Origin of the sequence: Rhizobacter sp., assembly GCF_032229685.1 — a bacterium.
Taxonomy (GTDB): Bacteria; Pseudomonadota; Gammaproteobacteria; order Burkholderiales; family Burkholderiaceae_C; genus LMDS01.
Window position 1 is genome coordinate 1 of record NZ_JAVTWP010000021.1, and the last position, 55,067, is coordinate 55,067.

At 68.7% G+C, this 55,067-nt stretch carries 53 protein-coding genes (1 of these 53 running past the window's edge); 17 read left to right on the top strand and 36 right to left on the bottom strand.

Features of this window, described 5'->3' with window-relative positions:
* The first annotated feature begins 47 nt into the window (after positions 1–47).
* The gene (locus tag AC30PD_RS09625) at positions 48–725 is read left to right on the top strand and encodes an alpha/beta hydrolase (protein ID WP_489535439.1); all 678 of its coding nucleotides are present in this window, start codon (positions 48–50) and stop codon (positions 723–725) included.
* Between the two features lie 32 nt (positions 726–757).
* Here AC30PD_RS09625 and AC30PD_RS09630 read toward each other — a convergent pair whose 3' ends face one another.
* The gene (locus AC30PD_RS09630; protein WP_489535440.1) at positions 758–955 is read right to left on the bottom strand and encodes a hypothetical protein; all 198 of its coding nucleotides are present in this window, start codon (positions 953–955) and stop codon (positions 758–760) included.
* A 158-nt stretch (positions 956–1,113) separates the two neighbouring features.
* On the opposite strand from AC30PD_RS09630, the gene AC30PD_RS09635 reads away from it, so the two are divergent.
* Genes AC30PD_RS09635 through AC30PD_RS09645 form a run of 3 tightly spaced genes read left to right on the top strand, consistent with a single transcriptional unit; the run spans position 1,114 to position 9,678 of the window.
* Complete coding sequence (locus tag AC30PD_RS09635; RefSeq protein ID WP_489535441.1) at positions 1,114–2,967, top strand: patatin-like phospholipase family protein; 1,854 nt, start codon at positions 1,114–1,116, stop codon at positions 2,965–2,967.
* Entirely contained in the window at positions 2,964–6,287 is a 3,324-nt protein-coding gene (locus tag AC30PD_RS09640; RefSeq protein WP_489535442.1) for an ATP-binding protein, read from the top strand. The genes AC30PD_RS09635 and AC30PD_RS09640 overlap by 4 nt, the downstream gene beginning before the upstream one ends.
* Before the next feature lie 58 nt (positions 6,288–6,345).
* Positions 6,346–9,678: an ATP-binding protein gene (locus AC30PD_RS09645; protein ID WP_489535443.1), complete on the top strand. Its 3,333-nt coding sequence runs from the start codon at positions 6,346–6,348 to the stop codon at positions 9,676–9,678.
* Here the strand turns inward: AC30PD_RS09645 and AC30PD_RS09650 are convergent.
* The 7 genes from AC30PD_RS09650 to AC30PD_RS09680 form a co-directional block, all read right to left on the bottom strand.
* Positions 9,657–9,896 carry a hypothetical protein gene (locus tag AC30PD_RS09650; RefSeq protein ID WP_489535444.1) on the bottom strand — a complete coding sequence of 80 codons (240 nt, stop codon included), beginning with the start codon at positions 9,894–9,896 and terminating at the stop codon, positions 9,657–9,659. The two genes, AC30PD_RS09645 and AC30PD_RS09650, sit on opposite strands and share 22 nt — an antisense overlap.
* Before the next feature lie 38 nt (positions 9,897–9,934).
* A complete protein-coding gene (locus tag AC30PD_RS09655) occupies positions 9,935–10,618 on the bottom strand; it encodes a GNAT family N-acetyltransferase (RefSeq protein WP_489535445.1) in 684 nt (227 codons plus the stop codon).
* 138 nt (positions 10,619–10,756) lie between these two features.
* The gene (locus AC30PD_RS09660) at positions 10,757–11,401 is read right to left on the bottom strand and encodes a Crp/Fnr family transcriptional regulator (RefSeq protein WP_489535446.1); all 645 of its coding nucleotides are present in this window, start codon (positions 11,399–11,401) and stop codon (positions 10,757–10,759) included.
* Positions 11,402–11,475: 74 nt separating this feature from the next.
* Complete coding sequence (locus AC30PD_RS09665; RefSeq protein ID WP_489535447.1) at positions 11,476–12,396, bottom strand: M48 family metallopeptidase; 921 nt, start codon at positions 12,394–12,396, stop codon at positions 11,476–11,478.
* A gap of 39 nt (positions 12,397–12,435) precedes the next feature.
* Entirely contained in the window at positions 12,436–13,953 is a 1,518-nt protein-coding gene (locus tag AC30PD_RS09670; RefSeq protein ID WP_489535448.1) for an MFS transporter, read from the bottom strand.
* 49 nt (positions 13,954–14,002) lie between these two features.
* The gene (locus AC30PD_RS09675) at positions 14,003–14,836 is read right to left on the bottom strand and encodes an anti-sigma factor family protein (RefSeq protein WP_489535449.1); all 834 of its coding nucleotides are present in this window, start codon (positions 14,834–14,836) and stop codon (positions 14,003–14,005) included.
* Between the two features lie 6 nt (positions 14,837–14,842).
* On the bottom strand, positions 14,843–15,382 hold the full coding sequence (locus tag AC30PD_RS09680) for a sigma-70 family RNA polymerase sigma factor (RefSeq protein ID WP_489535450.1): 540 nt from the start codon (positions 15,380–15,382) through the stop codon (positions 14,843–14,845).
* Positions 15,383–15,482: 100 nt separating this feature from the next.
* Between AC30PD_RS09680 and AC30PD_RS09685 the strand changes: the two genes are divergently transcribed.
* Both AC30PD_RS09685 and AC30PD_RS09690 read left to right on the top strand, forming a co-directional pair.
* The gene (locus AC30PD_RS09685) at positions 15,483–15,992 is read left to right on the top strand and encodes a flavin reductase family protein (protein ID WP_489535451.1); all 510 of its coding nucleotides are present in this window, start codon (positions 15,483–15,485) and stop codon (positions 15,990–15,992) included.
* Positions 15,993–16,001: 9 nt separating this feature from the next.
* Positions 16,002–16,676, top strand: coding sequence for a trimeric intracellular cation channel family protein (locus AC30PD_RS09690; RefSeq protein WP_489535452.1), 675 nt, complete (start codon positions 16,002–16,004; stop codon positions 16,674–16,676).
* A 10-nt stretch (positions 16,677–16,686) separates the two neighbouring features.
* Here the strand turns inward: AC30PD_RS09690 and AC30PD_RS09695 are convergent, their stop codons facing one another.
* The 4 genes from AC30PD_RS09695 to AC30PD_RS09710 are packed head-to-tail and all read right to left on the bottom strand — an operon-like array spanning position 16,687 to position 24,240.
* Positions 16,687–18,720 (bottom strand): acetoacetate--CoA ligase, encoded by a 2,034-nt coding sequence (locus tag AC30PD_RS09695; protein WP_489535453.1) that lies wholly within the window; start codon positions 18,718–18,720, stop codon positions 16,687–16,689.
* Positions 18,721–18,757: 37 nt separating this feature from the next.
* The gene (locus AC30PD_RS09700) at positions 18,758–20,572 is read right to left on the bottom strand and encodes an ABC transporter substrate-binding protein (RefSeq protein ID WP_489535454.1); all 1,815 of its coding nucleotides are present in this window, start codon (positions 20,570–20,572) and stop codon (positions 18,758–18,760) included.
* Positions 20,569–22,383, bottom strand: coding sequence for an ABC transporter substrate-binding protein (locus AC30PD_RS09705; protein WP_489535455.1), 1,815 nt, complete (start codon positions 22,381–22,383; stop codon positions 20,569–20,571). The genes AC30PD_RS09700 and AC30PD_RS09705 overlap by 4 nt, the downstream gene beginning before the upstream one ends.
* A gap of 6 nt (positions 22,384–22,389) precedes the next feature.
* Positions 22,390–24,240 (bottom strand): ABC transporter substrate-binding protein, encoded by a 1,851-nt coding sequence (locus tag AC30PD_RS09710; protein ID WP_489535456.1) that lies wholly within the window; start codon positions 24,238–24,240, stop codon positions 22,390–22,392.
* Between the two features lie 337 nt (positions 24,241–24,577).
* On the opposite strand from AC30PD_RS09710, the gene AC30PD_RS09715 reads away from it, so the two are divergent.
* The 6 genes from AC30PD_RS09715 (at position 24,578) to AC30PD_RS09740 (ending at position 30,111) form a co-directional block, all read left to right on the top strand.
* Positions 24,578–25,516, top strand: a complete 939-nt coding sequence (locus AC30PD_RS09715; RefSeq protein ID WP_489535457.1) for an ABC transporter permease — start codon at positions 24,578–24,580, stop codon at positions 25,514–25,516.
* On the top strand, positions 25,513–26,565 hold the full coding sequence (locus tag AC30PD_RS09720; protein WP_489535458.1) for an ABC transporter permease: 1,053 nt from the start codon (positions 25,513–25,515) through the stop codon (positions 26,563–26,565). The genes AC30PD_RS09715 and AC30PD_RS09720 overlap by 4 nt, the downstream gene beginning before the upstream one ends.
* Before the next feature lie 4 nt (positions 26,566–26,569).
* Positions 26,570–28,255, top strand: coding sequence for an ABC transporter ATP-binding protein (locus tag AC30PD_RS09725; protein WP_489535459.1), 1,686 nt, complete (start codon positions 26,570–26,572; stop codon positions 28,253–28,255).
* Between the two features lie 221 nt (positions 28,256–28,476).
* Positions 28,477–28,713, top strand: a complete 237-nt coding sequence (locus tag AC30PD_RS09730) for a hypothetical protein (RefSeq protein WP_489535460.1) — start codon at positions 28,477–28,479, stop codon at positions 28,711–28,713.
* Between the two features lie 20 nt (positions 28,714–28,733).
* Positions 28,734–28,895 carry a hypothetical protein gene (locus AC30PD_RS09735; RefSeq protein ID WP_489535461.1) on the top strand — a complete coding sequence of 54 codons (162 nt, stop codon included), beginning with the start codon at positions 28,734–28,736 and terminating at the stop codon, positions 28,893–28,895.
* Between the two features lie 223 nt (positions 28,896–29,118).
* A complete protein-coding gene (locus tag AC30PD_RS09740) occupies positions 29,119–30,111 on the top strand; it encodes a Bug family tripartite tricarboxylate transporter substrate binding protein (protein ID WP_489535462.1) in 993 nt (330 codons plus the stop codon).
* Here AC30PD_RS09740 and AC30PD_RS09745 read toward each other — a convergent pair.
* The 9 genes from AC30PD_RS09745 to AC30PD_RS09785 all read right to left on the bottom strand — a co-directional run bounded on the left by AC30PD_RS09745 (position 30,083) and on the right by AC30PD_RS09785 (position 39,111).
* Positions 30,083–31,234 (bottom strand): acyltransferase family protein, encoded by a 1,152-nt coding sequence (locus AC30PD_RS09745; RefSeq protein WP_489535463.1) that lies wholly within the window; start codon positions 31,232–31,234, stop codon positions 30,083–30,085. The two genes, AC30PD_RS09740 and AC30PD_RS09745, sit on opposite strands and share 29 nt — an antisense overlap.
* A 49-nt stretch (positions 31,235–31,283) precedes the next feature.
* On the bottom strand, positions 31,284–31,976 hold the full coding sequence (locus AC30PD_RS09750; protein WP_489535464.1) for an LON peptidase substrate-binding domain-containing protein: 693 nt from the start codon (positions 31,974–31,976) through the stop codon (positions 31,284–31,286).
* Between the two features lie 50 nt (positions 31,977–32,026).
* Positions 32,027–32,890, bottom strand: coding sequence for a ChbG/HpnK family deacetylase (locus tag AC30PD_RS09755; protein ID WP_489535465.1), 864 nt, complete (start codon positions 32,888–32,890; stop codon positions 32,027–32,029).
* Positions 32,891–33,017: 127 nt separating this feature from the next.
* Entirely contained in the window at positions 33,018–34,715 is a 1,698-nt protein-coding gene (locus tag AC30PD_RS09760) for an AMP-binding protein (RefSeq protein WP_489535466.1), read from the bottom strand.
* 112 nt (positions 34,716–34,827) lie between these two features.
* On the bottom strand, positions 34,828–35,139 hold the full coding sequence (gene soxZ / locus AC30PD_RS09765) for a thiosulfate oxidation carrier complex protein SoxZ (protein ID WP_489535467.1): 312 nt from the start codon (positions 35,137–35,139) through the stop codon (positions 34,828–34,830).
* Positions 35,140–35,154: 15 nt separating this feature from the next.
* A complete protein-coding gene (gene soxY, locus AC30PD_RS09770; RefSeq protein ID WP_489535468.1) occupies positions 35,155–35,613 on the bottom strand; it encodes a thiosulfate oxidation carrier protein SoxY in 459 nt (152 codons plus the stop codon).
* 69 nt (positions 35,614–35,682) lie between these two features.
* A complete protein-coding gene (locus tag AC30PD_RS09775) occupies positions 35,683–36,507 on the bottom strand; it encodes an HDOD domain-containing protein (protein ID WP_489535469.1) in 825 nt (274 codons plus the stop codon).
* 342 nt (positions 36,508–36,849) lie between these two features.
* Positions 36,850–38,367, bottom strand: coding sequence for a sensor histidine kinase (locus AC30PD_RS09780; protein ID WP_489535470.1), 1,518 nt, complete (start codon positions 38,365–38,367; stop codon positions 36,850–36,852).
* 9 nt (positions 38,368–38,376) lie between these two features.
* Positions 38,377–39,111, bottom strand: a complete 735-nt coding sequence (locus tag AC30PD_RS09785; protein ID WP_489535471.1) for a response regulator transcription factor — start codon at positions 39,109–39,111, stop codon at positions 38,377–38,379.
* Positions 39,112–39,235: 124 nt separating this feature from the next.
* Between AC30PD_RS09785 and AC30PD_RS09790 the strand changes: the two genes are divergently transcribed.
* Both AC30PD_RS09790 and AC30PD_RS09795 read left to right on the top strand, forming a co-directional pair.
* On the top strand, positions 39,236–39,772 hold the full coding sequence (locus AC30PD_RS09790; protein ID WP_489535472.1) for an RNA polymerase sigma factor: 537 nt from the start codon (positions 39,236–39,238) through the stop codon (positions 39,770–39,772).
* A gap of 66 nt (positions 39,773–39,838) precedes the next feature.
* Positions 39,839–40,183 (top strand): thioredoxin domain-containing protein, encoded by a 345-nt coding sequence (locus AC30PD_RS09795; protein WP_489535473.1) that lies wholly within the window; start codon positions 39,839–39,841, stop codon positions 40,181–40,183.
* On the opposite strand, the gene AC30PD_RS09800 is transcribed toward AC30PD_RS09795, so the two are convergent.
* A complete protein-coding gene (locus tag AC30PD_RS09800) occupies positions 40,122–41,105 on the bottom strand; it encodes a LysR substrate-binding domain-containing protein (protein ID WP_489535474.1) in 984 nt (327 codons plus the stop codon). The two genes, AC30PD_RS09795 and AC30PD_RS09800, sit on opposite strands and share 62 nt — an antisense overlap.
* Positions 41,106–41,192: 87 nt before the next feature.
* Between AC30PD_RS09800 and AC30PD_RS09805 the strand changes: the two genes are divergently transcribed.
* Positions 41,193–41,489, top strand: a complete 297-nt coding sequence (locus AC30PD_RS09805; RefSeq protein ID WP_489535475.1) for a hypothetical protein — start codon at positions 41,193–41,195, stop codon at positions 41,487–41,489.
* A gap of 5 nt (positions 41,490–41,494) precedes the next feature.
* Here the strand turns inward: AC30PD_RS09805 and AC30PD_RS09810 are convergent, their stop codons facing one another.
* The 8 genes from AC30PD_RS09810 to AC30PD_RS09845 all read right to left on the bottom strand — a co-directional run bounded on the left by AC30PD_RS09810 (position 41,495) and on the right by AC30PD_RS09845 (position 48,186).
* Entirely contained in the window at positions 41,495–41,746 is a 252-nt protein-coding gene (locus AC30PD_RS09810) for a hypothetical protein (protein ID WP_489535476.1), read from the bottom strand.
* A 68-nt stretch (positions 41,747–41,814) separates the two neighbouring features.
* Complete coding sequence (locus AC30PD_RS09815) at positions 41,815–42,513, bottom strand: YebB family permuted papain-like enzyme (protein WP_489535477.1); 699 nt, start codon at positions 42,511–42,513, stop codon at positions 41,815–41,817.
* A gap of 131 nt (positions 42,514–42,644) precedes the next feature.
* Complete coding sequence (locus AC30PD_RS09820; RefSeq protein ID WP_489535478.1) at positions 42,645–43,565, bottom strand: DUF2145 domain-containing protein; 921 nt, start codon at positions 43,563–43,565, stop codon at positions 42,645–42,647.
* A gap of 5 nt (positions 43,566–43,570) precedes the next feature.
* The gene (locus AC30PD_RS09825; RefSeq protein ID WP_489535479.1) at positions 43,571–44,035 is read right to left on the bottom strand and encodes a hypothetical protein; all 465 of its coding nucleotides are present in this window, start codon (positions 44,033–44,035) and stop codon (positions 43,571–43,573) included.
* 114 nt (positions 44,036–44,149) lie between these two features.
* On the bottom strand, positions 44,150–45,007 hold the full coding sequence (locus AC30PD_RS09830) for a TauD/TfdA dioxygenase family protein (protein ID WP_489535480.1): 858 nt from the start codon (positions 45,005–45,007) through the stop codon (positions 44,150–44,152).
* A 1-nt stretch (position 45,008) separates the two neighbouring features.
* A complete protein-coding gene (locus tag AC30PD_RS09835) occupies positions 45,009–46,676 on the bottom strand; it encodes a GMC family oxidoreductase (protein ID WP_489535481.1) in 1,668 nt (555 codons plus the stop codon).
* A 9-nt stretch (positions 46,677–46,685) separates the two neighbouring features.
* The gene (locus AC30PD_RS09840) at positions 46,686–47,324 is read right to left on the bottom strand and encodes a MarC family protein (protein WP_489535482.1); all 639 of its coding nucleotides are present in this window, start codon (positions 47,322–47,324) and stop codon (positions 46,686–46,688) included.
* A 19-nt stretch (positions 47,325–47,343) separates the two neighbouring features.
* Positions 47,344–48,186, bottom strand: a complete 843-nt coding sequence (locus AC30PD_RS09845; RefSeq protein WP_489535483.1) for a helical backbone metal receptor — start codon at positions 48,184–48,186, stop codon at positions 47,344–47,346.
* Positions 48,187–48,296: 110 nt separating this feature from the next.
* Between AC30PD_RS09845 and rbp the strand changes: the two genes are divergently transcribed.
* Positions 48,297–48,767: an RNA-binding regulator gene (gene rbp / locus AC30PD_RS09850; RefSeq protein ID WP_489535484.1), complete on the top strand. Its 471-nt coding sequence runs from the start codon at positions 48,297–48,299 to the stop codon at positions 48,765–48,767.
* 72 nt (positions 48,768–48,839) lie between these two features.
* Here rbp and AC30PD_RS09855 read toward each other — a convergent pair whose 3' ends face one another.
* Genes AC30PD_RS09855 through AC30PD_RS09870 form a run of 4 tightly spaced genes read right to left on the bottom strand, consistent with a single transcriptional unit; the run spans position 48,840 to position 51,901 of the window.
* The gene (locus tag AC30PD_RS09855; RefSeq protein ID WP_489535485.1) at positions 48,840–49,622 is read right to left on the bottom strand and encodes an SDR family oxidoreductase; all 783 of its coding nucleotides are present in this window, start codon (positions 49,620–49,622) and stop codon (positions 48,840–48,842) included.
* Entirely contained in the window at positions 49,619–50,302 is a 684-nt protein-coding gene (gene lptC, locus AC30PD_RS09860) for an LPS export ABC transporter periplasmic protein LptC (protein ID WP_489535486.1), read from the bottom strand. Before lptC ends, AC30PD_RS09855 begins: the two co-directional genes overlap by 4 nt.
* Positions 50,303–50,324: 22 nt before the next feature.
* Entirely contained in the window at positions 50,325–50,903 is a 579-nt protein-coding gene (locus tag AC30PD_RS09865) for a KdsC family phosphatase (RefSeq protein WP_489535487.1), read from the bottom strand.
* Positions 50,903–51,901 (bottom strand): KpsF/GutQ family sugar-phosphate isomerase, encoded by a 999-nt coding sequence (locus tag AC30PD_RS09870; protein ID WP_489535488.1) that lies wholly within the window; start codon positions 51,899–51,901, stop codon positions 50,903–50,905. The genes AC30PD_RS09865 and AC30PD_RS09870 overlap by 1 nt, the downstream gene beginning before the upstream one ends.
* Before the next feature lie 106 nt (positions 51,902–52,007).
* On the opposite strand from AC30PD_RS09870, the gene AC30PD_RS09875 reads away from it, so the two are divergent.
* Positions 52,008–54,008, top strand: a complete 2,001-nt coding sequence (locus AC30PD_RS09875; RefSeq protein WP_489535489.1) for a monovalent cation:proton antiporter family protein — start codon at positions 52,008–52,010, stop codon at positions 54,006–54,008.
* Positions 54,009–54,014: 6 nt separating this feature from the next.
* Here the strand turns inward: AC30PD_RS09875 and AC30PD_RS09880 are convergent, their stop codons facing one another.
* Entirely contained in the window at positions 54,015–54,482 is a 468-nt protein-coding gene (locus AC30PD_RS09880) for a cyclic nucleotide-binding domain-containing protein (protein WP_489535490.1), read from the bottom strand.
* 165 nt (positions 54,483–54,647) lie between these two features.
* Positions 54,648–55,067: the 3' portion of a tRNA uridine-5-carboxymethylaminomethyl(34) synthesis GTPase MnmE gene (mnmE, locus tag AC30PD_RS09885; protein ID WP_489535491.1), read on the bottom strand. 951 nt of this gene lie beyond the right edge of the window; only the last 420 of its 1,371 coding nucleotides appear in the window; its start codon lies off the right edge, out of view; the stop codon is at positions 54,648–54,650.

Sequence of the window (55,067 nt, forward strand, 5' to 3'; positions counted from 1 at the left end):
CCGCTGGTGATCGACTACGACTTCACGCTTTGAACGGACAGCACCCCATGACCCGACTTGAAACCATCGAGATCGAAACCGGCCCGAACCCGACGGCGAGCGTCATCGTCCTGCACGGCCTGGGCGCCGACGGCAACGACTTCGTGCCTGTGGCAGAAGAGTTCGACCTGGGCCCTGTCGGCCCGGTGCGCTTCGTCTTCCCGCACGGCCCGACGCGGCCGGTCACCATCAACGGCGGCTACGTGATGCGCGCCTGGTACGACATTCTGGGCACCGACATCGGCGCCGCCGGTCGTTCGCGCGAAGACGAAGCCGGGCTGCGCGAGTCGCAGGCGCTGGTCGAAGAACTGATCGCGAATGAAACAGCGCGCGGGGTCAAGTCGTCGCGCATCGTGCTCGCGGGCTTTTCGCAAGGCTGCGCGATGACCTTCATGACCGGCCTGCGCCACAAGGAACGGCTGGCCGGCCTGCTCGGCATGTCGGGCTACCTGCCGCTGGCCGACAAGACCGCGGCCGAACGCAGCGAAGCCAATGCGGGCGTGCCGATCTTCCAGGCCCACGGCAGCGGCGACCCGATGATCGCGATCGCGCGTGCGGTGGCGTCGCGTGACGCGCTGCGAGCGCTGGGCTACACGGTCGACTGGCACGAGTACCCGATGCAGCATTCGGTGTGCGCGGCCGAGATCGCCGACATGAACCGTTGGCTGCTGCGCGTGCTCGGCTGATCGCGGCCGGCGCGCAGCGCGCGTCGGCAGGTTCAGCGAGCGGCGGCCAGCAGCGTCGTCGAGACCGCCGGCGCGGTGGGCTTGGCTTGCGCCAGCTTCTGGCTGTCGGCGCCGCGGCCCAGCGTGGCACCGGCGAACACGTCGATGTTCAGGCCCACGACGAGGGCAATGGCGGCGGCGATCACGAGGCTGTTGAAGCGGTCGTCGAGGCGTTGGCTGTTCATGTTCATGGCGGGCTCCGTTGCAGTGGGTTGGCGGGCTGTCGATGCCTCGCATCAACGTGAATCCAATGTAGGTTTCGGAGCCCCGCGCGTCGCCGTCACTTCGCACGGCGGCGCTGTGACGTATTCACATCGACCCGCCCGGCGGGCTGCGGTTAGCATGGTTCATGGATCACAGCAGTAGTCGCCAGAGCCACCAGGATCAGCTTCTCCAACGGCACCTCGTGGCCTTGCTCGGCGACATCGATCCGGGCGTGCTCCAGCTCTTGCGCGGCCACCTCGAATGGATCGAGATCGCCGGCGGCGACACGCTGATGCGCCAGGGCGACGCAGGCGATTCGATGTACATCGCAATCAGCGGCCGGCTGCGCGCCTACGTGGCCGACGAAGACGGCTCGCAGCGCATGGTGCGCGAGATCTCGCGCGGCCAGATCGTCGGCGAGATGAGCCTGTACACCGACGAGCCGCGTTCGGCCACGGTGCTCGCGATTCGCGACTCGGTGCTGGTGAAGTTGCCCAAGGCCGAGTTCGCCGGCCTGCTGGCGAGCAGTGCGCAGATTTCGATCGCGCTCACGCGGCAGATCATCAAGCGGCTGCAAGGCGACCAGGACCGCCCCGCGCTCGAAAAGCCCGTCACGATCGCGCTGCTTCCGATCACCGGCGGCGTCGACGTGCCCGATTTCGCCGCGCGGCTGGAGGCGCAGCTCTCGAAGATCGCGCGCGTGCGCGTGGTCGACGCCGCCGTGATCGACCACGAACTGCAGCAGGCCGGCATCGCCGAGAGCGACGGCGCCAACGCCGACAACAACCGCCGCATCGCGCTGCTGCTCGACGCCATCGAGGCCGACACCGACTACGTGTTGCTGCTCGCCGACGCCACGCCCACCGCGTGGACGCAGCGCTGCTGCCGCCACTGCGACGAGCTGCTGCTGCTCGCCGACGCGACCCGCCCTCCCGCCTTGCACCCGATCGAAGAGCAGGTGCTGATGCGGCGCCCGCCACGCACCGGCGCGGCCGAGATCCTGGTGCTGCTACACCCCGAAACGCTGCAATCCCCGCGTGGCACGGCGGCGTGGCTGGCCCGGCGGCCGCTGGCCGGGCACATCCACCTGCGGCCCACGCTCGAGCGCGACATGGCACGCCTGGCGCGGCTGCAGAGCCGCACCGCCGTCGGGCTGGTGCTGGCCGGTGGCGGGGCGCGCGGTTTCGCGCACCTGGGCATCCTGCGCGCACTGCAGGAACGCGGCATCGAGATCGACTGCGTCGGCGGCACCAGCATCGGCGCGGTGATGGCGGCCTACGCGGCCTCTGACCGGCCGCTCGACGCGGTGATGGCCAACGCGCGCCAGTCGTTCGGCGTCAACCCGACCGGCGACTTCAACCTGCTGCCGCTGCTGTCGCTGATCAAGGGCACCCGGCTGCGGGGCATCCTGACCCGCTCGGCGGCGGACCTGCTCGGCTTCGATGCCGACATCGAAGACCTGTGGAAGAACTGCTTCTGCATCGCGACCAACTACTCGAAGGCGGCCGAGCAGTCGTTGACCCACGGCAACCTCGTCAAGGGCCTGCTGGCGAGCATCTCGATCCCGGGCGCGTTGCCCCCGGTGATCCACGACGGCGACCTGCTCTGCGACGGCGGCACCTTCAACAACTTCCCGGTCGACGTGATGCGCAACGTGCGTGGCATCGGCCGCGTGATCGGGGTCGACCTGAGCTACCGCAAGCCGCGCCGCATCGAGCACGACGACGTGCCGGGCAGCTGGGCGCTGCTGCGCGACCGTTTCCGCGCCAAGGCCCGGCGACTCTACCGCCTGCCCACGCTGGCCTCGTACCTGATGAACGTGACCGTGCTCTACAGCACCTCGCGCCAGCGCAGTGCGCAGAAGCTCACCGACCTGTACTTCAACCCGCCGCTCGAACGCGTCGGCATGCTCGAGTGGAACAAGTTCGACCAGATCGTGCAGCAAGGGCATGCGCACGGTGCCGAGGTGCTCGACAAGCTCGGCCCGCCGGCAGCATGAGCGAGCGCGAGCAACTCGAGGCCGGCATCGCCGCGCTGCAGGCGCAACGCGCGGTGCTGGGCGACGCGGTGATCGAGATGGCGCTGGCACCGCTGCGAGCCCAGCTGAGCCGGCTCGACGTGGCGCGCCGCGCCGAGACCCAGCAGCAGTTGCGTCTGGTCAGTGTGCTGTTCGCGGACGTCGTGGGGTCGACCGCGATGGGCCAGCAGCTCGACCCGGAAGACACGCACACGATCATGGACGGCGCGCTGCAGAAGTTCGGTGCCGTGATCGAGGCGCACCAGGGCCGCGTGCTGCGCTTCATGGGCGACGGCCTGATGGCCGCTTTCGGGGCCGACGGCGCGCGCGAAGACGACCCCGAGCGCGCCGTGCGTGCCGGGCTGGCCCTGCTCGAAGAAGGCAGGCGCCACGCCGACGAAGTGGTGCTCCGGCACGGTGTGGCCGGCTTCGACGTGCGCGTGGGCATCAACACCGGCAGCGCACTCGTCGGCGGTGGCGTGGAGGCCGAGAACACCGCCATGGGCATGACCGTCAACATCGCCTCGCGCATGGAACAGACCGCGCCTGCGGGCCGGCTGCGCATCAGCCACGACACCTACCGCCACGTCCGCGGTGTGTTCGATGTGGAGGAACAGGAACCGATGTCGGTCAAGGGCCGCGACGAGTTGCTCGTGAGCTACCTCGTTCAACGCGTCAAGCCACGCGCCTTCCGCGTGCCCACACGGGGCATCGATGGCGTGGAGACGCCGATGGTCGGGCGCTACGGCGAACTGAGCGCGCTGAGCCAGGGCTTCGAGGCTGTGCTGGCACAGCGTTCGCTGCAGGCCTTCACCGTGGTCGGCGATGCCGGCTTGGGCAAGAGCCGGCTGCTGGCCGAGTTTCAGAACACGCTGGAGACGCATCCGCAGTCGTTCTGGCTGCTTCTGGGCCGGGCCCAGCCCAACGGCATGCTGCGGCCCTACGGGCTGCTGCGCGACGTGATCGCGTGGCGCTTTCAGATCGCCGACAGCGACAGCGCCGAGCTCGCCCGGCGCAAGCTGGTCGACGGCATGGCGCCGCTCTTCGCCGCTGAAGGCGAACTGCCGGCGCACCTGCTGGGCCAGCTGATCGGGCTGGACTTCTCGGCCAGCCCGCTGCTGGGCAGCGCCCTCGGCGATGGCCGCCAGATCCGCGACCGGGCGTTCCAGGTCGCCACGCAGTTGCTGCACCGGCTCGCTGCCAGCGACGCGTCGCCGCTGGTGATGCTGCTCGACGACCTGCACTGGGCCGACGACGGCTCACTCGACTTCATCAGCCAGCTGATGCAGCAGCAGCGTGACCTGCCACTGCTGCTCGTGATGCTGGCGCGCCCGCCGCTGTTCGAGCGGCGCGCGAACTGGGTGCTGGCCGACACGTCGCACCGGCGCGTCGACATCGCGCCGCTGGGCAGCGACGACAGCCACGCCCTCACCGACGTGCTGCTGCAGCGCATGACCGAGGTGCCCGCGGTGCTGCGCGCGCTGCTGACTTCACGGGCCGAGGGCAACCCGTTCTACATGGAAGAGCTGGTGAAGATGCTGATCGACGACGACGTGATCAGCGTCGACGCCGACGGCTGGCAGGTGCGCGCAGACCGGCTGCTCGGCGTGCGGGTGCCGCCCACGCTGACAGGCGTGCTGCAGGCGCGCCTCGACGCGCTGTCGGCCCACGAGCGCAGCGCCTTGCAGCACGCGGCGGTCGTCGGCCATGTGTTCTGGGACACGGCGCTCCAGGCCCTGCAGCCAGGGGCCGAAACGGCACTGGCCATGCTCTTGCGCAAGCAACTGATCGTGCAGCGTGATGTCTCTGCCTTCGACGGCACGGTGGAGTACAGCTTCGGCCACCACTTGTTGCACCAGGTCTGCTACGGCACGGTGCTCAAGGCAGCGCGCCGCGCCGGCCACGCCGCCGCTGCCGCGTGGCTTTCGCAAAGGCTCGGCGAGCGCACCAACGAGTTCCTCGCCGTCGCAGCCGAACACTACGACCGCGCGGGCGATGAGCTGCAGGCGCTTGTTTTCTTCGAGAAGGCCGCCAACGACGCTTCGGGCCGTTTCGCCAACGCCGCCGCGCTGGCCCATGCCGAGCGCGCCCTGGCGAGCCCACGGCTCGACGACTTGCGCCGGCGTTGGGCCCTGCTCTTGCTGAAGGTCACGCAGCTCGACCGCATGGGTGAGCGGGCCGCGCAGCAAGCCGCGCTGGCCGAGTACGAAACCCTGGCCGATGCGATCGGCGACGACGGGCTGCGCGCCCGTGCCCGTGGCGCCCGCGCGCTGCTGGCCGACCGGCTCGGCGACCGCGCCACGGCGTTGGCGCTCGCCCATGAAGCCTGGGCGCTTGCCGAACGGGCCGACAGCCCGAGCCCGGCCGCCATGGCCCTCGGCCAGATCGCCTGGGTGCACCGCGTGCGCGGCGAGCTCGACAGCGCGCGCCGTTTTGCCGAGCAAGGCTTGGCCTGGGCGCGACGCGTTCCGACCGAGGCCTACACGGCCCAGTTGTTGCTGGTGCTGATCGACATCGCCAAGGCGTCGAACGACCACGCCGAAGTCGGCCGCCTGCTCGACCAGGCCCGCGAGGCCGTACGTGCCACGCCGTCGAGCCGCCGCTCGCTGGGCAACGTGCTGCTCGCCAGCAGCCAGCATGCCAGCGCGCTCGGCGACTGGCCGCAGGCGCAGCTTCACGCCGAGGCGGCTCGGCAAGCGGACCGCGACATCGGCATTCCGTACAGCGAAGCCGCCGACCTGTGCATGCAGTCCGAATGTGCACGCGAGCTGGGCGACGCGGCGGCGTCGCTCGCCCATGCCGAAGCGGCGCTGGCGATCTACACGCGGCTCTCCGACAAGTACGGTCGGGCCGCGGCGTGGGACCACCTCGGTCACGCGCATCGCGCCGCCGGCGCCTGGGCACAGGCGCTGGCGGCCTTCGAGAATGCGTTCGCGCTGTACGAGGTGGTGGAAGACCTGACAGGCCGGCGCTCATCGCTCGCCCTGATGGCCGAGGCTCACCTCGAGTGCGGGAACGTTTCGCTCGCATTGCCGCTCGTGGAGCGGGTGTTGGGCGAGGTGGGCCAGGGCGATCAGCGGGAAGGCAGCATCCTGCTCGCGCTGATCTGCCACCGCGTGTTGCAGGCCGTGCACGACCCTCGCGCCGACCGGTGGCTGGTCGAGGCCCACAGCGCACTGCAGGCGCGGCTGGCGCGCATCGAAGACGCCACGGTCCGGGCCCGGGTGCTGGACAGAATTTCAGCGCACCGGGCGGTGGCCGATGCGTGGGCGCGGCGCACGTCGGCGGCGCCTGCACCATGAGCCCGCACGGCAGCCAGAAGGGCTCACGTACCGCAGCGCAAAACAAGCAGGTTGCCAGATGAGCGAGCGCGAGCAACTTGAAGCCGGCATCGCGGCGCTGCACGCTCAGCGCGCGCTGCTGGGCGATGCAGTGGTCGAGATGGCGCTGGCGCCGCTGCGGGCCCAGCTGAGCCGGCTCGACGTGGCGCGCCGCACCGAAACCCAGCAGCTGCGTCTGGTCAGCCTGCTGTTCGCCGACATCGTGGGCTCCACCGCGATGGGGCAGCAGCTCGACCCGGAAGACACGCACGCGATCATGGACAGGGCATTGCACAAGTTCGGCGCCGTGATCGAGGCGCATGAAGGCCGCGTGCTTCGTTTCATGGGCGATGGCTTGCTGGCCGCCTTCGGCGCGGACGGCGCCCGTGAAGACGACCCCGAACGCGCCGTGCGCGCGGGCCTGGCTTTGCTCCGGGAAGGCAAGCTGCATGCGGCGCAGGTCGAGCAGCGGCACGGCATCGCGGGGTTCGAGGTGCGGGTCGGCATCAACACCGGCAGCGCACTCGTCGGCGGCGGCGTCGAAGCCGAGAACACCGCCATGGGCATGACGGTCAACATCGCCGCGCGCATGGAGCAGACCGCACCTCCGGGTGGGCTGCGGATCAGCCACGACACCTACCGCCACATCCGCGGTGTGTTCGATGTGGAGGAGCAGGAGCCGCTTGCGGTCAAGGGCCGCGACGAACCGCTCGTCACCTACCTTGTTCAACGCGTGAAGCCACGCGCGTTCCGCGTGCCCTCCCGCGGCATCGACGGTGTCGAGACGCCGATGGTCGGGCGTTATGGCGAGTTGACGGCGCTGAGCCAAGGCTTTGAAGCGGTGCTCGCGCAAAAGTCGCTGCAGGCCTTCACGGTTGTCGGCGACGCCGGGCTCGGCAAGAGCCGCCTGCTGGCGGAGTTCCAGAACGCGCTGGAGACTCACCCGCAGTCGTTCTGGTTGCTTCTGGGTCGGGCCCAGCCCAACGGCATGCTGCGGCCTTACGGGCTGCTGCGCGACGTGATCGCCTGGCGCTTCCAGATCGCCGACAGTGACCCCGCCGAGACGGCGAGGCGCAAGCTGGTCGAAGGCATGGCGCCGCTCTTCGCGGAAGAGGGCGAACTGCCAGCCCAGTTGGTGGGCCAGCTGATCGGCCTCGACTTCTCGGCCAGCCCGCTCCTGGGCCCCATGCTGAACGACGGCCGGCAGATTCGCGACCGGGCGTTCCAGGCTGCCAGCGACCTGCTGCGCCGGCTGGCCGCGAGCGATGACTCGCCGCTGGTGATGCTGCTCGACGACCTGCACTGGGCCGACGACGGCTCTCTGGACTTCGTGGCCCATCTGCTGCAGCGGCAGCGCGATCTGCCGCTGTTGATGGTGATGTTGGCGCGCCCGGCGCTGTTCGAGCGGCGCGCGAACTGGGTGCTGGCCGACACGTCGCACCGGCGCGTCGACATCGCGCCGCTGGGCAGCGACGACAGCCACGCCCTCACCGACGTGCTGCTGCAGCGCATGACCGAGGTGCCCGCGGTGCTGCGCGCGCTGCTGACTTCACGGGCCGAGGGCAACCCGTTCTACATGGAAGAACTGGTGAAGATGCTGATCGACGACGGGGTGATCCGCGCCGACGCCGATGGCTGGCAGGTTCGGGCCGACCGCCTGCTCACCGCAAGGGTGCCGGCCACGCTGACCGGCGTGCTGCAGGCGCGCCTCGACGTGCTGTCGCCGGCCGAGCGCAGCGCCCTGCAACACGCTGCCGTGATCGGGCACGTGTTCTGGGACGCCGCGCTCGATGCGCTTGAACCTGGGGCGGCTGCGGCATTGGCCAACCTGCTGCGCAAGGATCTGATCGTGCGCCGCGATGGCTCGGCTTTCGACGCGGCGGTCGAGTACAGCTTCGGCCACCACCTGCTGCACCAGGTCTGCTACGACACGGTGCTGAAGGCCCCGCGCCGCGCCGGCCACGCCGCCGCTGCCGCGTGGCTTTCGCAAAGGCTCGGCGAGCGCACCAACGAGTACCTGGCCGTGGCCGCCGAACACTACGACCGAGCAGGCGACGAACTCCAGGCGCTCGCCTTCTTCGAGAAAGCCGCTCAGGACGCCGCTGACCGCTACGCCACCCGCGCGGCCGTGGCCCACCTGGAGCGCGCGCTCTCCAACCCGCGTTTGACCGACCTGCACCGGCGCGTGACGCTCTATCGCCTCCAGCACGTGCTGTTCGACCGGCTCGGAGACCGGCAGGCGCAGGAGAAGTCGCTCGCTGAATGCGCGGCGCTGGCCGAGGCCCTCGACGACGACGAGATGCGCGCGCGGACCCTCAATTCACGCGCGCTGCTGGCCGACCGGCGCGGCGATCACACGACCGCGCTGGCACTGGCCCACGAGGCCCTGGCGCTGGCCGAACGCGGCGACTTCCCGAGCACGGCCACGCTGGCACTGGGCGAGATCGCCTGGGTGTACTGCGTCCGTGGTGAGCTGGACATGGCGCGCGGTTTTGCCGAGCGAGGCCTCGAATGGGCTCGGCGCGTTCCGGGGGAGCCCCACACGGCGCAGTTGTTGCTGGTGATGGTCGAGATTGCCAAAGGGTCGAACGATCACGCCGCCGTGGGCCTGCTGCTCGGCCGGGCCCGCGAAGCCGTTCATGCCACCCCGTTGGGCCGTCGGTCGCATGGCCCCGTGATGCTCGCCAGCAGCCGGCACGCCGGTCTGCTGGGCGACTGGCCGCAGGCGCAGCGACATGCCGAGGCGGCCCTGCAAGCGGACCGCGACATCGGCGTTCCGTACAACGAGGCCGCCGACATCTGCATGCTGTCGCAGTGCGCGCGCGAGCAAGGTGACGCCGCTGCCGCGCTGGCCCATGCCGAAGCCACACTGGCGATCTACACCCGACTCTCCGACAGGTTCGGGCAGGCGATGGCCTGGGGGCATGTCGGCGAAGCGCGCGGCGAGGCAGGTGACTGGGCCGGCGCGCTCGCGGCCTTCGAAGCGGCGCTCGCCTTGTTTGAAACGGGCGACTACGCGGAACACACACGCGCCACGCTCGCGCACTTGGCACAAGCCCACCTCGAGTGCGGCAACAGTCGGCTGGCTCTTCCCCTCGCGGAGCGTTTGCTGAGCGACGTGGAACAGGCCGATCAACAGGAGAACGGGATCTTCGTCGCATTCACCTGCCATCGGGTGCTCGCGGCCCTGCGCGACCCGCGCGCCGCCGGCCTGCTGACGGACGCCCACAACGCCCTGCAGAAGCGGGCAGCGCACATCGAAGACACCACGGTACGGGCCCGGATGCTGGACGGGATTTCAACGCACCGCGCGATTGTCGAAGCCTGGTCGCGCCGCGCCGCCGCCGGGATTCAGAGAACCGGCGGCAGCTGACGCTGGCGCCGCTCGTGCTGTTCCCAGGCACGAGCACGTTGTTCGCAGTCTTCGTGATCAGCGGCCTGCGACAGATACAGCTCGCGCGGATCGATCGGGCCTTGTCCGATCCGCCGGGCCAGTGCCGACACGGCGCCGACGACTTTGTCGAGGGCCGAACCGGTGCTGGCGGTGGCGGGGGTGGTTGCTGTGTACAGGGTCGACGTGGTGGTGGTCATGGCAATCTCCAGGCAAGAAAAGGGTGGGTCGTGAAGGTTCAGCGTGCACTGAGGTCTTTGAGCTGCGTGCGGGCCGGCGCGGGTCGCATCCACGCGGTCACGTTGCGGCCGATGGCGCCGAAGAGGGAAGCGCCGCGCCGCGGGGCAGCGCCGGCCGGCTCGGCCACGCTGCGCTCGACCTTCACGAGCGCCTCATCGGCCGGGTGCGGCGCGGCGCTGAAGCCGCAGCGCTGCATCAGCACCAGCATGTCGCGGTTGCCGGCCAGCACCTCGCCGCACAACCAGCGCGCGCCGGCGCGGTGCGCGCATTTGCACAGCGCGCTGATCAGCCGCCGGCCGAGGCCCAGGCCGTGCCAGGCATCGGCCACGACCACCGCGAACTCGGCGCTGGCGCCATCGTCGTTCATCACGTAGCGGGCGTCGGCGATGACACGCTCGGTCTCGCCTTCCATCACCGTGACCACGAAGCCCATGTGGCTCTGGTAGTCGATGTTCGTCATCGCTTCGGCACGCGCGCTGCTGAGGCCGTTCACGGCGCCGTGGAAACGGTTGCGACGCGAAGCGGGTGAGAGCGCGGCGACGAAGGCCTGCTCGGACACGTCGTCCTGCGGCAGCACCGGGCGCAGCGTGGCGCGCTGGCCGTTGCGCAGGGTCCAGCTTTCGATCAGCTGGGTCGGGTAGCGGTGGATCCGGTACGGGGCGGTGGCGATCTGGGTCTGCATGCTCGGCTCCTGGGTTCTGACCCCGCTCCGTGCTGCGGATCGGGTGAACCCAATGTAGGAATCGAGCGCCTTTCGGTCGCTGCACAAGTCGGCATCGGCGGTGTGCGAAATTCACACGCGCCCGACGCCCGCCCGCTGCTACCAGGCGGCTGGTGGCCTTTTGAGGATCGTGATGCGCCCCGCTTCGTTGCGCAGGTAGCCGCCGGTCACCAGGTCCTTGAAGATGCGGCTGACCATCTCGCGCGACGAACCCACGCGCTCGGCGATGTCTTGCTGCGTCAGCCGCTCGGCCACGACCCGCGGCGCGTTGTCGTCACCCGGCGCGAGCTGCTGCAGCAAGCCGATCACGCGGCCGTAGACGTCTTGCAGCGCGAGGCTCTTCACGCTGTCGGTCGCCTGGCGCACGCGCTTGATCAGCTTGTGGATCAGGTGCTGCGCGAAATCGGGGTGGTCGGTGATGAAGGCGCGCAGGTTGGCCGCGGTGACGAGCGAGCAGGTGGTCGGCTCCATCGTCATCACCGAAGCGCTGCGCATGCCGCCGTCGAGCGCGAGCTCGCCCACGTATTCGCCGGCACCGTGGGTCGTGATGATCACTTCCTTGCCGGCTTCGTTGGCGGCGTAGACCTTGACGCGCCCGCTCAGCACGATGAACAGCGTGTCGGCGCTGTCGCCCTCGTTGATGATCACCGCGTGCGCCGGGTACCGTTTCACGCCGCCCTGTGCGGCAATGCGCTGGAGCAAGGGCTGGTCGAGGGCGTCGGAAGCTACGGCTGGCGTGGGCATGCGGCGATTGTGGCGCGAGCGCGGCGACTACCGCTTGACCGACTGTCCGCAGCCCTGGGTGCCGCCGCCCGACTTCAACCCGACGCCGCCTTCGCCTTCGGCGGCCCGAACCGCTGCCCCGGCTTCTCGGCCCGCGCATACAGCCCCGCCACCTTCGGCAGGTTCTTCTCGATGTCTGAAATGCGCGTCGGCCCCGAGGGGTGGGTGCTCATGAACTGCGGCGGCGCGTTCTTGTTGGCGGCGGCCATCTTCTGCCACAGGGTCACGCCCGAGCGCGGGTCGTAGCCGGCGCGGGCTGCGAGCTCGATGCCCACCAGGTCGGCCTCGGACTCGTCTTCGCGGCCGAACTTGAGCGTGAGCAGCTGGCCGCCCATGTCGGCCGCTGCGCGCCCCAGGCCGCCCAGGCCGAAGATCGCGGCGCCCACCTCGATGGCGCCGCGCGTGGCCATGGTCTTGCCCATGCGTTCGCGGGCGTGCTCGCGCAGCGCGTGAGTCATCTCGTGGCCCATGATCATGGCCACCTCGTCGTCATTGAGCTGCAGCTTGTCGAGAATGCCGTAGTAGTAGGCGATCTTGCCGCCAGGCATGCAGAAGGCGTTGACCTGGCTGCTGCCGATCAGGTTGACTTCCCACTTCCACTGGCGTGCCCGTTCGTTCCACTCGTAGGTGTGCGGGATGAGCCGCTGCGCGATGGCGCGCAGGCGCACCACCTGCGGGTGGTCGGCCGGCGCGAGCGCACGCTGTTGCGCGGCCTGGCGCTGCATCTGCACGTACTGCTGGCTGGCCGCCTGCTCGATCTGGTCGGCCGACACGGCGCCGGCGAAGATCGACTTCTTGCCCACTTCCACACCTTCGCGCGCCCGCACCGGCAGGGCGGCCGCCGCGCCGGCAACGAGCAGCGCGCCGGTGAAGAGGCGGCGGCCCGGCGCGAAAGCGCAGGCCGCGCAGCGGTGGGTCAGGGCGGCGGTGGCCATGGCGGTGTCACGGTTGTTCATGAGGCTCTCTGATGGCTGGCGTCGCGCAGCGTTCCCGCCCTAACGCGATTCGGCCTGCAACAGCATACGTCGCACCTGCGGCAGCAGCAGGTAGGCCGGGAAGCTGAGCCAGAACGTCAAAAAGAAGTAGGCCGAGTAGCCCATCTCCTGCGCGCCGATGCCGCCGGCCCAGCCGGCCACCGCACGGCTGAAGGCGAAGATGCTGGAAAGGATGGCGTACTCGGTCGTCGCTTTCGCGCGGCTCGTGATCGCCATCAAGAACGCGAGAAAAGCGCCAGTGCCCAGCCCGCCGGTGAAGCTCTCGACGGCGCTGGCGCTGTAGACGATCAGCTGGTGCGCCATCGCGATGTCGGTGCCCTGCGCCGCACGCGGCACGGCGTAGGCCGCGAACGCGTAGACCAGGTTCGACAGCGCCTGCCAGATGCCCAGCACCCACAGGCCCTTGAAGATGCCGCGCGTGTCGACGTACCAGCCGCCGAGCAGGCCACCGGCGATCGACAGCACCAACCCGAGCTGTACGCTCACCAGGCCGATCTGCTGGTTCGTGAAGCCGGCGTCGACCCAGAACGGCTTGACCATGAAGCCCATCGACGCGTCACCGAGCTTGAACAGCAGGATGAAGACGAGGATCGCGATCATGCCCGGCCGCGACAGCAGTTCGACCCACGCGCCGAACACCGGCCCTTCGCGCATCAGCTGCGCACGCGGGTGGTTGGCGGCCGTCACCATCAGCGCCGCGCCGAGGAACATCAAGCCGACCGGGATGGCGCCCTTGAACCACCAGGTCTTGTTCCACTCGGCCACCACGCTCCAGCCCGCCACCTTGCCGATGGGCGCAAGCGCCGGCCAGAGCAGGCCGATCAAGACGAGCGCGAGCGCAGCGATCCAGAGCGGCTGGTCGCGCAGCAGCCCGAACTCGGTGGCCAGGGTGCCGGGTGTCGACAAGCGCGCCCCTTCGGGCGGCGCAAACAAGGCCATCAGCGCATTGCACGCGAACACCGCACCGCCGACCACGTAGGCCACGCTCCAGCCGAGCCAGCCCGACAGGATGAGCACCACGCCCGCGAAGATCATGCCGACGCGGTAGAAGCCGATGCGAAAGCCGTTGGCCATGCCGTATTCGCGCCGGTCGAGCAGCTCGATGGTGTAGCCGTCGGTCGCGATGTCGTTGGTGGCCGAGAACACCGTGAACAGGCCGATCACGACCCACACCCAGGGCCCGAACACGTTGGCCGAGCCGGTCGCGAAGTACCACATCACGCAGGCCATGCCGGCGTTGGCGCCACTCACCCACCAGCGGTGGTGGCGCGCCCAGTCGATGGCCGGCGCCCACAGGAACTTCACGGTCCAGGCCAGGCCGAGCAGGCTCAGCAGGCCGATGTCGGCCAGGTTCACGCCCTGCTGGCGGAAGTAGACCGGGAAGATGTCGAAGAACACCCCGAGCGGCAGGCCTTCGCTGAAGTACAGCAAGGCCACCCAGAAGAGCTTGCGTTTGTAGACGGGGGTGGCCGGGGGCGACGCGCCGGGGGCGGTGGCCCCGGGGGTGGGGGAGGTCATGGGCGCATTCTATGGACGCGGGCGGCGCGCCCCACGCGCCGCAGCCGCGTCACTGCGCCGGCGTTCCCTGTCTGTAGATGGCTTCGGCCAGCGCCAGCAGCTTCTCTTTGGGCAGCACGCCGACCAGTGCATACCCACGCGCTCCGCCTTCGGCACTTTCGCCTTCGACCCAATAGAACATGCCGAGCTCGCCCTCGCGCTCGTAGCGGAAGGCGGCCGGCGTGTTGCTGTCGGGCTTGCGCAGGTAGACCGTCACGCGCAGCGGCTTGCCGTCGGCGCCGGTCGCGCCGGTGTCGGGCATGGCCTGGTACATCAGCTGCGCGCTCGGCGTGCCGGCGGCGTCGGGCAGGAGCCGGCCGCCGACCAGCTCGAAGCCTTGCGCGCGCAGGTCGAAGAGTTTCACCGGCACGGTGAGGCGCCGCGTCAGCCAGCGGCTCAGGTGCTCTTCCTGGGCTTTCACCTCCACCGGGTGGCGCACTTCGGGCACGTAGACGGTGTGCGCCAGCGCTGCGCGGTGAACCCACGCCGGCTCGCCGGAGCGGGCGAGCAGGGGCGATTCAGGCTGCAGCCGCCACACCAGCGCGGCGCCCACGGCGCCCCCGAGCACGAAGACGGCGAGCGCCGCCGCCCAGCGTTGCCAGCGAACGCCCGGCAAGGTGTCGGGCGCCTTGCGCCAGGCCACTTGCGTCAGCGCCTGCGGCACAGGCTCCGACAAGACCGTGTCGAGCCGGACACGCAAGGCTTCGGCGTCGGCCGACCACAAGCGCACGCGCGCCGCGTCTTCGGGGTGCTCGCGCAGCCAGGCTTCGACTTCGGCGCGTTGCTCGGGGGGCAACTCGTCGTCGAGCCAGGCGCTCAGCAGGGTGTCGTCAGGCATGTTCATGGCGGTTCAGCTCACGCGGCGCAGCGTGTGGGCGGCCGCGTTCTGGTTCGGGCGGCGGCCGTCGAGCAGCGCGCGCAAGGCCGCGCGGCCGCGCGAGATGCGCGACATCACGGTGCCGATCGGAATGCGCAGCAGCTCGGCGCACTCGGCGTAAGACAGTTGTTCGAGCGTGACCAGCAGCAGCGGCTCGCGCTGCTCGAGCGGCAGCTGCTTGAGCGCGGCCACCAGGTCGAGCCGCAGCCCGATGTCGGGGTTCGTGGCCGCCGGCAGCTCGTCGATCGCATCGACGCCGTCACGCGGCTCGACCAGCGTCATGCGGGCACTGCGGCGGCGTTCGTCCATGTGGGCGTTGTGCGCGATGCTGATGGCCCACACCAGGATGTCGCGGCGCTGGTCGAACTGGTGCCAGTGCGCCAGCGCACGCTCGAGCGCGGTTTGCACCAGGTCGTCGGCCGCGCCGGGGTCGAACACCAGCGAGCGGGCGTAGCGCCGCAGGCGCGGGATCGCGCCGAGCAGTTGCTGGCGAAAGGCGGTCGGGGCGTCCACAGGGGGTCTACGTCGGGCAGCGGCCGCTTATTCCGCGCTGCGGCCCGCGGCCAGTGTAGGCCCGCAGCACGGCCGCGCGCGATCCCGGACAATGGCCGGCATGACGCCCCCGAAAAGCGCCCTTTCCCCGAGCTTCGCGCTGCCCGAGTTCCGTGCCGCGCTCGGCATGTTCGCCACCGGCGTGACCATCGTCACGGCGCGCGGCCCCGGCGGCGTGCCAGTCGGGCTGACCGCCAATTCTTTCAACTCGGTGTCGATGAACCCGCCGCTGGTGCTGTGGAGCCTGGCGCGCAGCGCCGGCTCGATGCCGGCCTTCGAGCGCGGCTCGCACTACGCGATCAACATCCTCGCCGCCGAGCAGCACGCCCTGGCCGAACGCTTCGCGAGCAAGGACACCGACCGCTTCAAGGGCCTGGCGTTTCGCGAAGGCGCTGGCGGCGCGCCCATCATCGAAGGCGCGGCAGCGGTGTTCGAGTGTTTCAACCGCAGCCGCTACGAAGAAGGCGACCACGTGATCTTCGTCGGCGAAGTCGAACACTGCGAGCGCCGCGAAGGCTCGCAGCCGCTGATCTTCCACGGCGGGCGTTACTTCACCGAACTGCCGCTCTGACGGCGGGCCATGGCGCTGTCGGTTCCGCTGGTCTGGTCGCTCTCGACCGCGCACCTCGCCATCGAGGTCGCGGCCACCGCCGCGTTCGCGCTCTCGGGCGTGATCGTCGCGGCGCGGCGCCGGCTCGACGCGGTGGGCGTGTGCGTGGTCGCCGGCCTGGCCGCCTTCGGTGGCGGCACGGTGCGCGACGTGCTGCTCGACCGTCGCCCGTTCTTCTGGGTCGAACACCACGGCTACGTGTGGGCGGTGTTGCTGCTGTGCATGGCTTCGATGGTGTTCCTGCGCACGCGCCACTTCCAGCCCACCGAACAGGCAATGCAGTGGCCCGACGCGTTAGGCCTCGGCCTGTTCACCGCCAGCGGCGCGCAGATCGCCCTGGCCCTGCAGATGCCGGCGCTCGTGGCGGTGTTGATGGGTGTCGTGACGGCGGTGTTCGGCGGCGTGTTGCGCGACATCGCCTGCAACCAGATCCCGGCCGCGTTCCAGGGCCACCGCCCCTATGCCGTGTGTTCCTTCGCCGGCGGCTGGGTGGTGGTGGGCGGCACCGCGCTGCACTGGCCCGACTGGGCCACGCTCACCGCCGGCGCGGCGTGCGCCACGCTGTTGCGCGTGCTGGCGCTGTGGCGCGACTGGAAGCTGCCGGTCTGGCGCCACGACGACGACGTGGCCGACGACCCGCGCTGAACGAACCGGCTCACCCCTTGTGGCGTGCCGCCGCGAACGCGGTGAACCAGGCCACGCAGTCGGCATTGGCCATTGCGTCGAGCTTGAAGACCTGCTCGGCCGGCGTGCCCATCAGCAGCTTCTTCACCGGCAGCTCCATCTTCTTGCCCGACAGCGTGCGCGGCACGGCGCTGACCTGGAAGATCTCGTTCGGCACATGGCGTGCCGAAAGCGCGGCCTTGATGTTGTGCTTGAGCTGCTTCGTCAACGCGGCGTCGAGCACCAGCCCGTCGCGCAGCACCACGAAGAGCGGCATGTAACTCTCGCGGCCGAGGTATTCGAGGTCGACGACCAGGCTGTCGAGCACTTCGGGCAGGGCCTCGACCGCGCTGTAGAGCTCGGCCGTGCCCATGCGGATGCCGTGGCGGTTGATGGTCGCATCACTGCGCCCATAGATGATGGCGCCACCGCGCGGCGTGATGCGGAGCCAGTCGCCGTGGCGCCAGACGCCGGGGTACATGTCGAAGTAACTGTCGTGATAGCGCTGGTTGTTCTTGTCATGCCAGAAGTACAAGGGCATCGACGGCATCGGCTTGATGCACACCAGCTCACCCACCTCGCCGACCAGCGGCTGACCGGCTTCGTTCCACGCTTCCACGTCAGCGCCGAGGCAGCGCACCTGCATCTCGCCGATCACGACCGGCAGCGTGGGCATGCCGGCGACGAAGGCGCCCGCAAAGTCGGTGCCGCCCGAGATCGCGGTAAGCCAGATGGGCCGGCCATCGCGTTGAGGCATCTGCTCGTAGACCCACCGGTACGACTCGACCGCGAGCGGCGAGCCGGTCGAGCCGATCGCGCGCAGCTTCGACAGGTCGGCCTGCTTCATCGGTTCGACGCTGGCCTTCAGGCAGTTCGCGTAGAAAGCCGCGCCGGCGCCGAAGAACGTGGTGCCGGCCGCGGCCGCAAAGCGCCAAAGCGTCGACATGTCGGTGGCGCCGACGCGCCCGCCGGGGTTGCCGTCGTAGATGCAGATCGTGGTGCCGCCGAGCAGCGCGCCCACCTGTGAGTTCCACATGATCCAGCCGGTGCTGCTGTACCAGTGGTAGCGGTCGCCGGTGTCGATGCTCGCGCCGACGTTGTTGTGCAGCGCGTTGGCTTTCAGCGCCTCGATCATCACGCCGCCGTGGCCGTGCACGATCGGCTTGGGCAGGCCGGTGGTGCCGCTCGAATAGACGACCCACAGCGGGTGGTCGAAGGGCAGCCAGGCCGGCGCGAAGGGCAGGTCGTGCGAGGTGAGCTCGCTGAAGTCGTGCAGCCTGCCGTGCGGCGGCACGAGGCTTGCCGGCGCAACCTGCGCGGTGTCCAGATACCGCAGCAACACCACTTCGCGCGCACTCGGCAACTCGGCCAGCAGACCACGCAGCACCTCGAGGCGGTTGTGCACCACGCCGCCATAGGTGTAGCCGTCACACGCGATCAATACCTTGGGCTCGATCTGACGAAAGCGGTCGAGCACCGCCACCGGCCCCATGTCGGGCGAGCACACCGACCACACCGCGCCGAGGCTGGCGCAGGCCAGAAAGGCGACCACGGTCTGCGGAATGTTCGGCAGGATCGCGCAGACGCGGTCGCCCGGCTGCACGCCCATCGTCTGCAGTGCGGCGGCGAGCGACGCCACCTGCCGGCGCAATTCGGGCCAGCTGATCTCGGTCAATTCACCCCGCTCGAACATCGCCTCGTTGGCGAACACGATGGCCGGGTGGCCCGCCGCGTGGGCGGCGTCGGCATGGCTGAACAGATGCTGCGCGTAGTTCACCTGCGCGCCGGGGAACCAGCGCGCGCCGGGCATCTTCGCGTCGGCCAGCACCGCCTCGAACGGCGTGGGCGACTGCATGCCGAAGTGGTCCCAGATCGTGGCCCAGAACGCGGGCAGGTCGTTGACCGACCAGCGCCACAACTTGTCGTAGTTTCCGGGCGTCGACGCGTCGAAGTGCAGGCCTCGTTCCTGCGCGAGCCAGCGCAGGTAAGGCTCGATGCGGGGCTCGGGCAGGTGGGTGGCGGCCATCGTGCTTCTCTGATGCTTCACTGATGCGGCGGTGGTGTCAGTCGTCGACCCTGGCGGCACGCAGCGCCATGTCCACGTCCATGTACGACCACTGTTCCTGCCAGAACAGCGGCCGCCGGTAGCCGATGAGCCAGGGCTGCGTCAGGTCGACGTAGATGCGGTGCGTGTGGTACTTGTAGGGCGCGTAGGCCACGACGAGCTTGACCACTTCGTTGAACAGCGCGAGGCGCTCCGGCCCGTCGGGCAGCTCGTTCATGCGCTGGTAGATCGCGTCGACCGCCGGCAGCTTGAAGCGTGCGAAGTTCTGGCCGCCCGACTGCGGGCCGTAGACCCGCGCGAGGCCACCGAAGCCGTCGGGCGACGCGGCCGAGCTGGCGAGCGACCACACCATCAGCTTGCCGGCGCGCCCGGCCTTCAGGTTCTCGGCGAACTGCTGGATGCGCATCTTCGAGCGGATGCCGATCAGGCTCAGGCTCTTGCGCTTCTGGTCGTCGAGCTGGCGCTGCAGTTCGTCGGCCTGGGTGGAGATTTCGAGCACCAGCGGCGAACCGTCGGGGGTTTCGCGCCAGCCGTCGCCGTCGCGGTCTTTATAGCCGTAGAGGTCGAGCAGCGCATTTGCACGGGCCGGGTTGAATTCGCTGTTGGCGGTCTTGAGCTTCGGGTCGTAGCCATAGGTGTTCGGCACGACTGGGCCTTGCGCTGGAATCGCCTGGCCGTTGCGCACCAGGCGGATCTCGGCTTCCACGTCGTAGGCCAGGCTGATCGCGCGGCGCAGTGCCACCTTTTCGGGCGTGAGGCCGCCGACCAGCGGGTCGTCCATGTTGAAGTAGGTGAAGCCGACGTCGGAATTGACGATGCTGTGCGCGGCGATGCCTCTTTTCACCAGATTCGGCGCGAGCTTGGCGTTCGGCACCGCGGCCTTGGCGAGATCGGGTGGCACCGGGTCGATCAGGTCGATCTGGCCGTTCAGGAAGGCGAGCCAGCGCGGCTGGCTCTGTTCGATCACGCTGAGCTCGACGCGGTCGACCATCGGGATGCGCCGGCCCTTGAAGCGCGCCAGCAGCGCCTGGCCTTCGGCGTCGTCGGCGTTCGGCTCGGCGTCGAACACGCGTTCGCGGTAGCCGGGGTTGCGCTCGAGCACCATCAGCGAACTGCGCCGCCACTGCTTCAGCACGTAGGGGCCGGTGCCGACCGGGTGCGCCATCAGGTCGTCTTTGTAGCGCTCGATCACCTCGCGCGCCACCGCGCCGAAGATGCTGCTGTCGGTCAGCGTGTTGACGAAGCGCGGCCGCGGGTTGGCGAGCGTGAAGCGCAACGTGTAGCGGTCGAGTGCTTTCACGCCTTCGACCTCGCGGCCGTAGTCGAAAGGTCGCTTGTTCTTCAAAGCTTCGGCACGCAGCGCTTCCAGGCCGACAAATCCGTCTTCGGCCAGGCCGTTGTAGGCCGGGCTCTTGAGCGCCGGGTCGAAGAAGCGCTTGAAGCTGTAGACGTAGTCGGCCGCGACCAGCTCGCGCTTCTTGCCTTCGAAGGCCGGGTCGTCGGCGAAGTGGATGCCCGGCTGGATGCGGATCGTCCAGGTCTTGAAGTCGGCCGACGATTCCGGCATGCCGTCGGCCGTCAGCGGCTTGAGCTTGTAGGGCCGCGCCAGGTGATCGTAGGTGTACAGGCCCTCGAAGATGTGCGCGGTGACCTGGCGCGAATACAGGTCGTTGATCTGCGCCGGGTCGAAGCCCGTCTCGGCGCTGCGCAAGCCCAGGCGCAGCACTTTCTGCGCCGCCTCGGCGGCCTGCGCGCCGGGCAGCGCGAGCGCGCCCAGCAGCGCCGCCAGGCCGATGCGGCAGAGCAGCTTCATCGGGGTGGCCGCAGCGAGTCGTCGATGTCGACGTAGTGCCAGAACTCCTGCCAGAACACCGGGTGGCGGTAGCCCAGAAGCTGCGGGTAGCTCATGTCGGTCGAGATGCGGTTGAGTTTGAACTTGTAGGGCATGTAGGCGAGCGCGATCTTCTGCGCCTGCTCGAACATGGCCGTGCGCTCGGGGCCGTCGGGCACAGCCTGCAGGCGGTCGTAGAGCTTGTCGAACTCGGGCATCTTGAAACGTGCCATGTTCTGGCCACCGAACTCGCGGCTGTCGTAGCGCGCCAGCGCGCCGATGGCGTCGGGTGCGTCGGCCGAAGCGCCCACCGACCACATGGCCAGCTTGCCGGCGCGCGCGGCTTTCAGGTTCTCGGGCCACTGCGCGATCTTCGACTCGGTGCGGATGCCCAGCGCCTTCATGTTCTTGTTCATGATCTCCATGATCTTGCGCCGGCGCTGGTCGGCTTCGCTGGCGATGTTGAGCACCAGCGGCGAGCCGTCGGGCATGTCGCGCCAGCCGTCGCCGTCCTTGTCCTTGTAGCCGTAGAGGTCGAGCAGGGCCTTGGCGCGCGGCGGATCGTAGTCGCCGAACTCGCTCTTGAACTTCGGGTCGAAGGCCGAGGTGAACGGCAGCAAGACCGACTGCGCCACCGCCCCCTGGCCGTTGTAGGCGTAGGCGATCTCGTTGGCAGTGTCCATGCCCAGGCTGACGGCGCGGCGCAACGCGACCTTCTCGGCCGTGTAGCCGCCGACGGTCGGGTCGTCCATGTTGAAGATCAGGTAGTTGCTCGCCGGCTCGACCACCTGGTAGGCGCGCAGGCCGCGCTTGGCCAGGTTCGGCGCGACCTTGCCGCCCGGCACCGCCTGGTTCACGAACTGGTAGCCCACGCGGTAGGCGAGATCGGCCTCGCCGTTGACGAACGACAACCAGCGCGGCTGCTCTTCTTCGACGACCGAGATCTCGACGCGGTCGACCATCGGCAGGCGCCGGCCCTTGAAGCGCGCGAGCAGCGCCTGGCCTTCGGCGTCGTCTGCGGTGGGTTCGGCGTCGTAGAGCATCTCGCGGAAGTCGGGGTTGCGCTCGAACGCGATGAACGAGCTGCGCCGCCACTGCACCAGCTTGAACGGGCCGGTGCCCACCGGGTGCTCTTCGGCCTTGTCGCCATAGAACTCGATCACCTCGCGCGCCACGGCACCCAGGATGTCGCTGTTGGCGAGCGATTCGATGTAGCGCGGGCGCGGGTCTTCGAGCTTGATCTGCAGCGTATAGCGATCGAGCGCTTTCAGCCCGTCGATCTCGCGGCTGTAGTCGAAGGGTTGTTTCTTGTCGAGCCCGGACTGGCGCAGTTCGTTCAGGCCGATCATCTTGTCGGTCTCGATCGCCGACCACACCGGGCTCTTGTTGGCCGGGTCGGCGAGGCGCTTGAAAGAGTAGACGTAGTCCTGCGCGACAAGCTCGCGTTTCTTGCCCTTGAACGCCGGGTCGTCGGCGAAGTAGATGCCGGGCTTGACCTTCACCGTCCAGGTGCGGAAGTCGCTCGAAACCTGCGGCATGCCGTCCGCCGTGAGCGGCCTGATCTTGATCGGCCGCGCGAGGTGGTCGTACTTGTACAGGCCCTCGAAGATGTGCGGCGTGAGCGTGCGCGAGTACAGGTCGTTGACCTTGGCCGGGTCGAGGCTGGTCTCGGCCACCTCGAAGGCGTAGCGCAACACCTTCTTGGCCGGCGCGGAAGGCGCCTGCGCGCTGCTCGGCGCCACCACCGCCAGCGCGATGGCCGCGCCCAGGAATACGGTCTTCAACGAACTCATGTCATCTCACTGTGAACGCCGGGCCAGCTCGGCCGAGTCGATGTCGACGAACTTCCAGAACTCGCGCAGGAACACGTTGCGCTGGTAACCCACGACCCAGGGCTGGGCCAGGTCGGTCCAGATGCGGTGCACGTGGATCTTGTAGGGCACGTAGGCCACCATCAGCGCCTGCGCCTGCGTCATCACAGCCTGACGCTCGGGGCCGTTGGGCAGGGCCTTCTGCTTCTCATGGAGCGCGTTGAAGGCCGGCAGGTCGAAGCGCGAATGGTTGGCCTGGCCCTTGTTCGGCCCGTAGCCGAGTTCGAGAAAGCCGGCGCCGTCGGGCCCGGCGCTCCAGCCCACGCCCCACATCATCAGCTTGCCGGCGCGCGAAGCCTTCAGGTTCTCGGGCCACTGCGCGATGCGGAACTTGATGCGCACGCCGAGCGCGTCCATGTTCTTCTGCCACTGCTCGGCGAGCTGGCGCTTTTCGCCGTCGGCCTGCGTGGCGTACTCGAGCAGCAGCGGCGAGCCGTCGGGTTGGTCACGCCAGCCGTCGCCGTCCTTGTCCTTGTACCCGTACAGGTCGAGCAAAGCCTTGGCGCGGGCCAGGTTGAACTCGCTCATCTCGCTGCGGAAAGCCGGGTCGTAACCCCAGGTGCCGGGGCCGATCGGGCCTTGCGCGGGCATGGCCTGGCGCTTGCGCACGAGGCGGATTTCCTTGTCGAGATCGACCGCGAGGCTGATCGCGCGGCGCAGCGCCACCTTCTCGGGCGTGTAGCCGCCGACCATCGGGTCTTCGAGGTTGAAGAGCGACAACGCCACGTCGGCACGCGCATAACGAACCATCTGGATGCCGCTGCGCTTGAGGTTGGGCGCAAGCTGGCCGCCGGGCATCACGCGGTCGGCGAAGTCGGCTGGCACTTCTTCGACCAGGTCGTATTCCTTGTTCAGGAAAGACAGCCAGCGCGGCTGGTTTTCTTCGATGATGCCGACCTCGACGCGGTCGATCATCGGCAGGCGCCGGCCCTTGAGTTTGGCCGCGATGGCTTGCGCCACCGGGTTGTCGGCCGGCGCTTCTTCGTCGTAGTAGACCTCGCGGTAACCGGGGTTGCGTTCGAGCACGATGCGCGACGAGCGGCGCCACTCGCCGAGCTTGAACGGGCCGGTGCCGACCGGGTGGTCCATGATCTTGTCGCCATAGGCTTCGACCACTTCGCGCGCGACCGCGCCGACCACCGAGCCGTCGGTCATGTCTTCGACGAAGCGCGGATTGCCTTCGCCAAGCTTGATCTGGAAGCGGTAGCGGTCGAGCGCCTTCAGGCCTTCGACCTCGCGGTCGTAGTCGAATGGTTTGCCGGCCTTGATCAGCTCTTGGCGCAGCTCGCTCAGGCCGAGGATCTTGTCGTTCTCGAACGAATACAGGCTCGGGCTCTTCAGCTTCGGGTCGTAGTGGCGCTTGATCGAGTAGACGTAGTCCTGCGCGACCAGCTCGCGCTTCTTGCCCTTGAAGGCCGGGTCGTCGGCGAAGTAGATGCCGGGTTTGATCGTGAACGTGAAGGTCTTGTAGTCGGCCGAGACCTCGGGCATGGCCGCGGCGGTGTTCGGCCGGGCGCGCACCGGGCGGGCCAGGAATTCGAGCTGCAGCGGCGCGTCGAAGATGTTCGCGGCGATGGTGCGCGAGTACAGGTCGGAGATCTGCCCCGGGTCGAAGCCGGTTTCGGCGACGCGGAAGGCGTAGCGCAGCACCTTGAGCGGCGCCGCCGCGGCGGGCGCGTCGGCCGCCAGCAGGGCCGGACCGGCCGGCAGCGAAAGACACGCCGCCACCACGCCGGCGCGCAGCAAGTGCAAGAGGCGCAGCATGGCGCGAATCGGCATGGAAAGCGTTCCTTGTGGGATCACGTGAAGACCTCGGCCCTCGCCGGTGGGCGGATGGGCTCGTGAACTCTATCGAAGGCGCGAGTCTAGGCGGCGCGCCGGGTTATCGGCCCCGGTGCAAGCACTATGCTTCGGCCCGCGCGCCGTGCCAGAGGCACGCGAATTGCGTGCCCGCAGGCTTTGCAGCGCCCGGCGTGAAACAGGGCAAATGCGGGGGAGTCGCGGGCTGTTCAGGCCCTAGACTCGCCGGCGCTTGCACCTGAACACCCCGGCCCGCCACGAGCGTTGCCGTGATGCGCGGTGCCCCGACTTGACTGGATGAGGAGTATTTCGAGCCATGGCGGCCTACCTGATTCGACGCCTGTGGCAAATGATCCCGACTTTGTTCGGCGTCGTTCTGCTGGTGTTTCTTTTGTTCAAGGGCTTTGGTGGTGACCCGGCCGAAATTCTCGGTGGCCTGAACGCCACGCAGGCGCAGGTCGATGCGATCCGCCAGCAGCTGGGCCTGAACGAGCCGCTCTGGACGCAGTTCTGGATCTTCATCAAGCAGATCGTCACCTTCGACTGGGGCAAGAGCTGGGCCACCAACGAAGCCGTCGGCCACCTGTTCGCCACGCGACTGCCGGCCACGCTGACGGTGATGGTGCCGATCCTGATCCTCGACACCTTGCTCGCCATTCCGTTCGCGATGGGCGTGGCCTATGTGCGCGGCTCGCTCACCGACCGCAGCATCATGATGCTGACGACGGTGGCGCTCTCGATCTCGTTCCTGGTCTACGTGATCGTCGGCCAGTACGTGTTCGCGTTCCAGCTCGGCATGTTCCCGGTGCAGGGCTGGAGCGACAGCCTGTGGACCAACCTGCGCGTGTATTCGCCGCTGCCGGTGCTGCTGGCGGTGGCGGTGTCGCTCGCACCGACCACGCGCCTGTACCGCAGCTTCTTCCTCGACGAGATCGGCCACGACTACGTGCGCACGGCCCGCGCCAAGGGCCTGACCGAGCAGACGATCCTGCTCAAGCACGTGCTGCGCAACGCGATGATCCCGATCCTGACCAACGTGGCCGTGGCGCTGCCGGGCATCTTCGTCGGCTCGTTCCTGATCGAGGTGTTCTTTTCCATCCCCGGGCTGGGGCGTGAACTGTGGCTGTCGGTGAACCGCAGCGACTACCCCGTCATCCAGGCCTTCGCGATCTACACAGCGGTGATCACGATGTTCGTGAACCTGCTGACCGACGTGCTCTACAAGCTGGTCGACCCACGGGTGGTGCTGAAATGAGCGGTAGCTTGGTGAGTCCTCAACTCACGGTGAGCCAGAACCGCGCGCGCGGCGTGTGGTCGGCCGCGGCCACACGCTTTCGCACCGACCGCGTCGGCATGGTCTCGCTCGTGATCGTGGTGTTGTTCCTGCTGCTCGTGATCGCTTCCGGGCTCGGCCTGGTGGCGAAAGACTGGCAAGCCGAAACCGGCGTGCCCGATGCGCCGCCCACCTTCATGGGCCCGGCCGCGGCCACCGAGAGCGCCGCTGTCGCCGCGCCCACCGGCCCGAACATCGACATCTCGGCGATCGACCCGCTCGCACCGCGCTACAAGGAATGGGACGAAGCGGCCAAGAAGTACCAGACCACCGAAGCGGTGCGGGCGCTCACGCTGCCCTTCGGCGGCGACCGGCTCGGCCGCGACGTGCTGGCCAAGGCGGTGAAGGGCGCGCAGGTGTCGATCTTGGTCGGCGTGTCGGCCGCCCTGCTTGCCACCTTCATCGGCACGCTGCTGGGCGCCATCGCCGGGTTCTTCGGGGGGCGGGCGGGCGACTTCCTCGAGTGGCTCTACAACGTGTTCACCGCGATCCCGAGCATCCTGCTGATCTTCGCTTTTGCGGCGGTGTTCCCGCGCGGCGTGGGCTCGGTGGTGCTGATCCTCGGTCTGGCGGGCTGGACCGGCATTTACCGGCTGGTGCGGGCCGAGTTCATCAAACACGCGGTGCGCGACTACGTGCGCTCGGCCGAAGCCATCGGCGCCAGCACGAGTTCGCGCATGTTCCGGCACATCTTGCCCAACGTGAGCCACGTGGTGCTGGTGCAGCTCTCGATCCACGTGGTCGGCTTCATCAAGTCTGAAGTGATCCTGTCGTACCTGGGCCTCGGCGTCGGCGTCGACCAGGTCTCGTGGGGCACGATGCTCGCCGAAGCGCAGAGCCAGCTGATCCTCGGCCAGTGGTGGCAGCTCGCGGCGGCCACGCTGTTCATGGCGGTGTTCGTGACCGCGTTTTCGCTGATGACCGACGCGCTGCGTGATGCGCTCGACCCCAAGCTGCGCGGACTGGAATAAGAAGATGCTCCTCAGTATCAAAGACCTGCGGGTCGCCTTCCGCCTCGGCAAGACCAATGGCGTGGTGCAGCGCTTCGAGGCCGTCAAGGGCGTGAGCTTCGACGTGCCCGAGAACACCACCATCGCACTCGTCGGCGAATCGGGTTCGGGCAAGAGCGTGACCGCGATGTCGATCCTGAACCTGCTGCCCGACAACGCCGAGCGCGCCGGCGCCATCACGTTCCAGGGCCGCGACATGCTGGCCACACCGCTGGCGGAGCTGCAGAAACTGCGCGGCAAGGAAATCGCCTGCGTGTTCCAGGACCCGATGACCTCGTTGAACCCGGTGTTCACGGTCGGCCAGCAGATCTGCGAGCCGCTGATGAAACACCTGGGGCTGGGCGCGAAGCAGGCGATGGCCCGCGCCGAAGCGCTGCTCAACGAAGTGGGCATGCCCGAGCCGAAGCGGCGCCTCTCGGCCTACCCGCACCAGCTCTCGGGCGGCCAGCAGCAGCGCGTGATGATCGCGATGGCGCTGGCCTGCGAGCCCAAGCTGCTGATCGCCGACGAGCCGACCACGGCGCTCGACGTGACGATCCAGCGCCAGATCATGGAGCTGCTGGCCGGGCTGAAAGCGCGTCACCAGATGAGCATGCTATTCATTAGCCACGACCTCGGCGTGGTGGGCGAGATTGCCGACCACGTGGTCGTGATGCGCCAGGGCACGGTGCGCGAGCAGGGCGCCGTGGCCGGCATTTTCAAGGCGCCGCAAGACGCGTACACCAAGGCGCTGCTGGCCTGCCGGCCCACGCTCGAGCAGCGCGCGCCGCGCCTGATGGTGATCGACGACCACATCGCCGGCCGCGCCGCCGCGAGCACGAGCAAAGCGAAGGACCCGAACGCCCGCGTGATCATCGAAGCGAGCAGCCTGACCAAGAGCTTCTGGCTGCAGAGCGGCGTGTTCGGCCGCAAGGAATTCAAGGCCGTGCGCGGCGCCACCTTCAAGCTGCGCCAGGGCCACACGCTGGGCGTGGTCGGCGAGTCGGGTTCGGGCAAGACGACGATGGGGCTGGCGCTGCTGCGCCTGCACGAGCCGAGCGGCGGGCCAGTGGGTGGCAGCGTCACCTTCGACGGCGTCGACCTGCTGGCCTTGAGCAAGAGCGAGATGCTGCCGATGCGCAAGCGCATCCAGGTCGTTTTCCAGAACCCGTACGCGTCGTTGAACCCACGCTTCACGGTCGGCCAGACGCTGGTCGAGCCGATGACGATTCACAACATCGGCAAAGACAACGACGAACGCGAAGCGCGCGCGCGTGCATTGCTGCTCAAGGTGGGCCTCGATGAAGCGGCGATGGACAAGTACCCGCACGAGTTTTCCGGTGGCCAGCGCCAGCGCGTGGCGATCGCACGCTGCCTGACACTCGACCCCGAAGTGCTGGTGCTCGACGAAGCGGTGAGCGCGCTCGACGTGTCGGTGCAGGCGCAAGTGCTCAACCTGCTGAAAGACCTGCAAGATGAGCTAGGGCTCGCTTACATCTTCATCAGCCACGACTTGGCGGTGGTGCGCTTCATGGCCGACGAGGTGCTGGTGATGAAAGACGGCGAAGTGGTCGAGCAGGCCAGCGTGGCGCAGATTCTCGACGCGCCGCAACAGGAGTACACGCGGCGGCTGCTCGGGGCCATTCCGCGCGGCTACCGCGCGGCGGCCTGACCGGGGCCACGACCAAACAAGTCGACGCTGTAAGCGTTTGCTTACTGTTCGGCCGCATTTCGACAGTGGGCCAGAACGACTCGCGGCGCAGAACGTGAAATAAGCCGCACTTTGCTCGGCGCCCCGGCTTGGCACAGAGGTTGCGAAAAGCTTGGCACAGAGAGTTCGAGCCGAAGCCTGCGAAGCCCGCGCCGAAACCAGCTTACAAGGACGTCGTTGCCATGCCGCTGATCCGCACCAAACCCACCGCCTTCGCGCGCCGCGCGCGCCCCACAGGCCCGAGCTGCCGCAGCGGCGCGTCGTCGCTGCTGCGCCTGTCGCAGCCGACCGCGGCGCGTTTGCCGACGGCGATGGACTTGTCGGGTTGGGTCGGTCGTGCGGCCAGCATCTTCCTGCCGGTGACGGGCCCGCTCGCAGCGTTCGCGCAGAGCGAGTTCGGCCACGGCGTCGGCCAATGAGCCCGGCGGAGCAGAGCACCATGGCACCTCCGCGCGCACTCGCCCCGATTCCCGGCGTCAGCCTGAAGGCGATGCCCCGCGCGCCGCTGGCGGCCCTGCCGCCGAGCACGTCGCATGTGTTGCAGAGCCGCCGCGCTCCGGCGCAGCTGTCCTTGTTCCAGCGGCCCGGCGCCGCACGCTGAAGCAGAAGATTCGTTAGACCACTTTCCGGGGGACGCACACGGTCCACAGGGGAGCGGGCAGGCCTGGGGGGAGTCGAGAGCGAGCCCCGGCAAAATCTGTCCCGCTCCCCTTATTTTTTTGCCCGCCCCTCACCGCGGGCAAGCCCTCAGAACCACCGCCACGCCGCTGCGAGACACTCCGTGCTCGCGCGCATGGGTGCGTTGCGTTGACGAGGGTTCACACATGCATTCGATTCGCCGCCGCCACCTGCTCGCCAGCGTGGGCGCTTCCCTGATCCCGGGCGCCTTGTTCGCGCAGAGCGCCTGGCCGAACAAGCCGGTGCGCATCGTCGTGCCCTTCGCCCCGGCCGGCACCACCGACATCCTGGCGCGCGCGCTCGCGCCCGAGCTGAGCAAGGCCTTCGGCCAGCCTTTCATCATCGACAACAAGCCCGGCGCCGGCGGCAACCTGGGCGCCGACCTCATCGCCAAGTCACCGCCCGACGGCTACAACCTGCTGATGGGCACCGTGGGCACGCAGTCGATCAACGCGGCGCTGTACCCGAAGATGCCGTTCGACCCGGTGAAAGACTTTGCGCCCATCGTGCTGGTGGCCGGCGTGCCCAACGTGCTGGTGATCAACCCGGCCAAGGCCGAGGCCTACAAGGTCAACAACGTGGCCGACCTGATCCGTTATGCCAAGGCCAACCCCGGCAAGCTCAACATGGCGTCGAGCGGCAACGGCACCTCGATCCACCTGTCGGGCGAGTTGTTCAAGAGCGCGACCGGCACCTTCATGCTGCACTTCCCGTACCGCGGCTCGGGCCCGGCGCTGCTCGACCTGATCGGCGGCACGATGGACGTGATGTTCGACAACCTGCCCTCGGCGCTGCCGCAGATCAAGGCCGGCAAACTGAAGGCGCTGGCGGTGACAAGCGCGCAGCGCAGCGCCGCCCTGCCCGACGTGCCCACCGTGGCCGAAGCCGGCGGCCTGAAAGGGTTCGACGCGAGTTCGTGGTTCGGTCTGTTGGCGCCGGCCGGCACGCCGGCCGACATCGTCAACCGCATTCAGCAGGAAACCGCCAAGGCTTTCGAGTCGCCGACGTTCAAGGAGCGGCTGCTGTCGCAAGGCGCGATCCCGGGCGGTCAGCCGCCCGCGGAGTTCACCCGCTTCATCGCCGCCGAGACGAAGAAGTGGGCGCAGGTCGTCAAGGTGTCGGGGGCGAAGGTCGACTGAGCGGGCGCGGCTCGGGCCGAAAGCCGAACAGCGGCCGCAACCACGCGATGCGGCGCGCCACTTCGGCCGTGACCACACAGGCGATCGCGGTGCCGGCGATCACCAGCGTGCCTTCGAGCGCGCCGCCCAGCTGTAACGGCTTGAGCCAGACAGCGAGCGCGATCAGCGCGGTCTGGTGAACGATGTAGTACGCGAAGACCACGTCGACGAGGTAGGCGCGCCAGCGGTGGTCGTGGTTCAGGTGGCGGTGGCCGAAGCCGAGCGCGGCCAGCACCGCGCCCCAGGCCTGCGCCTCGCGCCCGGCGCGGCCGACGGCGCGTTGCCATTCGCCCGGCGCGAACACGTCACCCCAACCCAATGACAGGCCGATGAACACGAGCGCGCCGCACACGGCGAGCACCAGCGCCGGCCAGCGCAGGCGGTCGATCGCGAGCCAGAGCGCGGGCTGCCGGACGAGCGTGAACCCGAACAGGAACATGCCGAAGTACAGCGTGTGGTCGTACCAGTCGCGCACCATCGCGTGGTTGCTGCCGAACAGCGGGAAGAGCGTCATGCGCAAGACCCACAGCACGAACCACGGGCCGAGCAGCAAGGCCACGGCCGCCGCGCGCGAGGGTTCCGAAGGCGCCGCTTCGGCCCCACGCGGCTTCGGCGCGAGCGCCACCACGATCAGCGTGTAGACCAGCAGGTAGGCCACGAACCAGAGGTGGTTCCAGGTGGGGATCGGCGTGCGGAAACTCTGGTCGCCTTGAAGGTAGCGGCCCCAGAACGCCACGAAGCTGCCGCTGTAGCGGCCTGCTTCGGTCACCTCGAAATAAACCTGCGGCACCACCACGACCAGCATGCCGAAGACGAGCGGGATCAGCAGCCGCTTGACGCGCTGCCAGGCCAGCGCGCCGCGCCCGAGGCCTTGCGCCATGAAGGCCGTGGCGGCACCCGAGATCACGAACAGCAGCGGCAGCCGCCACGGGTTCAAGGCGAGCATGACCGCCGTCAGCCCCGGCCCGCCGCGGTAGTCGCTCTTGACGTGAAAGCTCCAGGGCACGTAGAGCATGCCGACGTGGTAGCCGATCAGCAGGCCGAAGGCGGCGATGCGCAGCCAGTCGAGGTCGTATCGCCGCATGCGCGCAATCGTACCCGCGGGTGTCGTGGGCAGACCGCGCTTCAGCGCGTCAGCCCGGCAGCTTGAAGCCGATCTGCCCCAGCGTGTCGGCCACGAGCTCCAGGCGCAGCACCGGGCTGTCGAGTGCCATGAAGCGTTGCTTCAAGGCCGGCGCCAGCGGCAGCAGCTCGCACCAGCGGTTGGCGAGCCAGCCGCAGTCGTCCCAGCGGTAGGGTTCGAGCAGCGGCATCTCGAAGCCGGCTTCGCCGTTCTGTTCGATGCTGTCTTCGATGTTGCGCACCAGGCCCTGCAGCGCTTCTCGCGTGAAGTGCAGGTCGTCGGGCACCGGCACCTCGTTGTCGTCGGCGATCAGCTCGACGTCGGCCACCCACAGCCCGTGTTTGAGCTGCTCGCTGCGCTGGACGCTGAACCGCTGCGTGCCGACGCAGCCGATCATCATCAGGCCCGGCTGCGGGCGCTCGAACTTCGTGATGCGCGCCAACGTGCCGACGGGGTGGAAGGCCTCGCGTGCAAAGCCGTCGCCGGTCGGCTTGCCGCTGCCATCGTCGGGCGCGCGGCGACGCGTGTCGCTGCCTTCGCTCAGGCACACCACGCCGAAAGGCTCGCCGGCCTTGTGGCAGCGGCCGATCATGTCGAGATAACGCACCTCGAAGATGCGCAGCGGCAACGAGCCGGCCGGGAACAGCACGCTCTGCAGCGGGAACAGCGGCAGCTGCTTCAGGGTGGAATACGGCGAGCTCATGCGTCGATGCTAAGCGGCCGGGGTTGGCCCTGCGGCGCGCGCGGGCTCGGTCAGCGCGCCTGCGCCGGTGCCGCGCCGGCCTGCCAGACGCGCCCGAGGGTAACGCCCGCGGCGGCCAGGTCTTGCAGAAAGGTCTCGCTGCGAAGGTAGGCGTATTCGCGCCCTCGCGCCGCGGCGATCCGGTCGGGCGGGTCGCCGGCGGCGCTCTTGCCCGGGTGGCAATACAAGAGCCCGCCTTCGGGTGGCAGCTCGGCCAGCCAGGCTTGCACCGACGCGCGGTAGTCGGGGTCGGCGAAATCGCGTGTGCCCACCAAGGCCGGGTTGTGCAGCAACACGCGTTGCGCCAGATCGCGCGCCAACGCGCGCCCGCCGCCACGTTCGATGAGCCAGCGCTTCACGCCCGCGCCCGGGCCGAGCACACGCCCGGTGTTGCGCAGCGCGGGCAGCGGCTGCACGTGCTCGACCATGTCGAGAATGATGCCGCGCAGCCCGGGCAGATGGTGCACGTGCTGGTGGCCGTCGATGAACCTCGGCGCTGCGCCGGTGGCGGCGCGAAACGCAGCCAGTTGCGCGTGCACCTCACTGCGCAGTTCGGCGCGCGGCAACCACCCGAGGTGCGCGCGCGCGGTCAGCATCGGCAGCGAGGGCAGGCGCGGCCAGAGTTTGGCAAGCCGCGGGCTCAGCGGCCGGCCTTCGGTGAGGTTGATGTGCAGACCGGTGTCGACCGAGTTCGGCAGCCGTGCCAACGAGGGCGCGCTCGCTTCCCAGTGCGGCGAATTGGTGACACAGGCCACCGCGTTCAGGCGCCGTTCTTCACCCAAGCGCACGATGCCGGCCGAGATGCCGGGCGACAGGCCGAAATCGTCGGCACACACGGCCAGGGTGCGCGCGGGCTTCGGGTCGGGCACCTTCATGGGCGGGCGGTGGAGGTCATGGCAGAGGGTGGCGGCATCATGCCACCCCGCCCAGCCTGAGCGCTTGCAAGCGCTCGGTCGTTTGCCTGTCGCAGACCAGCGCGAAGGCGCTGGCCTGCGCGCGGGCTCACCCCTGGTGCCAGACCACCGGCTTGTGCGCCGAGGTCCAGCGCTCGAACATCGCGCCGTAGGCCTCTTCGATGCGGTTGCGCTTGACCTTGAAGGTGGGCGTGATGAAGCCGTTCTCCACCGTCCAGGGCTTGCTCACAACGACCAGGCAGTCGAGTTGTTCGTGCGGGTCGAGCCGCGCGTTGATCGCGTCGAGGTGGGCCGAGAGCGACACCTCCATCGCCTGGCGCTGCCCGGCATCGCCGGCACGCTGCGCCGCTTCGGCATTGAGCATCACGATGCCCAGCGGCTGGCCGAGGTTCGCGCCGGTGACGACGCAGGCTTCGACCGCGCCGTTCATCACCAGCTTGTCTTCGATGTGGGCCGGCGACACGTACTTGCCCTTGCTGGTCTTGAACAGGTCTTTCACGCGGCCCGTGATCATGAGATTGCCTTCGGCGTCGAGCTTGCCCTTGTCACCGGTGCGCAACCAGCCGTCGGCGGTGAAGGCCTCGCGCGTGAGCTCGGGTTCCTTGTAATAGCCGAGCATCACGCCGGGGCTGGTCATCTGGATCTCGCCGGTCTGCGGGTCGATGCGGCTTTGCACGCCGTCGTAGTTCTTGCCCACGGTGCCGGGGCGCTGCACACCCGGCAGCGTGGCCTGCGAAACGCCGCAGTTCTCGGTCATGCCGTAGACCTCGATGATCGGCATGCCGAGGCTCGCGTACCAGTTCAGCAATTCGGGCGGCATGGGCGCGGCGCCGCCGGCGGCGAACTCGCATTCCTGCAGGCCGAGCGCGGTGAGGATCTTCTTGCGCACGATGCCACGCAGGATCGGGATCTTGAGCATCCGCTTGAGTTTCTCGGGCGGCATCTTCGCGCTCACGCCCTGCTGGAACTTGACCCACAGGCGCGGCACCGAGAACAGCACCGTCGGCCGCGCACGCTGCAGGTCTTTCGTGAAGGTCTCCAGGCTCTCGGCGAAAAACACGTGCAGGCTGGTCGCCAGCACACCGTGTTCGACCAGCGTGCGCTCGGCCACGTGGGCCAGCGGCAGGTAGCTGAGGATGCGCGCTTGGCGGTTGATCGGCACGCGCTTGAGCGCGGTGCTGATCGACCAGCCGAAGGTGGCGAAGCTGTGCATCACGCCCTTGGGCATGCCGGTCGTGCCCGACGTGTACATGATGGTCGCGAGCTCGTTGCCGTCACGCACCGGGTTGCCGGCGAGCGGCGGCGTGGCCGCGACGATGCTCTCCCAGGTCTGGTACGGGTTGGGCGGCGACAGCGGCGTGCTGATGCAGGGCAGGTCGGCCGGGATGCCGGGTTTCATCGCGTCCCAGCCGTCGAGCTTGCCGACGAACAGCAGCTTCGATTCGCTGTGCACGAGGATCTGGCGGATCGTGTCGGCTGCGAGCGTGGGGTAGAGCGGCACCGACACGTGGCCGGCCATCCAGATCGCGAAGTCGCACATCAGCCAGTGCGCGCAGTTCTTCGACAGGATCGCGATGCGCGAACCGGGCTCGAAGCCCAGGCCCTTCAGGTGCGCGGCCATGCGACGGGTTTCGTCCATCACCTGCGCCCAGGTGTAGTCGCGCACCGCGCCGCCGCCGAGCGGCTGGGTCAGCAGGGTCTGGTCGGGGGCGGTGCTTTCCCAGTGGTACAGGCGCTGCAGCGCGAGCGCATCGGCAGGGACAACATCGGAACGGGCGGTCGGCATCGTGCGGGTCCTCGGTCGGGGCGACGCCTCGTGCGCCGCCGTCGAAGCGCACGGTAGGGCATCACGCCGGCCCCGCCAAGAGTGGGACTACCCGGTGCAGGGCCTCTGAGGTTCAGGCGACCGTGGCCTCGTCGCTGCGTTTGTCGCCGCGGTTGTCCGTCCACGAAATGCCGATCTTGTCGCCACTCTTGGCGCCCTTGATCGTGAACTGCATGAACGGGTTCTTGGCCATCGCGGTGCCCCACTGCGCCGTGAGCACGGGCTTGCCGTTGAGCGTGGCCACCACTTCGGTGATGTGCCAGGCCGGGATGGTGGCGCCGGTCGCGTCCTTGCGCTGGCCGCTTTCCATTTCGTGGCTCATCAGCACGCGCACCACTGCGCTGTTGCCTTGCACCTGGGCGCGAATGCGCATCGGGTCGGACATGTTCGGTCTCCTTGTTTACCCGCCGCAGCCACCGAGCGTGACCTTGACTTCCTTCTGCGCGAACAGCACCTTGCCGTCGCCGGTGATCGCGACCGCCATCACGTTCGAGGTCTGCGCCATCTTGATGCGTGTGGAGACATTGGTCTCGAGCGTGTCGCCGAACTCGAAGATGCCGGCCAGCGGGGTCGGGTTCTTCGCGACGAAGAACGCGATGCGCTTCACCCCCGGGGCCGTGGTGGCCGCAGCGATCGGAACGACCGCGCCGTTTTCGGCGATGTCGGGTGCGGTGAAGTTGATGTCCTTGCTTTCGACAGGGCGGGCGATGCCGAGCGCCTTGATCGCGTCGTCGACCGTCTTCGAATCGAAAGCGGCCTTGTTCCAGGCCGCCTGCGCATGCGCCGGCAACAGGCCGGCCGCGGCCAGCAGCCCGGCCACGGCGGCGCTGCGGGCGAGCAGCTCTCTGCGGGTTTGCATTTCTTTCGTCTCCTTGCCAGGCCATGGGCCGAGCCGGGACTGTAGAGCGGAATCGAAGGCGGCGCCGGCTCAGGCGCTTTTTTCGCGCGCGACCGCGGCTTCGATCTGCTCTTGCACCTTGCGGGCGCCACGCATCACCAGGGTCGGGTCGAGGTCGGCCTGGGGCGCGACCAGAAGGGCCACTTCGTCGAGCGAGTCCGGGTCGGTCATCAGTGCCCAGGCGAGTGCCGAGAGCGCGCAGATGCCGCGCCGCTGCAGTTGCATCGGCAGTTCGCGCGTGGCGTTGACGATCACGTGAAAGCGCACGCTGGCCACCGCGTGCGGCGCCAGGCCCCAGCTTTCGCACAGGGCGGCGCCGAGCGCGTCGTGGCTGACGCCGAACTCGGCGTGTTCGAGCATCAGCAACTCTTCGTCGTCGGCGGCCTTCGCCAGCATCGGGCGGTAACGTTCGGTGGCGTGGCGGAACAGCACCGCCTTGCCACATTCCTCGAACAGCCCGGCCGAGTGCGCGGCCCACGGGTCCACATTCAGCGCCTGGCCGATACGGCCCATCAGCAGGCCGCGCACGCTGGCGCGTTCCCACATCGGTTCGAGCTCGGGCGCATGCGGGAACACCGCGCGCAAGCCCATCTCGAAGGTGACCGAAGCCACCTCGCGCGTGCCCAGGTAGGTGATCGCCTGCTGCACGCTCGCCACCCGGCCGCGCAGGCCGTAGAGCGAAGAGTTCACCGCCTTCAGCACCGCCGAGGCCAGCGCCATGTCGGACGAGATCAGCGCGCTGACGGCGTTCAGGTTCACCTGGTCATCGGCCAGCATCAGCGACAGCTTCACCAGCGACTCGGGCTGGGCCGGGATGTCGATGTTGAGCGAACGGAGTTGGGGATCTACGGGCATGGTGGGTTCGATGCTACGAGCGCAGCGCGGCGCCGAAGCGCAGAACAGGCCCGCACTCACCCGGCATTTGTGCCCGCCATTGAAAAAATGACAAAGGGCGCCAAGCTCTGCCTGGCGCCCTTCGAATTTTTTCTTCGGCCATGTGCAGTGTGCGCTGCGGCCTGTGCGTTTCCATCGTCTTCGCACGGCCACTCGGGCGGCCGCCGGACCTGCTTTTGTCCCCTCAGCCCCGTCCTGCGAGGCACCATGCCGGTGCCTGCCGCGAGAAGCGAGACTTTAGGCGCCCGGCGCCGGGGGCGCACTAGGGATTTCCCGCCGCTTCCCGGGCTCGGCCACGCCCCATCACGGCGCAGCGCATGGCACCGAAAGCACCACTTCGGTCCCCTGCCCGAGCCGGCTCGTGACCGCCACCGCGCCGGCGTGCAGCTCGGCGATGCGCTTGACGATGGCCAGGCCGAGGCCCTTGCCCCCTTCACCGGTGGCCGGCGCCACACTCTGGCGGCTTTGGTAGAAGCGGTCGAACAGGTGCGGCAGTTCGTCGGCGGCGATGCCCGGGCCGGTGTCGGTGACGCGCACCTTGACCCACCCCGAATCGACCGTGGCCGCCAGCTCAATGCGGGCCCCGGCGGCGCAGAATTTGAGCGCGTTGTCGACCAGGTTGGCGATCGCGCGCTCGAACAGCTCGACGTCGACGCTGGCGAACGGCGGCACCGCGTTCGGCGCGCTGCCGTGTTCGGCCCGCAGAACCACCCCCTGGTATGCCGCGCGCTCGGCAAAGCGGATGCAGATGTCGTCGAGCAGCTCGCCGGCGTCGGTCGTTTCAAGGCGCAGCTTGAATTCCGGCTCGTCGAGCTTGGCCAGGTCGCCGAGCGACTGCACCAGCCGGGCCGCGTTGCGGGTGTTGCGCAAGGCGATCTCGACCAGGCGGCGGTCTTCGGCCCGGCCGGGCTCCGGCGCGCCGGCCCAGCGGCCGTCGAGCGTTTCCAGGCACGCCACGGTCGCGGTCAGCGGCGAGCGCAGGTCGTGCGACAGGTTGCTGACGCCTTCGCGGCGAAAGTGGTCGAGCCGGCGCAGCTCGTTCCACTGGCGCAGGCACAGGTCGAGCATCATCTCGAAGGCCGCCGTGAGCTGGCCGAACTCGTCGCGCGTGCGCGGCGGCAAGAGCGCCTTGGCGCCGGCCATGCCGTCGTCGAGGCCACGCTGCGAGATCTCCGCCAGCGCGCCGGTCAGGCGCCGCAGCGGCCGCGTGACCGAGACGATGATCAACACCGCGAGCAGGGTCGTGAGCGCCACCACGGTGACGACCAGCCACATCACCGGTCGCGCGAAGCTGCTGCGCAGCGCGTCCCAGCGGCCTTCGGGCAACTGCTGCGTGTGCACGACGAGGTAGAGGTAGCCCATCACCGGGTCGGCCTGCCGGATGCTCGTGCCGCGCACCGGCTGCACGGCGATCACGGCGTCGGCGTCCATGCGCTCGGGGTCGTCGCCCATCACGTAAGGCATGTCTTTCTGGCCCAGCGCCTTCAACACCGGCTTCAGGTCGACCTTGAATCCCGGCGGCAGGGGCGTGCCACTGCACGCCAGCACGACACCTTGGGTGTCGAGCAGGTAGAGCTGGGTGTCGGGCTCGAACAGCACCATGTTGCGCAACCAGCCCTGGAACTCGTCAGGCCGACGGTCGTACAGCTCGAACAGGTTGTCGTAGTTGCCGACCACGCGCTGCAGGAAAGCGCTGCCGCGCCGGTAGGCGGTTTCGTGCTCGAAACGCTGGAAAGCGTAGACCACGGTCACGATCACCATCAGCGCCGTGACGATGCCGGTGGCGAAGATCGTCAGCGCGAGTTTGAGGCGGACGGTCATGGGCCCGGGTCAGACCACATCGCGCATCTTGTAGCCGGCGCCACGGGCGGTGAGGATCAGCTCCGGGCGCATCGGGTCGGCCTCGAGCTTGGCGCGCAGCCGGTTGATGTGGGTCGTGACGGTGTGTTCGTAGCCGTCGTGCGTGTAGCCCCAGACCGCGTTCAGCAGTTGCGCGCGCGAGAACACGTGGCCCGGGTGCGAGGCGAAGTGCAGCAGCAGGTCGAACTCGAGCGCGGTGAAGTCGAGCGCCTCGCCGCGGTAGCGCACCTGGCGCTTGGTGGGCACGATCTCCAGCTCGCCGTTGCGGATCACGCCCGCGCCCTTCAGCCCCGCCGCTTGCGCGTTGGCCTGCGCGGTGGCCAGCAGGTCGGCGCGCCGCAGCAGCGCCTTCACGCGCGCCAGCAGTTCGGCAAGAGAAAAGGGCTTGGTGAGGTAGTCGTCGGCGCCCAGCTCCAGGCCGAGCACGCGGTCGAGCTCGGTCGTCTTGGCCGTGAGCATCAGGATCGGCGTGGCGCTGCCCTGGGCGCGCAGCGCCTTGCAGACTTCGAGGCCGTCCATGCGCGGCATCATCAGGTCGAGGATCAGCAGGTCGGCGGGCCGCGTGTTGAAGCGCTCCAGCGCTTCGCGCCCGTCGCCCACGGCCGAGACCTCGTAGCCGGCGCTGCGCAGGTTCATCACCAGCAGCTCGCGGATGTCGGTCTGGTCTTCGGCAACCAGGATGTGGGCGGCGGTGTTCGGCGGCATGCCCGATTGTCGTGCGATGCACGCCCCTCTTACACAAATGTGATCTTCCTGTGAGCTTCGGTGAGGTGGGCGCGAGGTGCGCCGCGCAAAGTTCACTCACCGACAAACACCCCCGGGAACCACCATGAACACCACCACCGCCCTGAGCCCCGCCTTCCAGACCGGCTTCACCCCGACCGTGGGCTGGGCCGAGATGGTGGAGCACCGCAGCTACCTGGTGCGCTTCGCACAGCGCAAGCTGCGCGACCCGCTGATGGCCGAAGACGTGGTGCACGACGTGTTCGAAGCCGTGCTTTCGGGCCGCGCGGTGTTCGCCGGCCGCGCCGCGCTGCGCTCGTGGCTGACGGCGGTGCTGAAGAACAAGATCGTCGACATGGTGCGCCGCAGCGTCGGTTTCGAATCGTTCGAAGACGATGGCGAGGGCAGCGGCGCGCTCGCGGTCGAATGCCCGCAACCGCGCCCCGACGAGATCGCCGAGCAGCATCAGCTGCTGATGCTGGCGCTGCAACGCATCGAAGCGCTGCCGCCGGGCCTGCGTGACGCGATGCGTTTGCGGGTTTTGGAAGAACAGTCGACCGAAGACGTGTGCCGCGAGCTCGGCATCAGCGAAGAGAACCTGTTCGTTCGCATCCACCGCGCCCGCAAACAACTGCTCTCCTGACCGCCTGGCGGGCGGGCAGAAACCCGTGTCGCGCCGCGCGCCCGTCGGCACGGCACACTGAAGGCCATGGACGACGACCAGTTGCGGGTGGTGTGCCTTTGTGCGGCGTGGTGCGGCGTGTGCCGCGACTACGCCGCCCCTTTCGATGCGGCCGCTGCCAGCTTCGCGCCGCAGGCGACCTTCGAGCGGGTCGACATCGAAGACGATGCCGAGCTGCTCGGCAGTGTCGACGTCGAGAACTTTCCGACCCTGCTCATCGCGCGCGGCGAACAGGTGCTGTTCTTCGGCACGGTCACACCCCATGCACAGACGCTCACTCGTCTGGTTCAGGGCGCGCTGGCCGGCGAGCTCAGGCCACTGACCGACGCACCCGAGCTCCCCGCGCTGGCGCAGCGTTTGGCGGCTCGTTGATCGCGGGCGGCGGGTTACGCAGCTCCTGCTCGGAACGCTGCAGTTCTTCAAACAGCCAGGCGCGCAGCGCGCGCAGTGGCGGCCAGTCGCCCAGCCCGCTCGGGTAGGCGAACCAGAGCGCATAGGCCTGGTCTTTCGACAAAGCCACTGGCGACAGACGCATCAGCCGGCCGTCGCGCAAGGCGTCGGCGACGAGCAGTTCGCGGGCGAGCGTCAGGCCCAGGCCCTGCTCGGCCGCCTGCAGCATCAGCCCGGCGTCGTTGAAAAAAGCCACCGGGTTGACGCGGCAGCGCAAGCCGGCGAGCTCGAACCAGCTCTCCCAGACCTTGGCGTTGCCGAGCAGCGGCTCGTCGGCCAGCGCGGCCGGCCCGCGGCCGAGCAGGCGCCGTGCGGCGCTGGGCGCGCCGACCGCGATCAGCGGCGAATCGATCAGCCGCTCGGCCTCGAGCCCGGGCCACTGGCCGCTGCCCTGGCGCAGCGCCGCATGAAAACCTTCGCGCTTGAGGTCGACGATCTGCTGGGAGGTGTGCACCTCGATCGCGATCTCGGGGTGAAGCGCGCGCCACGAGGCCATGCGCGGCAACCACCAGCGCTGCGCAAAAGAAGGCACGAGCGTGATGCGAATGCGGTGCTGTGCGCCGCTCGCGGCCGCGGCACCAGCACGCATGCCGTCGTCGAGTTGCGCCAGCGCCGGCTCGACCGCGCGCAACAGTGCTTCGCCGGCCGCGTTGAGCACGATGCGCCGCCCCGGCCGGTCGAACAGCTCGAAGCCGAGTTGCGCTTCGAGCAGCTTGATCTGCTGGCTGACCGCGCTGTGCGTGAGGTGCAACTCTTCGGCCGCCGCGCGCAGGTTGGCCAGGCGGGCGACCGCACGGAACGCGGGCAGGGTCTGCAGCGGGAGGCGCATCGTGCTGGTAAGCATAGCCGACCATGGTGTCCAGATTTGGTCGCTTCTTCAGCAGGCGCTGTACACCTATCCTGACCGACGCGTCAGCCTTGGAGTGATCAGATGAACACCGGCAAGCTCTTGCGGCCCTTCGGGTGGGTGCGCTTCGCGTGGCCCTTGGCGTGGTCTGGGGCGTGGTTGCGTGCGGCGCGTGACTGGCGCTTGCGTCTGCGGCGCGCGGGTGATGCCGACAGCACACATCGGCAGGCGGGCCTGCTCGAGCTCGACGCCCGCACCTTGCGCGACATCGGCGCGCCCGAGGGTTTGCAGGCTCGGGCGATGCGTCGCCGCCAGGCCAGGCGCGACCGGCTCGACGACCTGCGCGCGGGTGGCGCGGCAGGCGACTGGCAGGGCTGGTGACCGGCTCAGCCGAAGGCGGTGTCGCTCTGCGCGTGACCGCTGCCGATGTACAGGCGCAGAACCGGCAGCGTGTCGTCGTGTTCCCACACGCGCGCCTGGATCACGAACTGCCGCCCGCCGATGCGCAACACGTCGCCGAGCGCCGGCGCGACCGTGTGGCCCTGCCAGAACGATGGCACCGCCACGCCTTCACGGCGCAGCCAGGCCTGATCGTCGGTCGTGAAAACCGGGGTGATTCTGATGGCTTGCTCGGGCATGGCGCGGTCTCTCGTCGGCGGATTCTTGGGCGGCCACAAGCGTAACGCAGCAGCGCGTTACAAGGGGTTCAAAGCGCCTTGTCTTTCAGCGCGACGCCATCGAACACCGGCACCAGTTCAGGGCTGTTCAACAGGCTCGCGGGCGTGACCGTTTCACGCTGCCAGGGGATCTGCCCGAAGTACCAGACGCGCCAGAACCCGAGCTCGGTCTGCGGGCGGCGCGTGAGCAGCGCGGCGAAGGTCTCGACCTCGCCGACCTGGATGCCGGTGGCTTCTTCGATCACTTCGCGCACGAAGCGCGAGCAGAACTGGCGGCGCGAATGCAGGTCGAATCCGGTGTCGTAGAAGATGCCGGTGCGGCGCTCGGCGCTGGCCACGATCTGCTGCCGTTGCGCGTCGCTGAGAGGGGTCGTGAGCCGCGCGACCACCACGCGACCGCCTTCGGACCGCGCCACGAATGTCGAGAGCCGCGTCGTGCGCGACAGCGGGAAGGTGCTTTCGGCAATGAGCGGTTCTTCACCCGAGGTGTCGGTCACGACGCCGACGTGGTTGGTCCAGGAACCGGTCGCGGCCGCGACTTCGCGAAACGGCCGGGCCGCAACGCGGATGAAGACCACGTCGCCCACGTCCAAGGCCGGTGCCAGGGCGCCCACCGCCACGGGGGCGGGCTCGGCTCGCGCCGCATTCGGCAACGGCGCCAGCAACGTGGCGACGACAAGGAGCGCCGCGCCAAAGAAGGCTGCGCCGCGGTGGTCTCGGTGATTCATGATGGCCCTTCGTTTGGGAGTGAACGGGCACCGAGGATGCACGTGCACGAGGCGCCCGTGGGCCGCGGCCGCGAACGTCGCCGCAGCCGCGCCGCGTGGTATCGCGCGCCGCTACCGCAAGCGTGCGCAGGCTACGGATCGAGCGTGACGACGGTGTCGCTCGCGCCCGGCTCGCAGCCGTCGGCGATCGGCTCCCAGCCACGCCGGATCACCACGTGGCGGTCGGTGTGGCACAGCTCCATGCGGGTAGCACCCGGCACCCGGGCGCGCACGAAGGTCTCGATCGATGCCGGCATGCTCACGCGGTAAAGCGCCTGGTCGGTGTCTTCCGCCGGGTGGTCGTCGCTGTGCACCCAGGGCACGAAAACACCGAGCCACATCATCGGTTGCGAACCGAGCGCCATCACGCTGGGCGCATAAGCTTGGTCTTTCAGCCAGGCCTGGGCCTGAGCGCGCGGCGGGTCGTCGCCTTCCAGGCGCCCCCAGGTGGTGGCCAGCAGTTCCATCAGCCACTGGTTGCAGTTCTGGTACTTCAGGCTGAAGGGGTAGGCGTTGGCGCTGTAGGCCGGGCTGAGCAATCGCAGCGCCTGGCGGTTGTCGAGCGCGGCGCGCTCGAGCTCGTCGGCTTCGGCATTGGGCAGGAAGACGATCGAGACATAACCGAGCGCCGGTTCGTTCGTGCCCAGCACGAAGCCCGACATGCCCTGGTCGAAGATGCGCGGGCGCTGCTCGTCGCAGGCGAAGTAGAGCTGGCGCACCGACCACGGTGTGTTCTCGCTCGCCTTGAGGCTCACGCCGGCATGCGAATAACGCATCGAGAATCGGCTCAGGTCGAGCCCGGAACGCGCGATCAGCGCCACCCGCTGGCCCGACTTCTCGAGCTCGTCCTTGACGATGCCGCCGAAGCGCAGCAGCGTGTCTTTCTGCGCCGGGCTCAGGCGCTCGGGTGCGTCGCAGGTGCGCACCAGGCTCGCGTGGCCCACGGCCCACGGGCCGAAAGCGGCCAGCGCGGGCAGCAGCCAGGAACGCAGGCGGCGTGCTTGGCCGCGCACGCCTGTCAGAGCACGACAGCGTTGCTCTGCAGCTCGCGGTACCAGTCGTCGGCGAGCACGAGGAAGAAGGCTTCCTTGGTGGCGGCCACCGAGAACTCGATGCCGTAGGCGCGCTCGCGTGCCGTGACCACCTGGCCTTGCGCGAGCGGGCTGCGCTCGAGCGCCTGCTGCGGCACGAAGAGCTGGAATTCGCCGTCGACGCTCGGGTCGGCGAGCGACTGCAGCGTCAGGCGCAGCGTGCCCGGGCGCTCGGCGACGTTGGTGACGTTGACGACGCGGTAGTCGCCGGCCAGCAAGGGTGTGGGCGGCTTCGACGATGCGGCGCTCGACTTCTGGATCGAACCCGAGACGCTGCCCACCGAGGTGGTGGAACTGTCGGACGCCGACGACGTGGCGGTGCTGGCCGCCATCGCCGGCAGCATGGCGATCGACAACGCGGCGGAAGCGAGGCACTTGCTGAAGAGATTCATGGTGATTCCTGGCAGATTCGGGGACGCGGCAGCATGTTAGCAACCCACGGGCCCGCGGCACCCGGCACGGTGTTTCAAGCCGTGTCCGCGCCGGCCCCGAAGCCGGCGAGGAGCTCAGTACGGCACGTCGCCTTCGATCGTGGTGCGGTGGAGCTTGCGGCGCTGGTCGTCGGGGCAGCCGGTGGCCTGGTGCATCAGCGAGCGGTTGTCCCAGAACACCATGTCGTGCGCCTGCCAGCGGTGGCGGTAGAGGTGCTCGGGCCGCACGCTGTGCGCGAACAACTGTTGCAGCAGTTCGCGGCTTTCGTCTTCGGGCACACCGACCAGCCGGGTCGTGAAGTGCTCGCTGACGAACAGCGCCTTGCGGCCGGTTTCAGGGTGGGTGCGCACGACCGGGTGGAACACCGGCCGCACCTGCGCTTTCTGTTCGTCGCTGAGGTCGGGGCGCCATGGGCTGCGCTTTTGCAGGTCAGCGTATTTGGCGAGGTAGGTGTGCTCGGCCTTCAGGTGTTCGACCGCGCTGCGCAGCGGCGCGGGCAGTGTGTCCCAGGCGCTGTGCATGTTGGCGAACAGCGTGTCGCCGCCGGTGGCCGGCAGCTCCTGTGCGTGCAGCATCGACCCCAGGCTCGGGTGTTCCTTGTACGACAGGTCGGAATGCCAGTACACGCCGGCGTCGCCCAGGCCGATCGGCTGGCCGTTGACATCCTTGATGTTCGAGACCACCAGCACCTCGGGCCAGCCCGCAAGCTGGAACTGGTGCAGCACATGGATCTGCAGCGGCCCGAACCGGCGGCTGAATTCGATCTGCTGTGCCGGCGTGATGTGCTGCTGGCGGAACACCAGCACGTGGTGGTCGAGGTGGGCGCGGTGGATGCGCGCGAAGGCTTCGGGCGCCAGCGGCTGGCCGAGGTCGAGGCCGATCACCTCGGCGCCGAGCGGCGCGTCGAACGCCTTGATCTCGAGCGTATTCACCTCACTCCCCTTTCAGGATCCACTCCGCCGCACGCTCGGCGATCATCAGCGTCGGCGAATTGGTGTTGCCGCTGGTGATCGTGGGCATCACGCTCGCGTCGACGACACGCAGGCCTGGCACGCCGTGTACGCGCAGGTGCGCGTCGACCACGGCCATGGGGTCGGCGGCCGGGCCCATCTTCGCGGTGCCGACCGGGTGGAAGATCGTGGTGCCGATGTCGCCGGCGAGCTTGGCGAGGTCTGCGTCGCTCTGGTACTGCACACCAGGTTTCACTTCATTCGGTTTGTACCTGGCGAGCGCCGACTGGCCGACGATGCGGCGCGTGAGGCGCAGGCTGTTCGCGGCGATCAGGCGGTCTTCATCGGTGCTGAGGTACCGCGGCGCGATCGAGGGGGCGTCGGCCGCATTTGCAGAGCGGATCTGCACGGCACCGCGGCTCGTGGGGTTCAGGTTGCACACGCTCGCGGTGAACGCGTTGAAGGTGTGCAGCGGCTGGCCGAAGGCGTCGAGCGACAGCGGCTGCACGTGGTACTCGAGGTTCGCGTGGGCGCGGCCGGGGTCGCTGCGCGTGAAGGCTCCCAGTTGCGACGGCGCCATGCTCATCGGGCCGCTGCGCCTGAGCGCGTATTCGAGCCCGATCATGGCCTTGCCCCACATCGAGTTCGCCATGGTGTTGAGCGTCTTCACGCCTTCGACCTGATAGACGGCGCGGATCTGCAGGTGGTCCTGCAGGTTGCCACCAACACCTTCGAGCGCGTGCTGCACCGCGATGCCATGCGATTGCAGCAACGCCGCCGGGCCGATGCCCGAGAGCTGCAACAGCTGCGGTGTGCCGATGGCGCCCGTGCACAGGATCACTTCACCGCCGTTCGCCTCGACGCGCGCCTGCACCGGCTCGCCGCCTTGGGCGGGCAGTGCTTCGATGCCGACGGCGCGGCCGCCTTCGAGCAGCACGCGGCCGATCTGCGCGCCGGTCCAGACCTGCAGGTTCTGGCGCTTCTGTTGCGCCGGGCGCAGAAAGGCCTTGGTGGCGTTCCAGCGCACACCGGCCTTCTGGTTCACGTCGAAGTAGCCCACGCCTTCGTTGTCGCCACGGTTGAAGTCGCTGCTGGCCGGGATGCCGGCCTGCTGCGCCGCTTGCGAAAACGCGTCGAGCACGTCCCAGCGCAGTCGCTGCTTCTCGACGCGCCACTCGCCACCGCTGCGCGCACCGGTGCGGTCGAAACCGGGCGCGGCGTGGAAAGCGTCGGCGCCCTTGTAGAAGTCTTCGTGCTTCATAAAGTGCGGCAGGCACTCGGCCCAGCTCCAGCCGGGGTTGGCGCCGAAGCCGTCGCCAGCGCCCCAGCCGTCGTAGTCACGCGCCTGGCCGCGCATGTAGATCATGCCGTTGATGCTGCTGCAGCCGCCCAGCACCTTGCCCCGCGGGTAGCGCAGGCTGCGGCCGTTCAGGCCCGGGTCGGCGTCGGTGTTGAACAGCCAGTCGGTGCGCGGGTTGCCGATGCAATACAGGTACCCGACCGGGATGTGAATCCAGTGGTAGTCGTCGTTGCCGCCGGCCTCGATCAGCAGCACGGTCTTGGTGTGATCGGCACTCAGCCGGTTGGCGAGCAGGCAACCGGCGGTGCCGCCGCCGCAGATGATGTAGTCGTAAGTCGTGGGGGTCGTCATGTCTGGGTTTTAGCGCACGTTGCCGGCGAGCACGGGGAACAGTTTCACCAGCCCGTCCGACATCACCTCGACCGCGAGCGCGGCGAGCAACAGGCCCATCAGGCGGGTCATCACGCTGATGCCAGTCTTGCCCAGAACCTTGGCGATGCGGCCCGACAGGCTGAACGCGGCCCACACTGCCAGGCCGATCACCACGCCGTACAGGACGAGTACGCCGAGCTGCCACCAGTGGCGCGTCTTTTCTGCGTAGATGACCATCGTGGAGATCGTGGCCGGGCCGGTGAGCAGCGGGATCGTCAGCGGCACGATCGCGATGCTGGCGCCGGCGTCGGCCTTGTCGCCGCCTTCGCTCAGGTCGTCCTTGCGGCTTTCGGCCGGTTGGGCGTTGAGCATCTGCATCGCCGACATCAGCAGCAGCAAGCCGCCACCGACCTGGAACGACGCGAGCGAGATGCCGAAGAACTCGATGATCTTCAGCCCGGCCACGGCGCTCACCGCAATGACCACGAACGCGCTGAACGCCGCGATGCGGATCGTGCGTTGGCGTTGCTGGCGCGTGAAGCCCTGGGTGAAGTGAATGAAGAACGGGATCACGCCGATCGGGTTGACGATGGCCAGCAGCGCGAGCAGGGGCTTGTAGAGGTCCATGGCGGATTGTCGGGCGTGCTCAGGCCGCGGCCGCGAGCTCGCGCAGGTATCGCAAACCCGGAACGGCGCGCGCGCCGAACCAGCTGAGCATTTCGCCGTCGACCAGGCGCACCTGCGCGTTCGGGCACAGCCGGCGGGCTTCGTCGACGTGCTGCGTGCCGAAGGCATAGGGCTCGGAGCTGAGAAGCACTTGCTGCACTTGCGCGAGCCACGGTTCGGTGCCGGTCAAGGCGGGGTAGCGCGCCGCGCCGGAGTCGCCGCCGACCACCTCGGGCCACGTCTTCATGTTCACGCGCGCCAGCATGTTCGACAGGTAGGTGTCGCGCGCGACAGTCATCCACGGTTCGCGCCAGATCAGGTAGAGCACACGCTGCTCGGGCCAGTCGCGAGTTCGGGTTTGCACCAACTCGTCTTGCAGCGCTCGCGTGAGGTCGGCCGCACGCTCGGGCACACCCGCGACGTCGCCGAAGCAAGCCGCCAGCTGCGCGACGAGCGCGACGTTGTCTTCCGGGCCGAGCGGGTGGGTGACCACGATCTGCGGCGCCTGCTCGGCAGGCCACGCGCGGATCGCGTCGACGGTCTCGCGCCGGTTTTCATCCACATTGACGAGCACGTGGGTCGGGCGCAAACCGCGCAGCTTGGCCAGATTCACATCTTTGGTGCCCCCGACTTTGGGCACGCCGAGCACCGCGTCGGCCGGGTGAACACAGAAGCCGGTGCGGGCGACGAGTTGCGCACCGAGGCCGAGCGCGACCACGAGTTCAGTCAAGCTCGGCACGAGGCTGGCGATGCGCGGCGCGGGCTGCGCGAGCGGCTGCCCGAAAACAACACTTTCTGCAAGCGCGATGTGCTCAGCTGACATCAATTCACTTATATTCGCAAATCTGTGTATGGAAGCAGCGCCTTCGCTTGAATGGTTCACGATGGGTAGAAGCTCCACATGGTCTTCAGGAAATGGAAAGGGGCTCACCCATGGGCAACAAACTTTACGTCGGTAATCTCTCATACAACGTTCGCGACGACGATCTGCAGCAAGCGTTCGCTCAGTACGGCAACGTCTCTTCCGCCAAGGTCATGATGGACCGCGACACCGGTCGCTCCAAGGGCTTCGGCTTCGTGGAGATGGGCTCTGACGCGGAAGCGCAGTCGGCGATCAACGGCATGAATGGCCAGTCGCTCGACGGCCGTGCCATCGTCGTCAACGAGGCCCGCCCGCGCGAAGAGCGTCCGGGTGGCTTCGGTGGCGGCCGCCCGGGTGGCGGCGGTGGTGGCTTCGGCGGCGGTGGCCGTTCGGGTGGTGGCGGTGGCGGCTTCGGCGGCGGCGGTGGTGGCGGCTACGGTGGTGGTGGCGGTGGCCGCTCCGGCGGTGGCGGCGGCTACGGCGGCGGTGGTGGCGGCCGCTCGGGTGGTGGCGGTGGCGGCGGAAGCCGCGGCGGCTACTGAGCCTTCACAGCGGTGAACCGGCTCCGGCCGGTTCAAAGACAAAAGCGGTGGCGCGTCAGCCCACCGCTTTTTTCATGCCTGGTCGGTCTGCCGCGGCTTTCGGCCGCGGCCGGCGAGCACCTTGTCGAACAGCGCGTTCGGCAACAGCCGCAAGAGCTTGGCCACGACGCCCATCTGCCAGGGAATCACGCGGTAGCTCGTGCCCGCGGCGATGGTCTCGAACGAGCAATCGGCAAACGTTTCGACCGGCATCAGGAACGGCATGCCGTAGGGGTTGTTGCGCGTGAGTGGCGTGTCGATGTAGCCGGGCACGATGGTCACCACCTTCACGCCACTCGCACGCAGCTCACCGCGCAGGCTTTCGCAGTACGCAACCACGGCCGACTTGCTCGCGCAGTACGCTCCATGCCCAGGCAAGCCGCGGATTGCAGCGACGCTGGCAATGCCGACCAGCGCCCCCGAACCACGCGCGCTCATGGCCGCCACGAAAGGGTGGAAGGTGGCCGCAGTGCCCAGGGTGTTGGTCTCGAGCACGGCCCGCATGACCTCGAGGTCGCTGGCGACGGCCGTGTCCATGCCGACACTGATGCCGGCACTGGCGATCACCACATCGGGCAGGCCCTGCGCAGCCACGCACGCCTGGCCCGCGCTGGTGATGGCCCCGATCTCGCGCACGTCGGCCGCGTAGACGGCAAAGCGGCCCGGCTCGAACCCCTGGCTGGCGGCCCAGGCCTGCACCTCGGCCACGCGGCGTGCCACCAACGCGAGGCGGTAGCCGGCGCGGTAGAAGCGCGCGGCCAATGCCTGGCCGATGCCGCTCGATGCGCCGGTGATGAACACGAGTGGTGTGGTCAAGGCGCCTTGGCTCCGGGCGAAGTGAACACCGCGCGCACCCGACCCTTGAAGTCGAGCACACCGGCAAGGTGGTCGTAGGCCATGCCTTCGGCGCGGATCTCGGTGGCGCCCTGGGTGACCACGACCGGCAGATGCGAGCGGACCCGTTCGGTGCGCAGAAAAGCGTGCAGGAACTCGCCGCGAAACTCGATCGCCGCTTCTTTCGGCGTGGCCAGGCGGACGACGTGCGCGCCACCGCTGAGCTGCACTTCGCTGCCGTCGCCGTTGGACAGTGCGCGCTTCGCCGTGGCCACCGACACGCGCCCGTCCGGCCCGATCGAGCGGATGCGCGGGTTGTCGATCTCGAGCGTGTCGGTGTCGGGGTAGTGGCGCATCTCGTCGCCTTCGATCTGCACGCGCATCGCGCCATCGGGCGCGAAGCGTTGCACCATGAACTGCGACATCGTGTAGTCGGGATCGTGCGTCAGGGGTGCGGCCGGGCGCGCACTCTCGAACAAGGGCGTGTTCTTGACCAGCCACCAGGTGCCGAGCGCCAGCAACGCCATCAACATCAGCGGCAAGTAGGCCGAGGCTGTGTCGGCGATGCGGCGCGGCCAGCGCCGCAGGTCGGCCGGCCCCCCTGGCACCGGCGCGGCGAGGGCCAATGGCACCGGGGTCGGCGAATCGGTCGCCAGGCTCATGGCATGGCCCGGAGTCGTTGTCTCACGCGCCGCCGTCCAGCGTTTGAAGGTGGCCGTTCAGCAGCGCGGCATAACGGCCAGCCGCCATCAGCAGCACATCGCAGCATTCGCGTGCAGCGCCGTGGCCGCCCTGTGATGCCGTGACGTGGTGCGCCACGGCCATGACTTCGCTGTGCGCGTTCGCCGGCGCACAGGCGAAGGCCGCGCGGGTCATCAAGGGCAGATCGGGCCAGTCGTCGCCCATCACGGCGAGCGTGTCCCACGCGAGACCGAGTGTCGGCATCAGCTGGTTCGCTGCCGCGAGTTTGTCGTGCGCGCCGTAGACGGCGTGCTGAATCCCGAGGTCAGCGACGCGGCGCCGCACGGCCGGCGAATCGCGCCCGGTGATCACCACGGGCGTGATGCCGCCTTGCACCAGCAGCTTCAGGCCGTGGCCGTCGAGCGTGCTGAACGCCTTGAACTCTTCACCACGCTCGCTGATGTAGATGCGGCCGTCGGTGAGCACGCCGTCGACATCGAAGATCGCCCAGCGAATGCCTTGCGCCTTGAGCAGCAGCTCGGGTGCGTACCGGAGTGCGGGTGCGTGGAAGGCCGCGGCCATCAGATCACCTTGGCGCGCATCAGGTCGTTCGAGTTCAAAGCGCCGACCAGCAGCCCCGCCGCGTCGACGACCAGCACGCTCGTGATGCGGTGCTGCTCCATCAGGTCGGCGGCATCGACGGCGAGCGCGTCGGCACTCACCAGGCGCGGGCGCGGGTGCATCACGTCGACGGCGCGCAGCGCGCGCAGGTCGGCGCCCCGCTCGATCAGGCGGCGCAGGTCGCCGTCGGTGAAGATGCCCTGCACGCGGCCGGCGGCGTCGGCCACAGCAGTGAAGCCCAGACCTTTGCCCGTCATCTCGCGCAGCATCAGCGTGAACGACGTGTCGGGGGTGACGCGTGGCACCTCGTCACCATGGCGCATCAGGTCGCGCACGTGTATCAGCAACTTCCGGCCGAGGCTGCCACCCGGGTGCGAGCGGGCGAAGTCTTCTTCACGGAAGCCGCGCGCGTCGAGCAAGGCCACCGCGAGTGCGTCACCGAGCGCCATCTGCGCCGTGGTGCTGGCCGTGGGCGCCAAGTTCAGCGGGCAGGCCTCCTGATCGACCGCGCTCGAGAGCGTGTGGTCGGCGTGAAGCGCCAGGCTGCTTTCGGGCTGGCCGGTCATCGCGACGAGCGTGACCCCGAGGCGCTTGATCGCCGGCACGATGGCGGCGAGCTCGTCGCTCTCGCCAGAATTGGAAATGGCCAGCACCACATCGCCCGGCGTGACCATGCCGAGGTCGCCATGGCTCGCTTCGGCCGGGTGCACGAACATCGCCGGCGTGCCGGTCGAAGCGAGCGTGGCCGCGATCTTGCGGCCGACGTGGCCGCTCTTGCCCATGCCCATCACGACGACGCGCCCACGGCATTCGAGGATCGCCCGGCAGACCGCGCCGAAGTTGTCGCCCTGGCGCGCCTTCAGCCCGAGCAGCGCCTGCGCCTCGATGTCGAAGGTGCTGCGCGCGAGCTGCAACGCGCGCGCGGCATCGAAGGCGGGGGGTGCGGGTTTTGCAGGCATGGGCCGAAGTGGTGCGTCCAGTAGGATCGGCCGATTCTAGGGTTTGACCCTCACCCACCGCACGCGAGAACACCGCCAGCGGCACAGGCTTTGCAATCCACCTTCCATGGCATCCACGCTCGAACTGGTTCTGCTCTACCTCGTGGCTGCCGTGGGTGGCGTGGTGGTGTGCCGGCTCGCCAAGCTGCCGCCGATGCTGGGTTACCTCGCGGTGGGTGTGCTGATCGGGCCGAACGCGATGGCGCTGGCCAAGGACTCGGGCGGCGTGAGTTACCTGGCCGAGTTCGGCGTCGTGTTCCTGATGTTCGTGATCGGGCTCGAGTTCAACCTGCCCAAGCTCAAGAGCATGCGCAAGCTCGTGTTCGGGCTCGGCCTGGCACAGGTGTTTCTCACGATCGCCGGTTCGGTGGCCGGGCACTTTCTGCTGACGTGGCTTTTTTCGTTCACCGGCACGCCTTGGGAATTGTCGTGGCGTGGCTCGCTGGTGCTGGGCGGCGCGATGGCGATGTCGAGCACGGCCATCGTCGTGAAGATGATGGCCGACCGGCTCGAGCTCGAGAGCGAACACGGCCGACGCGTGATGGGCGCGCTGCTGTTCCAGGACTTGGCCGTGGTACCGCTGCTGGTGCTGATCCCCGCACTCAACTCCGGCGGCGTCGACATGGCGACCTCGCTCGCCTGGGCCACGCTGAAAGCGGCGGTGCTGCTCGGCGTGCTGCTGGTCGGCGGCCAGAAGGCGATGCGCTGGTGGCTCACGATCGTGGCGCGGCGCAAGAGCGAAGAGCTGTTCGTGCTGAACCTGTTGCTGGTCACGCTCGGCCTGGCGTGGCTCACGGAACATTTCGGCCTCTCGCTCGCGCTCGGCGCGTTCGTGGCGGGCATGCTGATCGCCGAAACCGAATACAAGCACCAGGTCGAGACCGACATCCGCCCTTTTCACGACGTGCTGCTCGGCCTGTTCTTCATCACCATCGGCATGAAGCTCGACTGGCGGCCGGTGCTCGACCAGTGGGCGCTGGTGCTGCTGCTGACGCTGCTGCCGGTGCTCGCCAAGTTCGCTCTGGTGTCGACACTGGCGCGCCTGTTCGGCGCTGCGCCGGGTGTCGCGCTGCGCACCGGCTTGTACCTCGCGCAAGCCGGCGAATTCGGCTTCGTGCTGCTGACGCTCGGTGCCGAGCGGCAGCTGATCGACCCGCGCTGGGTCAGCCCGGTGCTCGCCAGCATGGTGCTCAGCATGCTGGCCACGCCGCTGCTGATTCTGTACAGCAACCGCATCGTGATGCGGCTGAGCGCGAGCGACTGGCTGATGCAGTCGGTCGCGATGACCTCGATCGCCAAACGATCGATCAATGCCGAGGCCCACATCATCATCGCCGGCTACGGCCGCAGCGGGCAGAACCTGGCGCGCCTGCTCGAAGGTGAACACATTCCGTACATGGCGCTCGACCTTGACCCCGACCGCGTGCGCCAGGCCGCTGCCGCCGGGCAGAGCGTGGTGTTCGGCGATGCGGCGCGCCTGCAGAGCCTGATGGCCGCCGGCCTGGCGCGTGCGAGCGCCGTCGTGGTGAGTTACCACGACACGCCTTCAGCCTTGAAGATTCTTCGCCAGGTGCAGGAGCACGCGCCGAAAGTGCCGGTGATCGTGCGAACCATCGACGACAGCGACATCGAGCGCCTGCGCGCCGCCGGCGCCACCGAGGTGGTGCCCGAAGCGATCGAGGGTTCGCTGATGCTCGCCAGCCACGCGCTGGCACTGGTGGGCGTGCCGATGCGGCGCGTGATCCGCGTCGTGCAAGACCAGCGCGACGCGCGCTACGGCCTGCTGCGCGGGTACTTTCACGGCGCCGACGACGACACCGTCGACGAGCTGCAGACCGCGCGCTTGCTGAGCGTGACGCTGCCGGCCGCCGGCAGCCACCTCGGCCAGACGCTGGCCGACCAGGCGCTGCACGCGGTCGGCGTCACGGTCGTGTCGGTGCGGCACGCGGCGGGTGCCGTGACGGAGCCTGACGATTCGCTCGTGCTCGCGGCCGGCGACACCCTGGTGCTGTCGGGCCTGCCCGAGCCGCTCGCCCTGGCCGAGAGCAAGCTGCTGGGGCGCAGCTGAAGCCGCTCAGCTGAAGGGTGTCTGCTTCGAGAGGTTGGCGCGCATGCGCGTGGCCATCACCGAGCCGGCGGTGCGCAGCAGTTCGAGCGCGAGCGCCGGCGAGCGCTGCGCCAGCTCTTCGAGGCGCGGGCCGCGCAAGGCCCACACCACGCAGGGTGTCATGGCTTCGACGTTGGCCATGCGCGCCGTCTCGCCGAACAGGCCCGGCTCGCCCACCACCGAGCCGGCGCGCAGGATCGCGATGCGGCTGCTGCCGGGTGGGCCGCCGGTCACGAAGACCTGCAGGCTGCCCTGGGCCAGAAAGTACATCGAACGATCGGCGTCGCCTTGTTTGATGAGCAAGTCGCCGGAACGGATGTCGTGGCGCGTGAGGTAGGGCGCGATCGTGCGCCACTGTTCCAGATTCAGCCGGGCGCGGAACGCGTCTTCGGCGTTGAGTGTCTGGATCGCTTGCACCAGCTCGTTGATTTCCATCGACTTCTCTCTTATGGCAGCCTCGTCGCGTACGCGGGCTGCTTTATCGGTCCCTGTGCGGTGACGATTATCGATGCGCTGCACGGCGATCCACAACCGCAGGCGCCTGCACGAAGCGCCCTTCCGTCACCGCCAGGCCCCCGCCTGTCGACTTTTGACGCGGGTTTACTTGCCGATACAGAAACGGCTGAAGATCTCGCCGAGCAGATCGTCGGGCGTGAACGCGCCGGTGATCTCGCCAAGCGCGTCGTGCGCCAGGCGCAACTCCTCGGCGAGCAGGTCGAGTGCTGCATCGGCGCGCGCCGCCTGAGTCTGCGCACGCTGCAGGTGGTCGGCGGTGCGGCGCAGCGCCTGCACGTGGCGGGTGCGGGCGATGAACACACCCTCGGGCTGCGCGTGCCAGCCGGCCAGTTCGAGCAGCTGGTGGCGCAAGGCCTCGATGCCTTCACCGGTGCGCGCCGAGATCGCCAGGCCAGCGCCGACAGCCGGCGCGGCGTCCGCCTTGTTGAACACGTGCAGCAGACGGTTCGCGCTCGACAGCGCGGTGGGCAAACGCGCCTGGATGCGCGCTTCGCCGGCTTCGTA

Excerpts from the sequence above, each read along its gene's own strand:
- AC30PD_RS09625 (WP_489535439.1), top strand. The coding sequence starts at position 48 with ATGACCCGACTTGAAACCATCGAGATCGAAACCGGCCCGAACCCGACG.
- AC30PD_RS09630 (WP_489535440.1), bottom strand. The coding sequence starts at position 955 with ATGAACATGAACAGCCAACGCCTCGACGACCGCTTCAACAGCCTCGTG.
- AC30PD_RS09635 (WP_489535441.1), top strand. The coding sequence starts at position 1,114 with ATGGATCACAGCAGTAGTCGCCAGAGCCACCAGGATCAGCTTCTCCAA.
- AC30PD_RS09640 (WP_489535442.1), top strand. The coding sequence starts at position 2,964 with ATGAGCGAGCGCGAGCAACTCGAGGCCGGCATCGCCGCGCTGCAGGCG.
- AC30PD_RS09645 (WP_489535443.1), top strand. The coding sequence starts at position 6,346 with ATGAGCGAGCGCGAGCAACTTGAAGCCGGCATCGCGGCGCTGCACGCT.
- AC30PD_RS09650 (WP_489535444.1), bottom strand. The coding sequence starts at position 9,896 with ATGACCACCACCACGTCGACCCTGTACACAGCAACCACCCCCGCCACC.
- AC30PD_RS09655 (WP_489535445.1), bottom strand. The coding sequence starts at position 10,618 with ATGCAGACCCAGATCGCCACCGCCCCGTACCGGATCCACCGCTACCCG.
- AC30PD_RS09660 (WP_489535446.1), bottom strand. The coding sequence starts at position 11,401 with ATGCCCACGCCAGCCGTAGCTTCCGACGCCCTCGACCAGCCCTTGCTC.
- AC30PD_RS09665 (WP_489535447.1), bottom strand. The coding sequence starts at position 12,396 with ATGAACAACCGTGACACCGCCATGGCCACCGCCGCCCTGACCCACCGC.
- AC30PD_RS09670 (WP_489535448.1), bottom strand. The coding sequence starts at position 13,953 with ATGACCTCCCCCACCCCCGGGGCCACCGCCCCCGGCGCGTCGCCCCCG.
- AC30PD_RS09675 (WP_489535449.1), bottom strand. The coding sequence starts at position 14,836 with ATGAACATGCCTGACGACACCCTGCTGAGCGCCTGGCTCGACGACGAG.
- AC30PD_RS09685 (WP_489535451.1), top strand. The coding sequence starts at position 15,483 with ATGACGCCCCCGAAAAGCGCCCTTTCCCCGAGCTTCGCGCTGCCCGAG.
- AC30PD_RS09690 (WP_489535452.1), top strand. The coding sequence starts at position 16,002 with ATGGCGCTGTCGGTTCCGCTGGTCTGGTCGCTCTCGACCGCGCACCTC.
- AC30PD_RS09695 (WP_489535453.1), bottom strand. The coding sequence starts at position 18,720 with ATGGCCGCCACCCACCTGCCCGAGCCCCGCATCGAGCCTTACCTGCGC.
- AC30PD_RS09700 (WP_489535454.1), bottom strand. The coding sequence starts at position 20,572 with ATGAAGCTGCTCTGCCGCATCGGCCTGGCGGCGCTGCTGGGCGCGCTC.
- AC30PD_RS09705 (WP_489535455.1), bottom strand. The coding sequence starts at position 22,383 with ATGAGTTCGTTGAAGACCGTATTCCTGGGCGCGGCCATCGCGCTGGCG.
- AC30PD_RS09710 (WP_489535456.1), bottom strand. The coding sequence starts at position 24,240 with ATGCCGATTCGCGCCATGCTGCGCCTCTTGCACTTGCTGCGCGCCGGC.
- AC30PD_RS09715 (WP_489535457.1), top strand. The coding sequence starts at position 24,578 with ATGGCGGCCTACCTGATTCGACGCCTGTGGCAAATGATCCCGACTTTG.
- AC30PD_RS09720 (WP_489535458.1), top strand. The coding sequence starts at position 25,513 with ATGAGCGGTAGCTTGGTGAGTCCTCAACTCACGGTGAGCCAGAACCGC.
- AC30PD_RS09725 (WP_489535459.1), top strand. The coding sequence starts at position 26,570 with ATGCTCCTCAGTATCAAAGACCTGCGGGTCGCCTTCCGCCTCGGCAAG.
- AC30PD_RS09730 (WP_489535460.1), top strand. The coding sequence starts at position 28,477 with ATGCCGCTGATCCGCACCAAACCCACCGCCTTCGCGCGCCGCGCGCGC.
- AC30PD_RS09735 (WP_489535461.1), top strand. The coding sequence starts at position 28,734 with ATGGCACCTCCGCGCGCACTCGCCCCGATTCCCGGCGTCAGCCTGAAG.
- AC30PD_RS09740 (WP_489535462.1), top strand. The coding sequence starts at position 29,119 with ATGCATTCGATTCGCCGCCGCCACCTGCTCGCCAGCGTGGGCGCTTCC.
- AC30PD_RS09745 (WP_489535463.1), bottom strand. The coding sequence starts at position 31,234 with ATGCGGCGATACGACCTCGACTGGCTGCGCATCGCCGCCTTCGGCCTG.
- AC30PD_RS09750 (WP_489535464.1), bottom strand. The coding sequence starts at position 31,976 with ATGAGCTCGCCGTATTCCACCCTGAAGCAGCTGCCGCTGTTCCCGCTG.
- AC30PD_RS09755 (WP_489535465.1), bottom strand. The coding sequence starts at position 32,890 with ATGAAGGTGCCCGACCCGAAGCCCGCGCGCACCCTGGCCGTGTGTGCC.
- AC30PD_RS09760 (WP_489535466.1), bottom strand. The coding sequence starts at position 34,715 with ATGCCGACCGCCCGTTCCGATGTTGTCCCTGCCGATGCGCTCGCGCTG.
- soxZ (WP_489535467.1), bottom strand. The coding sequence starts at position 35,139 with ATGTCCGACCCGATGCGCATTCGCGCCCAGGTGCAAGGCAACAGCGCA.
- soxY (WP_489535468.1), bottom strand. The coding sequence starts at position 35,613 with ATGCAAACCCGCAGAGAGCTGCTCGCCCGCAGCGCCGCCGTGGCCGGG.
- AC30PD_RS09775 (WP_489535469.1), bottom strand. The coding sequence starts at position 36,507 with ATGCCCGTAGATCCCCAACTCCGTTCGCTCAACATCGACATCCCGGCC.
- AC30PD_RS09780 (WP_489535470.1), bottom strand. The coding sequence starts at position 38,367 with ATGACCGTCCGCCTCAAACTCGCGCTGACGATCTTCGCCACCGGCATC.
- AC30PD_RS09785 (WP_489535471.1), bottom strand. The coding sequence starts at position 39,111 with ATGCCGCCGAACACCGCCGCCCACATCCTGGTTGCCGAAGACCAGACC.
- AC30PD_RS09790 (WP_489535472.1), top strand. The coding sequence starts at position 39,236 with ATGAACACCACCACCGCCCTGAGCCCCGCCTTCCAGACCGGCTTCACC.
- AC30PD_RS09795 (WP_489535473.1), top strand. The coding sequence starts at position 39,839 with ATGGACGACGACCAGTTGCGGGTGGTGTGCCTTTGTGCGGCGTGGTGC.
- AC30PD_RS09800 (WP_489535474.1), bottom strand. The coding sequence starts at position 41,105 with ATGCTTACCAGCACGATGCGCCTCCCGCTGCAGACCCTGCCCGCGTTC.
- AC30PD_RS09805 (WP_489535475.1), top strand. The coding sequence starts at position 41,193 with ATGAACACCGGCAAGCTCTTGCGGCCCTTCGGGTGGGTGCGCTTCGCG.
- AC30PD_RS09810 (WP_489535476.1), bottom strand. The coding sequence starts at position 41,746 with ATGCCCGAGCAAGCCATCAGAATCACCCCGGTTTTCACGACCGACGAT.
- AC30PD_RS09815 (WP_489535477.1), bottom strand. The coding sequence starts at position 42,513 with ATGAATCACCGAGACCACCGCGGCGCAGCCTTCTTTGGCGCGGCGCTC.
- AC30PD_RS09825 (WP_489535479.1), bottom strand. The coding sequence starts at position 44,035 with ATGAATCTCTTCAGCAAGTGCCTCGCTTCCGCCGCGTTGTCGATCGCC.
- AC30PD_RS09835 (WP_489535481.1), bottom strand. The coding sequence starts at position 46,676 with ATGACGACCCCCACGACTTACGACTACATCATCTGCGGCGGCGGCACC.
- AC30PD_RS09840 (WP_489535482.1), bottom strand. The coding sequence starts at position 47,324 with ATGGACCTCTACAAGCCCCTGCTCGCGCTGCTGGCCATCGTCAACCCG.
- AC30PD_RS09845 (WP_489535483.1), bottom strand. The coding sequence starts at position 48,186 with ATGTCAGCTGAGCACATCGCGCTTGCAGAAAGTGTTGTTTTCGGGCAG.
- rbp (WP_489535484.1), top strand. The coding sequence starts at position 48,297 with ATGGGCAACAAACTTTACGTCGGTAATCTCTCATACAACGTTCGCGAC.
- lptC (WP_489535486.1), bottom strand. The coding sequence starts at position 50,302 with ATGAGCCTGGCGACCGATTCGCCGACCCCGGTGCCATTGGCCCTCGCC.
- AC30PD_RS09865 (WP_489535487.1), bottom strand. The coding sequence starts at position 50,903 with ATGGCCGCGGCCTTCCACGCACCCGCACTCCGGTACGCACCCGAGCTG.
- AC30PD_RS09870 (WP_489535488.1), bottom strand. The coding sequence starts at position 51,901 with ATGCCTGCAAAACCCGCACCCCCCGCCTTCGATGCCGCGCGCGCGTTG.
- AC30PD_RS09875 (WP_489535489.1), top strand. The coding sequence starts at position 52,008 with ATGGCATCCACGCTCGAACTGGTTCTGCTCTACCTCGTGGCTGCCGTG.
- AC30PD_RS09880 (WP_489535490.1), bottom strand. The coding sequence starts at position 54,482 with ATGGAAATCAACGAGCTGGTGCAAGCGATCCAGACACTCAACGCCGAA.